We start from the raw sequence: 55,730 nt of genomic DNA, 5'->3' as shown, positions 1-55,730 counted from the left end.
CAGCGCGATCAGCGCGGCAATGCCCTGGCCGTTGGGCGGGATCTCATGCAGGGTGTAGCCCCGGTAGTCCTTGGCAATGGGCTGGACCCATTCGGGCTTGTAGCTTTCGAAATCTTTCGCCGTGATGCTGCCGCCGTTTTGCGCGGAGAACTTTTCGATCGCGCCGGCAATGGCGCCGCCGTAGTAGGCCGCGCCCCTGGTCTCGGCGATGGCGCGCAAGGCCCTTGCCGCGGCCTTGAACTGGAACAGCTCGCCGACATTCGGCGCGCGGCCCCAGGGCAGGAAGGACTGCGCAAAACCGGGCTGCGACTTCAGCTCGGCGGTCGCGGCCGCCCACTTCTGCTGCACCACGGTGGGCAGCAGGTAGCCGCGTTCGGCGATCTCGATGGCCGGCTCCATGAGGTCGGCGAAAGGCAGCTTGCCGAAACGCTCGCTCATCGCCACCCAGCTCGCCACCGCACCCGGCACGGTGACGGCATCCAGGCCGCGTTTGGGCGGCGTGGCCGCGTCCGCGCCGTATTTGCGGCGGAAGTACTCGGGCGTCCAGCTTTGCGGCGCGCGGCCCGAGCCGTTGAGGCCGTGCAGCTCCTTGCCGTCCCACAGGATGCAGAAGGCGTCGCTGCCCAGGCCGTTGCTCACGGGCTCGACGATGGCCATGGCGGCCGCGGCCGCGATCGCGGCGTCCACCGCATTGCCGCCCTTGAGCATCATGCGCAGGCCGGCCTGCGCGCCCAGCGGGTGCGAGGTCGAGACGACGTTGCGCGCGAACAGCGGCAGGCGGGTCGAGGTGTAGGGGTTGCTGAAATTGAAGTTCATGGGAGATCAACTATTGAAGGCAGGGCAAACATAGAGGCGCACGTCTGCGCCATCCGCAGAAGAATTCATATCCACAGATTTCGCAGATTTGCGCAGATTAAAGACAAACGCGACGCACAGCCTGGTTTTCAATCTGTGCAAATCTGCGAAATCTGCGGATGAACAAACATCTGCGGATAAATCAATCAGCCGTGATTTTCCGCTCGGCAATGATTTTCTTCCACTTGGCGGTATCCGTCTTGACCATGGCCGCAAAAGCCGCCGGCGTGCCGCCCGTGGGCTCCGCGCCCAGCCGGGCGAAACGGTCTTTCACGTCGGCATCGGCCAGCGCGGCGTTGACGGCCTGGTTGACCTTGCCCACCAGGTCCGGCGGCATGCCCTTGGGGCCGTACAGGCCGAACCAGGTGACCGACTCGAAGCCCGGCAGGGTTTCCGCCACCGTCGGCAGCTCGGGCGCGAGTGAAGTGCGCTTGAGCGTGGTGACTGCGAGCACGCGTAGCTTGCCGTCCCGCACATGGGGCATGCCGGTCACAAAGGAATCGAAGAGCACGTCGACCTTGCCGCTGATCAGGTCCGGCATGGCCAGCGCCGTGCCGCGGTAGGGAATGTGCAGGATGAAGGTGCCCGACTGCGCCTTGAAGTATTCGCTGGTCAGGTGAACGATGGTGCCGTTGCCGCTGGAGGCGTAGTTCAGCCGCCCCGGGTTCTTGCGCGCATGGTCTATGAACTCCCGCATGTTTTTCGACGGCGAGGAATTGGGCACCAGCACCACGTTGGGCGAGCTCGCCACATAGGCGATGGGTGTGAAATCGGTCTCGGCGTTATAGGGAATTTTCGGGTTGATGGCCGGGCCTATGCTGTGCGTGCTCGAGGTGGCCAGCAGCAAGGTGTAGCCGTCCGCCGGCGACTTCGAGGCGGTGTCGGCGCCTATGGTGCCGCCCGCGCCCGGCCGGTTGTCGACGATCACCGCCTGGCCGATTTTTTCGCCGAGTTTTTGCGACAGCGCGCGCGCCAGGATGTCGGTCGCGCCGCCCGCCGGGAAAGGCACGATCATGCGGATCGGTTTGGAGGGATAGTTCTGGGCCAGGACGGGGCCCGTAAAAACCACGGAAAAAGCTGCCGAAAAAACCGCTGCCAGATGAATGATATGTTTACGTTTCATTTCACCATTGTGCAATGATTTTTCAGGCTGACTACATTGCAAAAGGGCAAAACAAAAGGCACCCAAGGTGCCTTTTGTACCGAATGGGGCCGAGGCCCCGGGGTTCGCGATCAGTCCTCGACAAAGGCCTCTTCGCGCTTGTTCTTGACCGAGGGCAGCAGCACGATGATCAGGAGCAGCAGGGCGGCGCCCAGCAGGCCGGCCGACAGCGGACGCGTGACAAACACGCTCCAGTCGCCGCGCGACAGCAGCAGGGCCCGGCGCAGGTTTTCCTCCATCATGGGGCCCAGGATGAAGCCCAGCAGCAGGGGCGCGGGTTCGCAGCCCAGCTTGACGAACATGTAGCCGATCACACCGAAGATGCCGACCATCCAGACGTCGAAGGTGTTGTTGTTGGTCGAGTACACGCCGATCGCGCAGAACAGCACAATGGCCGGGAACAGGTAGCGGTAAGGCACGGTCAGCAGCTTGATCCACATGCCGATCAGCGGCAGGTTCAGGATGATCAGCATGGCATTGCCGATCCACATCGAGGCGATCAGGCCCCAGAACAGTTCGGGGTTGCTGGTCATGACCTGCGGGCCGGGCTGGATGTTGTGGATCGTCATCGCGCCCACCATCAGGGCCATCACGGCATTGGGCGGAATGCCCAGCGTCAGCAGCGGGATGAAGGAAGTCTGCGCGCCGGCGTTGTTGGCCGACTCGGGCGCGGCCACGCCGCGGATATTGCCCTGGCCGAAAGGCACTTCGCCCTTTTTCATGCGGATCTTCTTTTCCAGCGCGTAGGCCGCGAAGGCCGCCAGCAAGGCGCCGCCGCCGGGCAGGATGCCCAGCGCCGAGCCCAGGAAGGTGCCGCGCAGCACGGCCGGCGTCATGTCCTTGAAATCCTGCTTGGTCGGGAAGAGGCCGGACACCTTGGCGGTGAACACTTCGCGTTCATGCTCGGGCTGCGCCAGGTTGCTGATGATTTCACCGTAGCCGAACACGCCCATGGCGATGGTCACAAAGCCGATACCGTCGGTCAATTCAGGGACGTCGAAGCTGAAACGCGCGACGCCGGAGTTCACGTCGGTCCCCACCAGGCCCAGCAGCAGGCCCATCACGATCATCGCGATGGCCTTGAGCAGCGAGCCCGAGGCCAGCACCACGGCGCCGATCAGGCCCAGCACCATCAGCGCGAAGTATTCGGCGGGGCCGAACTTGAAGGCCAGCTCGGTCAGCGGCGGCGCAAAAGCCGCCAGGATCAGCGTGCCCACGCAGCCGGCGAAGAAGGAGCCCAGGCCGGCCGCGGCCAGCGCGGGCCCGGCCCGCCCTTTTCGCGCCATCTGGTAGCCGTCAATACAGGTCACCACCGACGAGGACTCGCCCGGCAGGTTCACCAGGATGGCGGTGGTGGAGCCGCCGTACTGGGCGCCGTAGTAAATACCGGCCAGCATGATCAGCGCCGAAACCGGCGGCAGGGCGTAGGTCGCCGGCAGCAGCATGGCGATGGTGGCCACGGGGCCGATGCCGGGCAGCACGCCGATCAGGGTGCCCAGCAGGCAGCCGATAAAGGCATACACCAGGTTGATGGGCGTGAACGCCACGCCAAAACCCAGCGAGAGATTTGCAATCAGATCCATTTTTATATCTCCTTAGCCGATGAAGAAAGGCCACACCGGGAACTGCAGCTTGAGCAGGACGACAAAGGCAAGGTAGCTGCCGACGGCCAACACGGTCGCAAGGATGAAGGTGTTTTTCACTTTCCAGCCGTCTTCGGCCATGCTGGAAACAAAGGTCAGCGCATAGATGGCCACGATCATGCCCATAGGGGGCAGCTTGATGCTGGGCAGGCCGCCCAGCAGCACGCCGAAGATCAGGTTGGCCAGGATGATGAAGGCCAGCGGCTTCCAGGCCCATTTGCCTATCTTGTCGCCGCCCACGGCTTCCACCACCAGCGCCTTGAAGGTGATGGCAGCGCCCAGGATGGCCATCAGCACGCCCAGCATCAGCGGGAAGTAGCCGGGGCCCATGCGGGCGCCCTCGCCCACGTTGTAGGTCGTAGCCCCCCATGCGAACGCCACGCCGACGCCCATGAACATGAGGCCGGAGAAAAAGTCTTTTTGACTCTTGATATTCACGGCTGTCTCCTCAATACATACATAAAAGTAAAAGAAAGAATCGCTGGATTGTGCATTCAATCCCCCTGCCCCGACATGTGGCTTTCACTTACCTTTCGTTTATCTTTGGCTTACCCCTCACTTACAGGAAGGCCGGGCGCCGTGAAAAGCCGTGAAAACCCTCGGTATCGCCCTCTCCAGCATGTGTTTACGGCCGAAACAGGGGGCTTGTTAAGGCCGCGGGCGCGCCCTCAAGACAGGGGCGGCGTGGAGGCCAGAATTTCCTCGATGGTGGTCAGGCCCTCGGCCACTTTCAGCGCGCCGGCCAGCCGAAGCGGGCGCATACCTTCGCTGACCGCCTGGCGCCGCAGCGCATCGATATTCGGCTCCTTGGAAACCTTTTCCTTGAAGCCCTCGGTGACCGTGAGCAATTCATACAGCCCCATGCGCCCGCGGAAACCCGTCATGCGGCAGTCCACGCAGCCCACCGGCTTGTAGGGCCGGTAGCCGCCGCTGATCTGCCAGGGTTTGACCAGCTCGGCCAGGGTCTCGCGCGCGGCGCTCTCGTCGGGCTCGCGGCAACTGGGGCACAGGGTGCGCACCAGCCGCTGGGCCAGCACGCCCAGCATGGTGGCATTGATCAGGTAGGACGGCACGCCCAGCTCCATCATGCGCGAGACCGCCGAGGGCGCATCGTTGGTATGCAGCGTGCTGAACACCAGGTGGCCCGTGAGCGCCGCCTGCACCGCCATCTCGGCGGTCTGCAGGTCGCGGATTTCGCCCACCATGATGATGTCCGGGTCCTGCCGCATCAGCGCGCGCAGGCCTTCGGGGAAATCAAAGTCCAGGTGCGCCTGCACCTGCGTCTGGTTGAAGGAGGCTTCAATCATTTCGATCGGGTCTTCGATCGTGCTGACGTTGACTTCCTCGGTGGCCAGGCGCTTGAGCGTGGAATACAGGGTGGTGGTCTTGCCGGATCCGGTCGGCCCGGTGACCAGGATGATGCCGTGGGGCCGCTTGACCAGGGATTCCCAGCGGTCGGCGTCGTGCTGCGAAAAGCCCAGCGCGTCCAGGTTCTTGACCGTGGTGTCCGGGTCGAAAATCCGCATCACCATTTTTTCGCCGAAGGCCGTGGGCAGCGTCGACAACCGCATTTCGATCTCGTCGCCGCGCGGGTTGCGCGTCTTGATGCGGCCGTCCTGCGGGCGGCGTTTTTCCACCACGTCCATGCGGCCCAGCAGCTTGATGCGCGCCGTCATCGCGTTGTGCACGCCCATGGGCAGTTGGTACACCGGGTGCAGCACGCCGTCGATGCGAAAGCGGATCACGCCCTGCTCGCGGCGCGGCTCCAGGTGGATGTCGCTGGCGCGCTGGTCGAAAGCGTATTGCCAGAGCCAGTCCACCACCTGTACCACGCCCTGGTCGTTGGCGTCCAGCTGCTTGTTGCTCTTGTTGAGCTCCACCAGCTGCTCGAAACTCGCCGAGCCCGAGGAGCCGCCCGACTTGACCGCGGCCTTGACCGATTTGGCCAAAGCGAAAAACTCGGCCGTGAACTTGGTGATGTCCAGCGGGCTGGAGACCACCAGGCGCACGCTGCGCTTGGCCTGGCGCTCGACTTCCTGCACCCAGTCGGTGATGAAGGGCTCGGAGGTGGCGATCACCACCTCGCTGGGCGTGACCTGCACCGGCAGCACCTTGTGGCGCTCGGCATACATGGCCGACATGGTCTCGGCCACCTTGCCCACGTCGACCTTGAGCGGGTCTATGCGCAGGTAGGCCAGGCCCGCCCGGCCGGCCAGCCACTGCGACATGGTTTCGACATCGAGGGGTTTGCCGTCGGCCAGCCGCGTCATGCCCACGCTGGCCAGCCGCATCAGCGGCGGCTGCGCGCTCTGCACCTGCGAGCAGCGCGCGATGGTGCGCTGCGCCTCGGTGGCGCTGATCACGCCATCCTCGCCCAGCCACTCCACCAGGGTGCGCCAGTCCAGCGGGCCGGCGTGGCCTTTTTTCGCATGCGCTTCACGATGGGGCTTGGGATGGGTCACTGCGCTCATGGGTGGCACTGTACCCCATCCATCAGGGCTTTTGCCAGCGGCCAAATTTGGGGCCTCCTCCGCAGAGTCCCGGTCAACACGTGGACAAAGAATTCATCCGCAGATTACGCAGATTTCCGCAGATTGAAGACAGGATTGAAATGGGTCTTTGCCGTCATCCCTGTACGTCACCGCACACAAACATCACATCATGATTTCTTTCATCTGTGTAAATCTGCGTAATCTGCGGATAATGAATTCATCCCCGAATCCGCTCCTCAGGCCACCGGCTTGAACAGCCGCAGCCACTTCTTGGCCGGCAGGTCCCAGCGCGATTCGATCACGCCGGCCTGCAGCAAGAGCGCGGCGCGCTCGGGCCGCGTGGGCTCCTGCTGGGCCAGCACCACGGTATTGCCTTCGCGCGTCGGCGTGAAGGCCCACACTGCCTCGGGGCCGAAGGCCTCGGCGATCTTCGTCAGCGACTGGACATAGCTGGAATCGCGGCCGAAGAGGTTCACCGTCATCACGCCGTTCTCGGCCAGCAGGCCGCGGCAGTCTTCATAAAAATCGGCACTGTCCAGCACCGGCGCGGCCGCCTCATGGTCGTAGAGGTCCACATGCAGCAAGTCCACCGTGCCCTGGTGCGCCGGCTTTTTGATTTCGGCCGCGGCATCGGCCTCGATCACATGCAGCCGCAGGTCGTCGCGCGGCAGCTTGAACCAGACGCGGCAGGCCGTGACCACCTGCGGGTTGATTTCAATTGCCGTGGTCTTCATGCGCAGTTTTTTGTAGCAGAACTTGGTCAGCGCGGCCGAGCCCAGGCCCAGCTGCATGGCGTGCTTTTTGGGCATGGCCGCCGCGTCCATGAACAGCAGGCCCGCCATCATGCGCTGCACATACTCCAGCTCGATGTCATAGGGCGCGTCGCGCAGCATGGAGCCCTGCACCCATTCGGTGCCCAGGTGCAGGAAACGCACATCGCCGTAATCCGAAAAATTGACTTCGGGCAATTCCATCGCTTCTTTGGCCATTTCTTTGGTCATATTTTTGGCCGTCTCTTTTTTTTGCATCAAACCAGTCCGTGTTTTTCAAAAACTTCCCGCCAGGCCGCGAGTTTGCGCTCAAAACTCCAGGAGGCATTCGCCGGGCTGGTCGAGGGTAACTTGTAGACCGGCAGGCCCAGCGCCAGGGTGTGCCTGGAATGCTTGAAGCTTTCCCCGCCGTTGTGGGCAATCGCTTCCAGCGCCGGGCACAGGCGCCGCAGGCCGGCCAGGTCGTTGACCTCGGCATTGCGGATCGCGCTGTCCAGGCTGCCTTCGCGCTCGCAGGCCGCGTACACATCCCACAGGCCCAGGCCCCTGGACAGCAGCCACTCGCTGCGCGCCCGGTACGCATCCGGGCCGGTGTCCACCGGGCCGGGCGGCCACAGCGCCTTGAGGATTTTCCAAAAATGGTTTTGCGGGTGGCCGTAATACTGCTGCGCCGCCAGCGAGGCCGCGCCCGGAAAGCTGCCCAGCACCAGCAGCCGCGTGCGGTCCGACACCAGCGGCGCCAGGCCGGTCAGCGCTGTCGATACCGGTGTTGCCTTCATGCGAGCAGCGCCTTGAGGCCCGGCAAGGCCTGCAGGGCGTTGGCCGTGGTCGCGGCCGCCAGTGCCTCCTCATGGATGCCGCGCAGTTCGGCCACCTGCTGCGCGATGCGCGGTAGCTCACCCGGCTCATTGCGGCCCTGCGGCTTGCCGGCCTCGCGCTCGGCCGCCGTGGTGTACACCCAGTGCGGCGGGATGTCGGGCGAATCGGTCTCCATCACCAGTGCCTCCAGCGGCAGTTCCGTCGCCAGGCGCCTCAACTGGCGCGCCGGCTCAAAGGTCACCGCGCCGCCAAAGCCGAGCTTGAAGCCCAGCTTGAGGAACTCGCCGGCCTGCTGGTCGCTGCCGTTAAAGGCATGGCCTATGCCGTTCCAGCCGCCTTCGGGCACCAAGTCGCGCAGGTGCTTGAGCAGCTTGTCGGCCGAGCGCCGCACATGCAGTATCACCGGCAGGCCGTGCTTGCGCGCCAGCTTGAGCTGCTCGCGGTAAAAAAACTCCTGGCGCTCGCGCATGGGGCTTTCCGTCAGCGCCGGCACAAAATAGTCCAGGCCGATTTCCCCGACCGCCACGAGGCGCGGGTCGCCGCGCCTGAGGGCCAGTTCCGCGTCCAGCGCCCGAAGGTCTTCATCACGCGCCTGCGGCACGCACAGCGGGTGTATGCCCAGCGCATAGCTGTCCGCAAAGCGGTGCGCCAGCAGCCGCACCGCCTCGAAGTTGAAGACGCCCACGGCCGGGATCACGCAGTGCGCCACCCCGTTGGCGGCGGCGCGCGCGCGCACCGCGTCCACGTCGGCGGCCAGTTCCCCGGCGTCCAGGTGGCAATGCGTGTCTATCCAGAAAGTCATGCGCTAAAGGGGGTGTGGTCCAAGGAAAGGGAGACGAAAGAAGCCGCGGCAAGCACCGGCAGGCTGCGGAAAAAATGGGCAAAGCCCCTGATGAAGATGTTGACACAGAAATGAAATCGGGACACCCTATGCTTTTTTCAGGCGGAACAGTCCTTCACGGGCCCCGGTTTTCGCCCCGGTTTCTTTTCAGCTGATCCCCCTTTCGTCAACCCGTCTCACTCGACATAACAAAGGAAAGCCAAATGAAATTATCCCGCCTGATGAGCCAGATTCTCGGCACCGGCCTGCTCGCCGCCAGCCTCAGTGGCGCCGCCTGGGCGCAAGACCAGAAGCTGCGCTTGATCACCTGGGCCGACTATGTGCCGGCCGACGTCGTGGCGCAGTTCAAGAAGGAAACCGGCATCGACGTCGAGCTGACCCTCTCGAACAACGAAGAGATGATCTCCAAGCTGCGCGCCACCGGCGGCGCCGGCTTTGACCTGGCCCAGCCCTCGCAGGACCGCATCACCGGCCCGCAGCAGGAGTTCGGCATCTACAAGCCCATGGACCTCAGCAAGATCAAGTCCGAGCTTTTCATCCCCTCCATGCTGGAGGCCACCAAAAAGAACACCACGCTGGACGGCAAGGTCTACGGCCTGCCGCACATCTGGGGCACCGACGGCCTGGTCGTCAACACCAAGCTGGCCAAGATGACGGACTACCCCGACCTCTGCAAGGCCGACGTCAAGGGCAAGACCGCCGTGCGCCTCAAACGCCCCACGCTGCTGGCCTTCGCCTTCGCTTCGGGCAAGGACCCGTTTGCGCTCTACAAAGACCCGAAAGCCTACGGCGCGCTGATGGACGAAGTCGGCAAGACCATGGTCGCCTGCAAGAGCAACATCAAGTTCTACTGGGACAACAAGGACCAGCTGCTCAACGGCATGCGCGCCGGCGAAGTCGTGGGCGCCATGATGTGGGACACCGGCGGCTGGAAGCTCAATGCCGAAAAACCCGAGATCCAGTACATCGCGCCCAAGTCCGGTGCGCTGGGCTGGATAGACACCTTCGCCATCCCCGCCAAGGGCCGCAACGATGCCGCCGCCTACGCCTGGATCAACTTCAACATGCGCCCTGAGATCGCCGCCAAGGTCGCGGGCTCGGCCGGCAACTTCACCGCCTCCAAGGGCGCCGACCAGCTGGCCGACCCCAAGCTCAAGGCCCAGTTCGCCGCCAGCTTCCCCGAAGCCGCGCTGAAAAACGTCAAGTGGTACCCCGCTGTGCCCGCCGGCATCGAGGACATCGAAGGCCGCGTACTAGACCGTATTAAAGCTGCCCAGTAAACGGCAAGCGGCCCACCCCCGGTGCACGCAGACCTGCAAGCCGAGCACGTCGGTAAAACCTACGCCGGCCAGCCCGCCGTGAAGGACTTGTCCTTCACGGTGGAGCGCGGCAGCTTTTTCTCCATCCTCGGCCCTTCGGGTTGCGGCAAGACCACGCTGCTGCGCATGATCGCCGGTTTTCTCTCGCCCGACGCGGGCCAGATCCACATAGGCGGCAAGCCCATGAACGGCGTGCCGCCCAACCAGCGGCCGGTCAACATGGTGTTCCAGCACCTGGCGCTGTTTCCCATGATGTCGGTCGGCGAGAACGTCGGCTACGGCCTGGCGCGGCGCGGCCTGTCGCGCATCGACATCGCGGCCAAGGTGGGCGCCATGCTCGAGCGCGTGAGCCTGCCCGGCATGCAGGACAAACGCGTCGACCAGCTCTCGGGCGGGCAGCGCCAGCGCGTGGCCATCGCGCGCAGCCTGGTGCTGGAGCCCACGCTGCTGCTGCTCGACGAACCTTTGGGCGCGCTGGACCTGAAGCTGCGCGAGCACATGAAGGTCGAGCTCAAGCAGCTGCAGGCGGCCTTCGGCACCACCTTTGTCTACATCACCCATGACCAGTCCGAGGCCCTGGTGCTGTCCGACCATGTGGCCGTGATGAACGCCGGCAGCTTTGAGCAGCTGGGCACGCCGCAGCAGCTGTATTACCAGCCGCAAACCCCGTTTGTGGCGGGTTTTGTGGGCGCCAACAACAAGCTCGCGGGCAGCACCGGCGCCGCGGGCGCGGAAGCCGGCAGCGTGGTCAAGCTCACCAGCGGCGAGGGCCTGGCCCTGCGCGCGCGCGCAGCCGGCCGGCTGCAGCCCAACCAGGCGGTGCAGGCTTTTGTGCGGCCCGAAGCCATCAGCCTGGCGCGCGACGCCACCGAGCTGCCGTCCAACCACACGGTCTATGCCGGCCAGGTGGAAAGCCTGCTGTTCGACGGCGCCAACTCGGCCGTGCTGCTGCGCGAAACCGCCAGCCGCACCGAGTTCCGCATCGCCCTGCCGCAGACCGGGCGCTTCGCCGACCTGCGCATAGGCGAGACCGTCGCCTTCAGCTTCGACCCCGAGCAGGCCGTCTGCTTCGGCAACGCCTGAGGCCGCCATGCCAGCCGCGGCCGTCCTGCCCTCCGCGCCCGGTTCAGGCAGCCGGGCCCAGGCCAGGCTGGTGCTGTTCCTGCTGCTGGCGCCGGCCCTGGTCTGGCTGCTGGGCCTGATCGTGTTGCCGCACATCGACCTGGCCGTGCTCTCGCTGCGCGTGCGTGTCGCCCCGCGCGAATACGCGCCCAGCCTGGCGCAATACCGCACCTTTGTCGAGGAGCCGCTGTACTGGCACACCTTTGTGCGCACGGCGCTGATGTCCATCCTGGCCACCGGCATCACGCTGCTGCTGGCCTTCCCGATTGCCTGGACCATTGCCAAGCTGGTGCGCGGGCGCGCCAAGTCGCTGCTGCTGGTGATGTGTCTGATCCCCTTCTGGGTCAGCGAAACCGTGCGCACCCTGGGCTGGATGATTCTGCTGCGCGAATCCGGCGTGCTGCCGGCCGTGCTGGTGCAACTGGGCCTCACCGATGCGCCGGTGGAGCTGCTCTACCGCGACGCCACCATCCTGGTCGGCCTGGTCTATACCTCCATGCTCTTCATGGTGGTGCCGCTGATCAGCGCGCTCGAAAGCCTGGACGACTCGCTGGTGGAAGCCGCCTATGACCTGGGCGGCAACGGCCCGTCCATCCTGTGGCAAATCGTTATCCCGCACGCCGCGCCCGGCATACTGGCCGGCTGCATCGTGGTCTTTATGCTGACCCTGGGCAACTACCTCACGCCCACCTTGCTGGGCGGCAAAAATTCGCTGTGGTTCACCGAGCAGATCTACACCCAGTTCATCACGCGCTTTAACTGGGAGCAGGGCGCGGCCTTTGGCTTTTTGCTGCTGGGGCTGTCGACCGCCATCGTCTGGCTGGGGTTGAAACTGACCGGCCAGAAGTTCGGCGAAGTGATGCGGCGCTCATGACCATGGAGCCCACCGCATGATCGCCTCCCTGCCCCGCCCGGCCTGGCTGCGCGCCGGCACGGTGGCTTATGCCCTGGTGTTTTTTGCCTTTTTGTTTTTGCCGCTGCTGGTGGTGGCGGTGTTTGCTTTTAACGACGCGCCCTATCCGGCGCCGCCCTGGCGCGGTTTCACCCTGGACTGGTTTTTCGGCGGCAAGCCCGGCCGCACCGGCCTGTTTGCCGACGGCCCGCTGCTGGCCAGCCTCTGGACCAGCGTGGTGGTGGCCGCCTGGGTCACCGTGCTGGCGGTGCTGGTCGGCACCTGCAATGCCTTTTTGATAGAACGCGCCCGCTTCCCGGGCAAGCAGGCTTTGTCCTTCCTGATGCTGGCGCCGCTGGTGATCCCGGGCGTGATTTTGGGCATCTCCATCCTGGCCTTTGCCAGCCGCCTGGCGCAGCTGACCGACAGCTGGTGGGGCCTGGAGCTGGATTTTTTGCGCCCCGGCCTGCCGCTGGTGGTGATAGGCCAGTTTTCCTACATCGTCTCCATTGCCACCCTGATCATCACCGCGCGCCTGAAACGTTTTGACATCACCCTGGAAGAAGCCGCCTACAACCTGGGCGCCTCGCGCACCGCCGTCTTCACCACCATCACCCTGCCGTATTTAAAGCCCGCGCTGGTCGGCGCTGCGGCTATCTCTTTCCTGATGTCGTTTGAGAACTTCAACACCACGCTGATGCTGGTCGGCTCCGACGCGCCGCTGACCGTCATGATGTACGGCCGCATGCGCGAAGGCGCGACGCCGGCGCTCAATGCGGTCAGCCTGTTCCTGATGCTGGCCTCGGCCGCGCTGGCGCTGACTTTGCTGCGCAAGCCCGCTGACGGCGCCGGGCGCTGATCCTGCACCCCAAAACGGGGATTTTTATCCGCAGATTACGCAGATTTCCACAGATTGAAGAGAAGGAAAGAGAAGGGGTTTGCGCTCAAAACCTGATATCCGTCCCATACCCCCGGCCGTATGGCTTTCCTTCAAGATGGTTTTAATCTGTGTAAATCTGCGAAATCTGCGGATGTACTCTCTTTACAAACCCCTCCCCACAGATAGCCAAATCCCGTGCATGGATGCACAAATCGTGATACGGTGCAGCTGTGAATACGGGGCGTTCGCTCCCGTACCAGCCCGGTTTTGACACTTTGTACCCCAGAGGTGAACGGATGCGCAGGCCAGCCCTTTACAGCAGCTCAAACCGCCCGGCGCAAGGCGCGGCTGACGCCCAGGCGCAGCCGGCCGGCGAGGCCGCCGGTGACCCCACCCTCTCCCCCGCACCCCTTCCCCCCTCCCGCTTCCCCCGCGCCGCCCGCCTGGCCGGCTACCTGGCGCGCCACCAGCTCTACCTGCTGTGGTCCGTGGTCGGCCTGCTGGCCCTGCTGCTGGCGATCAGCTTTTCCTCGCCGCTGCGCCACCCGGCGCGCAAGCTGACCCAGGAAGACATCAACGCAGCCGTGCTCAAGACCCTGGAGACCACGGTGCTGCCCTCGCCCGGCACCAAGGCTTACGAGACCATCATCCCCTCGGTGGTGCGCATCACCGGCCTGGGCAAGGACAAGGACGGCAAGGAAGACGGCGAGCAGCGCAGCGTGGGCACCGGCGTCGTCATTGTCGACAAGGGCATCATCCTGACCAACCTGCACGTGGTGCAGAACGCCCAGATCATCAAGGTCACCTTTGCCGACGGGCTGGAGTCCACCGCCAGCATCACCGGCGTGCAGCCCGAGAACGACCTGGCCGTGCTGCAGGCCCACAAAATCCCCGACGACCTGATCGCCGCCACCATGCGCTCCACCGCCGACCTGGCCCCCGGCGACCAGGTCATGGCCGTGGGCTACCCCTTCGGCATAGGGCCCTCGGCCTCGCAGGGTGTCATTTCCGGCCTCAAGCGCAACTTCCGCTCGCCCGAAGGCAAGCAGATGATGAGCAACCTGATCCAGTTCGACGCCGCGGCCAACCCCGGCAACTCCGGCGGCCCGCTGGTCACCATGGACGGCGAGGTGGTCGGCATCGTCACCGCCATCTTCAACCCCAACCAGCAGCGCACCTTTGTCGGCATAGGTTTTGCGGTGCCGATTGAAAACGCCGCCTCGGCCGCCGGCATGCCGCCCTTCTGACGACAGCTTCACCGACCTGACCTCACCCCTCCCAAGGATTGACGCATGGACCACCAGACCCCAGAAAACGCCAACCACGACACCGCCCAGCTCATGGAGCAGATTCTTTACGAGGTCAAGCGTGTGGTCGTCGGGCAGGACCGCTTCCTCGAGCGCGTCATGGTCGCCATCCTGGCCCAGGGCCATCTGCTGGTCGAGGGTGTGCCCGGCCTGGCCAAGACCCTGACCATCAAGACCCTGGCCAACACCGTGCGGGGCCAGTTCAAGCGCATACAGTTCACGCCCGACCTGGTGCCGGCCGACCTGGTGGGCACCCGCATCTACAACCAGAAAACCGGCGAGTTCAGCACCTCGCTGGGCCCGGTCTTCACCAACCTGCTGCTGGCCGATGAAATCAACCGCGCGCCCGCCAAGGTGCAAAGCGCGCTGCTCGAAGTCATGCAGGAGCGCCAGGTCACGATTGCCGGCACCACCCACAAGGTGCCCGAGCCCTTCCTGGTCATGGCCACGCAAAACCCGATAGAAACCGAAGGCACCTACCCGCTGCCCGAGGCCCAGGTGGACCGCTTCATGATGAAGGTGCTGGTCGACTACCCGACCGACGAGGAAGAGTTTGTCATCGTCCAGCGCGTCACCGGCCCGGCCGTGGCCGTGAGCGCCGTCGCCACCACCGAGCAGCTCGCCGCCCTGCAGGCCGAATGCCGGCGCATTTACGTCGACCCTTCGCTGGTGCAGTACGCGGTGCGCCTGGTCTCGGCCACACGCACGCCCGTCAAGCATGGGCTCAAAGATTTGCAGCGCTTCATCACCTTCGGCGCCAGCCCGCGCGCCACCATCAATTTGACCGAAGGCGCGCGCGCCCTGGCCCTGCTGCGCGGCCGCAGCTATGCCCTGCCCGAAGACATGACGGACCTGGTGCCCGATGTGTTCAGGCACCGCTTGGTACTGTCGTATGAGGCGCTATCCGAAGGGCTATCCGCTGACGGCCTGATCGCCAAGATCATGGCCAAGATCCCGCCTCCGGCAAAACCGTTGGAACATGAAAAACTCGCCGCCTAGAAATGTGAGCCCCCACGCTCCGCCGCTTCGCGGGTCGCTGCCCCCCGAGGGGGCCGCTGCGCCTGCGGCCCGGCAAAGCCGGTTCCGCGGCCCCGACTTGGATGAAGCGCCCCTGCCATGAAAACCTCGCCGCCTGAATCCACAACCAAGCTCGCTTCGTCGGGAGCAGGCGCGGAGCAACTGCTGCGCCGGCTCGAGTGGACCGTGCTGCGCCGCCTGGACGGCCTGCTGCAGGGCGACTACCGCACGCTGCTGCGCGGCACCGGCATGGACCTGGCCGACCTGCGCGAATACCAGCACCATGACGACGTGCGCCACATCGACTGGAACGTCACCGCGCGCCTGGAACAACCCCATGTGCGCGTCTTCACCGAAGACCGCGAGATGAGCGCCTGGTTTTTGCTGGACCTCAGCCCCTCCATGGACTTCGGCTCCAGCGAACAGCGCAAGCGCAATGTCTCGGCCGAATTTGTCGCCGTGCTGGCCCGCATGCTGACCCGCCACGGCAACCGCGTGGGCGCCATGCTCTATGGCTCGGGTGTCGACGCGGTGATCCCCGCGCGCGGCGGCCGCCACCATGTGCTGCATTTGCTGCACACCCTGCAGGCCCGACCTGAAATCACCGAGTTGCGCACCACCCGCCTGCATGAGCTGCTCGAGTCCGCCGCCAACCTGCTGCGCCGGCGCTCCACCGTGTTTGTGGTGTCCGACTTCATCAGCGAACCCGGCTGGGAAAAACCTTTGGGCCAGCTGGCCCGCCGCCACGAGGTCGTGGCCGTGCGCCTGCTGGACCCGCTGGAGCTGGACCTGCCCGACCTGGGCCTGATCCCGATACGCGACGCCGAAACCGGCGAACAATTGCTGGTCGACACCCATGACGCGGGTTTCCGCAAACGCTTTGCGCGCATCGCCGCCCAGCGCGAGGCCGAGTTAAGGCAAGCCCTGGCGCGCGCCGGCGTCGACGCGCTGGAGCTGTCCACCGACGACAACCTGATCGACGCCATCATGCGCTTTACCGAACTGCGCAAGCGCCGCAGCCGCAGCACCGGCGCGGGCGGCAATGCATTGCCCGCCCACCTCAAGCGCGCTGCCTGAGCCGACCCAAGGACCTCCCATCATGAACTTCAGCGGGTTCACCTCCTTTTTGGCCAAACTGCCTTGGCCGACCTTTTTGTGGCCGGAATTTTTGTGGCTGCTGCTCGTGATTCCGCTGCTGGTGCTGGTCTACATCTGGCTGCTGCGCCGCAAGAAAAAAATGGCATTGCGCTATGCCAGCCTCTCCATCGTGCGCGAAGCCATGGGCCGCGGCCAGGGCTTCAGGCGCCATGTGCCGCCCCTGCTGTTTCTGCTGTCCATCGCCGCCATGCTGGTCGCGGCCTCGCGCCCCTTTGCCGTCATCAGCCTGCCCTCGCAGCGCGAAACCATCATCCTGGCCATGGACGTCTCGGGCAGCATGCGCGCCGCCGACGTGTTGCCCAACCGCCTGGTCGCCGCGCAAAACGCCGCCAAAGCCTTCCTCGCCGATCTGCCGCGCAATGTGCGCGTGGGCATAGTCGCCTTTGCCGGCACCGCCTCCGTCGTGCAGCAACCCACACTCAGCCGCGAGGACCTAGTGGTTGCGATCGACAAGTTCCAGCTGCAGCGCGGCACCGCGATCGGCAACGGCATCGTCGTTTCGCTGGCCGAACTCTTCCCCGATGCCGGCATTGATTTGGCCTCCATGCAATACGGCCGCGAAAAACCGCGCGGCACCTCCATAGACCAGGCCCTAAACCCCGACAAAAACGCCGCCGCCAAAAAAGAGTTTGTCCCCGTCGCCCCCGGCTCCTACACCTCAGGCGCCATCATCCTGCTGACCGACGGCCAGCGCACCACAGGCGTGGATTCTTTAGACGCCGCCAAAGCCGCCGCCGATCGCGGCGTGCGTGTCTACACCGTGGGTGTGGGCACGGTGGACGGCGAAACGATTGGCTTTGAGGGCTGGTCCATGCGGGTCAAGCTGGACGAAGAGACTCTCAAAGGCATCGCCCGCACCACGCAGGCCGAGTACTTCTATGCCGGCACCGCGGCGGACTTGAAGAAGGTCTATGAGACGCTCAGTTCGCGCCTCGCGATTGAGAAAAAAGAGACCGAGATTTCCGGGCTGCTGGCGCTGCTGGCGGCTGCGTTGGCGCTGGTGTCGGCTAGTTTGTCGCTGCTTTGGTTTAATCGGATTCTTTGAGGGCTGTAGCGCCTCCGCGTGTCGAAGACTAGGGTGCGAGGCCTAGTGTCCAGCCGATATGACATAAAGGCAAAGCGACGGGCATCGCAGAGTCCGACCGGGCAGAATTACTGTTAGCTGGTCCGAAATACAGCGAAATCTTCTGTCTTGGCTAGTCCATATTGAGGATGCAGCCCAGAAACCCACCACCTAAAATCTGCGGCTAGACGTAGTTCACTGAACCCGCGAGGGCTATTTCGACCATGAATCTCAACGCAAATCCCGCCGCGAAAGACCTCAAGTGCCTGATCGCCGCAGCGGATGACTCTGCGGGTCATCACATTCTTTGGGTTGATATCAATGGCGACGTGTATTTGAATTGTCTGTTCCCCGATGTCTCGCCCGTGGGGTTCGAAGAAAAAGTCGCCAAAGTTCTAAAACTGCGCTATGAGACGTGGAACCAGGGAGCCGGATACGTCGGCCCCGAGGTTGCGGAAGACGAGGAATTTGTGGCTCGCCTTTTCGCAAGCATGGTGAAGGAGTGGGCGGATCGGCCCAGTGGCAACCAGTCGGCGTACATCGATGATTATTGATTGCAGTTGAAGTGACGCTAGTGAGGCGGCCGTGTCAGCGGCCCGATTTGCAATCGTGTTGGCATTCCTTCGACGCACAGACAACCAAGGACTTCTCATGGCACTTGCTGATTCATATGTTCAGACCTATGGGCAACTTGCAGAAGTATTCAAGCGACTATCGGAAGGCCAGGCGCCGGACAAGTTGACACGTCAATACCTTAAGGATCTCGGTTTTGCATCGACCAATTTTCACGCGGTAATCCCGCTTTTAAAGGCACTGGGATTTCTTGGCTCAGATGGCTCACCCACAACTCGATATCACGCTTATCGTGATCAATCACAGAGTCGCACCGTTCTAGGTCAGGCTCTTCGTGAGGCCTATAGCGACCTGTTTACGATTAAAGCTAATCCGACGCAGGCTGACCGAACTCTGATTGAGGGCAAATTTAAGAGTGCACACAATGCGACTGAGAGAACGGCGCAATTGATGGCTAGCACCTTCTATGCGCTTCTTGCACTTGCTGACGTGAGTGTGCCAGCCGCAAAGCCGAGCACTGAAACAAAATCGGCGATCGAGGTCGAGGCGCCCCCAGAAAAGCAGCAAAAAGAACCCCCTTCAAATTTTCACAGACCGACTCTTCACTACAACATTCAAATCCATCTGCCTGCGACCAAAGATGTTGAAGTTTTCAACGCAATTTTCAAATCACTGCGGGAGCATCTCCTTGACTAGTCAACGCAAGGATTTGCGAGACTTCATGTTTCGTGGCTTGATGTTTGAGTCGGAAGCTACGGGGTTTCAATCCGCCGGCATACAAGTTGGCGCAGATATTGGTCAAGCTGAAGAGCGATTGTTGTCCGAAGCCTTATCCCCCTTTGGCGTAGTCCGTCGTAACCAAGCACTGGAGATGGCACGGTTGTACGCAGTTCTCCATTGCTTCGAAAATGAGGTTCGTTCGCTGATTCGCGAAACTTTATCGGAGAAGGAGGGGGCGGATTGGCTTGCCAAGCTCCCAGCTAAGGTAAGGCAATTCGCTGAGAGTCGACAGAAAGCGGCGCTCACTGATTCGTGGTTAGAAGGCGAAAAGACGGACATGCTTGGTTTCATCGATTTTGGGCATCTTTCACAGATCATCATCGACAAATGGCAATTCTTCGAAGACATCATGCCTTCGCAACACTGGCTTAAGCAGCGGATGGATGAGCTGGAAAAAGTGCGGAATTTCATTGCGCACAATCGGGGTTTGCTGCCATCTGAGTTTGCGCGCGTCTATATGTACATTGGTGATTGGAATCGTGTGGTTGGACTGTGAATGCTGGCTGTTGCAACCTGCTGCAGGCAGAAAAATTCGCACATGACACTGCAAAAAACACAATTCAACACTATCACCGACAAAAGTTCATTGCGTATCCTCCGTGCAAAATTTCAGGAATCCTTCGTAGTTGCCTTTCACGATGGCCGCGTTGGCCTTTTTCGGAATCTCTTCGCGGCTTTCTGGCATCAAGAAGTCTCCTCTGCTTGAGCGTTCTTCCAAAGTCTGCTCACGTCAACACAGGGGTGTGTCGATCAACTGGCCGCACAGCATGTATGTAGGTGACAGGCGTTCCGCGGAACGCGACCGGGACGGCATCACGCCGCTCCCCTAGCTCGGCCGATACCGCTCAACCACGTCGTTGTTCACAGCCCCATCGGCATTAAAGGCCTGCCTCACGGCACCCACAATGGCTTCCCACACACCCGCCTGGGCCAGCACCGGCATTTCCTTGGCGAGTACGTTGCTCAGCTGGTCCTGGTTCTGCTCCATGGACCGCAAAAGTCGGTCCGCCTGGTGGTCGGGCATCTCAACGACTTCCTTGATGGCGGCCCGTGCACGCTGGTGGCTGCGCAGGTATTTCGATTCCTCGCGCATCTGTTCGGTCAGCGTGCGGGCGATTACCTTGGACAGGTAGACCACATGCGGGCCCAGGTCGGGGTAACGCCAGGTGGGCCGCGCCAGGTCGTGGGCTTCAAAGACGAGGTTTGAAGTCACACCATCAGGATAGGTGGTCTGCACCTTGGCAAACTCCACCTGCTCGCGGATGGCCGTCATCAAGGGGCCTGACACCTGGTCGAGCACCTGGTCATAGGCGCGGCGCTCGCCGGCATCGGAGGTGATCACGGCGGATACGGGCAGGATCACCGGCTCCGGGATCACGCCATCCCGGCGCAGCACATCGTTGACCAGAAAACGATGGACACGGCCATTGCCGTCGGCCATGGGGTGGATATAAACAAAGGCAAATGCGGCCACAGCGCTGCGCAGAACCGGCGACTGCCCCTGGGTGCGGTCCAGAAAGGCCTGCAAGCCCTCCAGCATGTCTTGCAGGTCCACCACGGGCGGCGCCACGTAGTGCACCACCTCCTGGTACCGGACTGTCTCGCCCACAAAGACCGGCGACTGGCGCACGCCGGCCCGCGCCACGGTGGTCAGGGGGCCCAGGATTTCCTGCTGCAGTTCCGCCAGGGTGGCATCGGTGAGCGGAGGAAGCGGGCCTTGTCCGGTACGCCTGGCCATGACATCGGCAAAACGCTGAATCCGGGTGGCCCGGTCAGCTTCCCCTTCAATGGCAAAGCTGGCTTTGCTTTCACGCAAGGTCATCCAGGCCGCGGCGCGCAGCAGCAGCTCTTCGCCGAACTCCGCGGAAAGTTCTCCAAAGAGTGCGGGAACATCCAATGCCGCGGCCGTGTTGAGCGCCTCCGTCTTGGCCACGATGGGGCAAAAGAAGCGCGTGCCCGGCAAGTTGTCGTTGACTCTCCACCGGGGCACTTTCACCGCCTTGTCGGGAGAGGCAGCCAGCAGGCTTTCATCGTCGATCGCATCGACATAGTTGCCCCTCAGGCCCTCTGGAGCATGCAGTTCTTCGCCGGTGAGCCACTCATAGAAAAAAGAGGCACGGCGGGCATACATCCCGGTGGGCTCTCGCAAGACCCACATCTGCAGCGGATCTGGCCCCATCTTTTTAAAAAGCCTGGCCAGGAACTCCAGGTGCGGCACTTCATGGCGCAGATGGAAATACAGGTGGTCCGCGAATTCCGCAGGGGGGCGCATTCTTTCGGGGAAGGTTTCCAGGCGGAAGCCGCCCTCTACCCGGGTGGCGCGTCTGTAGCCGATCTGGCTCATGACGGGAAGACGCGCGAGCGGGCGAACGCCAAACTCCCTGGCCAGCCAGGCCGCCCCAATCGGGTCCTCAGGAAATGGGTATTGATCGAAATCGTTCATCATGCTGCGGCTGCTGGACATGTTCAAAAATGATTAGAAATGAACTCGGATGAGCTTTAGTGACTTTCAGGTGTTTAATTTTGATTACAAATAAGCATTTTTACCCAAAAACAATTATTTGGCCAGCTCCTGGCGGCTGTTAAGCCGCAGCACCCCTGCCCTCAGCCAAGTCCTACACCCAAAGCTGAAACCCAGAGCTGGCACGCCAACCCCACAAGCCTAGCCTGAGAGACATCAGCCAGCCGGCCGTACACCCGCCGCCGGCCCCAGGAGGACTTGCCATGAAACTCATGCCGCAACTGGCCTTTAACGGAAACTGCCGCCAGGCCTTTGAGCATTACGAAAAGCTGCTCAGGGGCAAGATCACCCTCATGAATGCCTTGGGCGAGACCCAGGATGTTCCGCTGCCGCCGGGCTCCAAGCCTTCGGCGCCCGAGCACATCCGTTTTGCGCAGTTGGAGGTCGGCGACTGGGCCTTGCTGGGCAACGATGTGCCGCCCGACGAGTTCAAGCCCATGCGCGGCTTTAACATCGCCCTGCATTGCCGCAGTGTGGCCGAGGCCACGCGCATCTTTGACGGCCTGGCCGAAGGCGGCGAGGTCAAGGCGCCGCTCACGCGGGTGGCCTGGGCCGCGCGTTTTGGCCAGCTGGTGGACCGCTTTGGCGTGCCCTGGCTGGTTCTGGCTGTGGCTGATTAATGCATCTATCCGCAGATGTCGCAGATGAACACAGATGAAAAGCCATCACTATGCAGGCCGATGTAGCCGGCATGTGGGACGGGACACCCGAAAAAAACCTTCTCTTCAATCTGCGTAAATCTGCGTAATCTGCGGATAAACCCGAATTAATGTATGATGCACATCATGCGAAACGCAAAACACCCCAAAATCAATGCCAGGACCGCCGCCAAGGAGGCCTCGCACGAACGCATCGTCTCCGTGGCCGCGCGGGCGATACGCCGCAGTGGTTATGGCGGCACGGGTGTCGCCGACATCATGAAAGAGGCCGGCCTGACGCATGGCGGCTTTTACGCCCACTTCGCCTCGCGCGAGGCCATGCTGGCCGAAGCCGCGACCCGGGCCTGTGCCGAGGCTGCCGCCCTGGTGGCGGGTGTGGCGGCCGCCACGCCGCCCGATGAGGCTTTGGCGACCATGGTGAGTGCTTACCTTTCGCCCGAACATGTGGCCCAGGTGGAAATGGGCTGCCCGCTGGCCGCGCTGGGTTCCGAGACGCCGCGCCAGGCGCCCGAGGTGCGCCGCGCCACGACGCGCCACATCAAGGAAATGATTGACCTGGTTGCGCGCCAGTCGCCCGACTGGGGCCAGCCCGGCGCCCATGAACGCGCACTCGTGACGGTGTCCACCATGGTCGGCACCCTGCTGCTGGCGCGCGCGGTCGACGAACCCGCGCTGGCGGGCAGCCTGTGCGAGGCTGCGATCAAGCAGCTGACGCCCGCCTCCGTTTGATTTCTCCCTGAAGTACGCCCGCCTTTTTTCTTCGCCCTTATATATGACAAGCATCATGCCAAACACAGTTCACACCGAAAGAGAAGCACCATGAACACCCCCAACAAGATTGCCCTCGTGACAGGCGCCTCCTCGGGCATAGGCGAAGCGACCGCGCTGCGGCTGGTGAAAGCCGGCTACAAGGTCTACGGCACCAGCCGGCGCGGCGCACTGGCGGGCCAAGCCAAACCGTTTGAAATGCTGGCCCTGGACGTGACCCAGGATGAATCGGCTGAGGCCGCGGTGCGGACGCTGATCGCGCGCGAGGGTCGCATAGACCTGCTGGTCAACAACGCGGGTTTTGGGGTTGCGCCGGCCGGGGCTGAAGAAAGCTCCATCGCGCAGGCCCAGGCGATTTTTGACACCAATTTTTTCGGGTTGGTGCGCATGACCCGGGCCGTGCTGCCGCATATGCGGCGCCAGGGCAGCGGCCGCATCCTCAACATGAGCTCGGTGTTCGGCTTTTTGCCCATGCCTTATATGGCGCTGTATGCCGCGACCAAACATGCGGTGGAAGGTTATTCCGAGTCGCTGGACCATGAGCTGCGCACACGCGGCATACGCGTGTCGGTCATAGAGCCGGCGAATACGAATACGAAGTTCGATGCCAACCTGCTGCAGCCCGACGAGAAGCTCGAGGCCTACCGCGAGGCCCGTGCGGCTGTGACGCAAAAGATGAACGAATTAGTCGAGCAAGGCGACAAGCCCTCCGTGGTGGCCGACACCGTGCTGAAGGCTGCCCTCGCGCCCAACCCCAAGCTGCGCTACACGGCAGGCGCCCGCGCGGGCGGCCTGCAATGGCTGCGCCGCTTCGCGCCGGCTGCTCTGGTCGATGCCGGTATCCGTAAAAACCTGCAGCTGGATGCGGCGGCGGCGCCGCTGCCGCGCACGCCGGCTCTCGGCAAATAAACCCTCCAAGGAAAACACATGAAAGCCTTTGTCCTGGACCGATACGGCAAAAAAGCCGCATTACGCCTGGCGGAACTGCCCGAGCCGGCGCTGCGCGAGGACGAAGTCCTGGTGCAAGTCCATGCCGCGGGCGTGAACCTGCTGGATTCCAAGATCCGTGGCGGCGAGTTCAAGCTCATCCTGCCCTATCGCCTGCCGCTGGTCCTGGGCCATGACGTGGCTGGGGTGGTCGTCAAGGTCGGCCCGCGCGTGCGGCAGTTCAGGATTGGCGATGAGGTCTATGCGCGGCCCGATGATTTCCGCATCGGCACGTTTGCGGAGTTTGTCCCGGTCAAGGAAGCCTCGCTGGCGCACAAGCCCGCCAGCCTCACCATGGAAGAGGCCGCCTCGATCCCGCTGGTGGCCTTGACGGCCTGGCAGGCGTTGGTCGAGAAAGCCGGCCTGAAGAAAGGACAGAAGGTGTTTATCCAGGCCGGCTCGGGCGGTGTGGGCACGATTGCAATCCAGCTGGCCAAGCACCTGGGTGCGACTGTGGCCACAACCACCAGCGCAGCCAATGTGGCGCTGGTGAAGCGCCTGGGCGCCGACGTGGTGATCGACTACCGGACGCAGGACTTTGAAGATGTGCTGCAGGGCTACGACGTGGTGCTCAACAGCCAGGACGGCAAGACGCTGGCCAAGTCGCTGGGTGTGCTCAAGCCCGGCGGCAAGCTGGTGTCCATCTCGGGGCCGCCTGATCCAGAGTTTGGCAAGGAGATCAAGGCCTCCGGCTTTGTGAAGCTGGTGACGCGGCTGCTGAGCGCCGGCGTCCGGCGCAAGGCCAGGGGCCGCGGTGTGGGCTATTCCTTCCTCTTTATGCGGGCCAACGGCAGCCAGCTGCGCGAGATCACCGGCCTGCTGGATGCCGGCGTGATACGCCCCGTGGTGGACCGGGTCTTTCCCTTTGAAGCGACCAACGAGGCCATGGCCTATGTGGAAACCGGCCGCGCCAAAGGCAAGGTGGTCATCAAGCTTCGCTGAGTTTTTTGTTCGTGCCGGTTCGGGTGGAAGCCGGCAGCCGGATTGTGTGTTCCCCACTTGTCATTTTTTTCTGGAGAAGTTTATGAAGATCAAAGATTCCGTCGTCCTCGTCACCGGTGCCAATCGCGGTATAGGCCTGGCTTTTGCGCGCGAGCTGCTGGCGCGCGGCGCGCGCAAGGTGTATGCGGCCGCGCGCGACCCGGCCACCATCACCCTGCCCGGCGTGCAGGCCCTGAAGCTTGACGTGACCAAGCCGGACGAGGTGGCGGCCGCCGCGGCGCTGGCATCGGATGTGACGCTGGTGATCAACAACGCGGGCGTGGGCAAGCCGGGCGGCTTCCTGGCGGCCGACAGCGAAGAGACCTCGCACCGCATGCTGGAGACCAACTTCTTTGGTGTGCTGCGCATGAGCAAGGCTTTTGCGCCCGTGCTCAAGGCCAACGGCGGCGGCGGTTTGCTCAATGTGCTGTCGATTGTGTCGTGGGTCAACGGCGGTGAACTCGCGGCCTATGCGGCCAGCAAGTCCGCGGCCTGGTCGCTCACCAATTCGCTGCGCCATGAACTCGCCGCGCAAAAGACCCAGGTGCTGGGCCTGCACATGGGTTATGTGGACACCGATTTGATTCGTGATTTCGACGTGCCCAAGAGCAGCCCCGAGGACATCGTCAAACGCGCGCTGGACGGCCTGGAGGCCGGCGCCGATGAAGTGCTGGGCGATGAGATGACCCAACAGGTCAAGCAGGGGATGACGGCGCCGCGGCCCAGCTACCTGCCGCAGCCAGGCTGAAGTGAAACGGGGCTGGACCGGCCAGTCCCCACTTCCCGGCCGCAGCTTAGCGTTTGGGTTTGGTGACCTCGTGGCCGATCACGCCGCCGACGGCGGCACCGCCCACGGTGCCCAAGGCACTGCCGCCGGTCAGCGCCGAGCCGGCCACACCGCCGACACCGGCGCCGATCAGGGTGTTGCGGTCCTGGGTCGACATGCCGCTGCAGCCCGTCAGGGCGGCCAGTGAAATCGCAGCCGCGCAAATTGCGCTGTGTTTGATGCTGATCATTTTTATCTCCTTGAAGTGGATGAAAATTTGAAGAGCGATAAATGCCGCTTGACTGGTTACGCCATCAATCCGCCTTCACCTGAATGAACGGTTCATCGTTCGTGCCTGCCAACAAGCCAGGGCGATGAACTCTTCATTGCTGGTTTATTCATGCTAGGACGCTGGTTTTTCAGAGGTGTAGGACGAAATGCCGTATCGCTGAGGACCGAGTCCGATCCGGGGCGGCGTCATTTCGCACGCGGGCCGCAGGTCGCGGCAGCACGCGCCACCCCGTCGGTGCTACGCCGCCCGGGGTGCACAGTCCCTTGAGATGCAGTAGAGTAGCCCGCTATGCCGCTGCATGCCCATGCCTTTGCCTTCATTTGCCAAAACCAGGCGTCTTATGCGAAGTGACATTTTTCGCATTGTGTGCGGCCTTGTCTCACTGGCCGCGGGGCTTGTCTGGGTCCTCTTCCTGCTTCTTTTCGGCGGCGAGTTTGTTGCCGAGCTTCGGTCGTTTTCGTCGAGGCCATTGGGTATCGTCCCCGCTTTCCTGCTCTCCGCGCTTGCACTGGGCTTCGTCATCCTGTTTGCCGCCGGCATCATGTCCATGCGAGCCGGGCCGCCAAGACCGCGGCTGTGGCTCACATGCATCGTGGCCGGCCTGGTCACATGCCTGGCTGGCTGGTGGTTTATGGGCGGCCCTGCGATCCAGAAACCGGACGTACACACGTCCCGGCTCTCGTTCGAAGCGTCCGGCGGAGCATGAGCTTGTTTGCTGTACATCCGGAGCCACAACAATCTTTTTCACCAGACACATGAGCGAAGTACCGTCGCCGCCCTTGTCGGCATACGCCAAGTTTTCCCTGGCGCTGGCCGGGGTCTTGCTGCTGCCGGCCTTATGGTCGCTCTTCAGCGCCATTGTGTCGGCTGCGTCCACCGGGCAAGTTCTGGTCATCAGCGTTGGACGCACCGAAACCGCCAGAGAACTCGTCCCGTGGATCAAGGGCTGGCCGCGATTTGTCGCGCCCGTCGTCATCAGCGCATCCCTGCTGCTCTGGTCCTCGGCGCATCGCTTGCCTCGCAGCGCCTGGTGGCTGTCGGCCGCCATGTCCGCCCTGGGCCTTGCGCTCCTGCTGTTTTCGAAGTGGTTCACTAGTTGGCACGGTGCCATCTGGTTCGTCGGCATGGCCGCATTTGTGGCCGCCACGCTCTATATCGGGAAGCGCTTCGGCGGCCTTGCCGCACTGGTGGTCATTCTTCTTGTCTTCAGCGTCGTCGTGTGGCGCATCACCAGCGCGGCCTGACGCGGCGAACCAGATATCGCATCCCTACAGCCACCCCTGCATGAAGGCAAGCCGCTTTCTTGATGGTTTTTGCAGTGTTGGAAATTGCCGACTTGGCCGAACTTTGTTCTTATAAATCCTCGCCTCCCATGCGATGATCCGCGCGCTGAAAACCGTGAATCATATGTTGACGTAGTTGTTGACGTCGGGTTTCAACAACAAATGGGGTAAACATGAACAGTTCTTACCGGGTGGTCTGGAGCCCGGCGCATCAATCATGGGTGGCGGTGCCGGAAACGGCGGCAGGCAGGGGCAAGACCTCGGTCAAGCTACCCGGCAGGCAAGCACCCTCTTCTCTCCTGGTGACCCGCCTCTCGCCCCTGGCCGCGGCGCTGCTGTTTGTTTTTGCCGGCGGTGCGCTGCATGAAGCGCGAGCGGCCACTTACACCGCCGCTACGCAGGCCGAACTGATCACGGCCATCAACCAGGCCAATGCGGACGGCGATGCCTCCTCCACCATCAACCTGACGGCCAACCTGGCGATCACCACGCCCGCGCTGATCCCGGCGGTGACCAAGGCGCTGACCATTGCGCCCGGCGCGTTCACGATGACCACAACGGGCAACGGGACCTTGAATGCCTCCGCAGGCGTTCCGTTGACGATCACCGGCAAGGTGGCCGTTACCGGCGCGTTGACGCAGACAGGCGCGGGCAGCACCGTCCTGACCGGCACCGGCAGCACCGTCGCCCTCGCCCTCCGCGTCTCGGCTGGCGAACTGCGCGTTGCAAATGGCGGCCAGATCACCTTCGGCGGGCTGACGCTGGATGGCAACAACGCGACGGTGACGGTCACCGGTGCCGGGTCCAGGATGGACTCGCCCCTGCAGGGGGCTACGATGGAGTCGGTGGCAGGCACCACCCTGAATATCGAGAACGGCGGCCAGTTTGCGGCCAACACCCTGACCGCGGTGAACACGGCGGGCACCACGGCCACGATCAACGTGACGGGCGCCAATTCACGATTGACCAGCGGCAACTTTTTCACGCCGCGGGGACTCGCTTTCATCAACGTCACCAACGGCGGAAGAATACAGAGCGGTTTTGTGAGCGCGGGCGGCAACGTGGCGATCCCGCAGGGTGGAACCAGCACGATTGTTGTCTCGGGCGCGGGATCGCGCTGGGACAGCACGAGTACCTTCAACATGCATCGCGGCACCTTGTCCATTCTGGATGGGGGTGTTGTCAGCGTCAACGCAGTGAATCTCTCGGCGGCCGCCGCAACGGCCTCCAGCACGCTGGTTTCGGGCGCGGGTTCCGAACTGATCTCTACCGGCAACATCGCATTGGGTAGCTCCGGAGACGGTTCGCTGACGATTGCCAACGGCGGCCGGGTCACGACCAATGGCGGCGCGGGCACCCTCAACGTCGCGTTGAATGCGGCCGGCAGGGACACGCTCAACATTGGCGGCGCCAGCGGCCAGGCCGCCACGGGGGCCGGCACGCTGAATGCGGCGCTGGTGCAGTTTGGCGCGGGCACCGACCTGCTGAACTTCAACCATACCGATGCGAGCTACACCTTCAACCCGGTGATCGCCGGCAATGGCTCGGTGGTGCTCAACGGCCCGGGCACCACCGTGTTCGGCGGCGCCAACACCTATACCGGCAGCACCACCATCAACGCCGGCACCTTGCGCGCCGGCGGCCTGAACCGCCTGTCCGCAGCCTCGGCCCATACCGTAGCCGCGGGCGGCACGCTGGACCTGGCGGGTTTCAGCCAGACGCTGCCATCACTGAACAACAGCGGCATGGTGTCGACGGCAGGCGCCGCCCCCGGCACCAGTCTGACCGTGACCGGCGCCTATGTGGGCAATGGCGGCACCTTGCGCCTGGGCACCACGCTGGGCGCCAGCAGCAGCCCGACCGACCGCTTGATTTTGAACGGCGCGGGCGCAAGCGCCAGCGGCAACACCAGCATCCAGCTCGTCAACTTCGGCGGCCTGGGCGCGCAGACCAGCGGCAACGGCATCGCCGTCGTGACGGCACAGGGCGGTGCGACCACCACGGCCACCGCCTTCACGCTGGCCAACGGCCATGTGGACGCCGGCATTTATGAGTACCAGCTCTACCGGGGCACGGCCGACCAGAACTGGTACCTGCGCTCGGAAGCCGGCGTGCCACCCGCCACCGTGCCCACCTACCGCGCCGAAGTGCCGCTGCTGTCGGCCCTGCCTACCCATGTGCGCCTGGCCGACACCGCGATGCTGGGCAACCGCAACCTGCGCGGCGGCGATGCATCCGTGGGCACCAGCGACAAAGCTGTGATTGGACACAATGCCTGGGGCCGCCTGGTGTCCACCGACATCGACGTGACGCAGCCCGGCCTGGCCAGCCCCAACAGCGCGGGCCGGCTTAACGGTTTCCAGAGCGGCACGGATCTCGTCGCCAACACGAGCTGGCGCGCCGGTGTGTATGTGGGCGCGCTGGACGGCAGCGTGCAGGTCAGCGGTTTTGCCCGCGGCGTGCAAGGCCCCATCGGCAACAACAAGCTGCGCGCCCGCTACCTGGGCGGCTACGCGAGCTGGGAGACAGGCGGCGGCTTTTACGCCGACGCGGTGCTGCAGGCCGGCTACCAGGACTACACGCTGCGGCCCAGCGGCAACGCCTGGTCTTCGGCCCGGAGCAGCAGTTTGTTGACCTCCCTGGAAATCGGCCAGGCCTTTGCGATGGGCAATGGCTGGAGTGTGGAGCCGCAGCTGCAACTGGTTCACCAGCACATCAAGCTGGACGACCTGGCGCTCTCGGGCGCCGGTGTGCAGCAGGACAACCCCGACAGCCTGACCACACGAATCGGCGTGCGCGTGAAGACCGAGATGGGCACCGCCATGGGCGTCCTCAAGCCCTATGGCCGGCTGAACTTCTACCGCGCCTCCAGCGGCCTGGACACCGCGCGCTTCGGCAGCGGCGGCGCGACGACAGACGTCAGCACCCGCAGCGGCGGCAGCTGGACGGAAACAGCCCTGGGCGCGACCCTGGCTATCGACAAGACCTGGAGCGTGTACGGCGAAGTCGGCCGGCTGTTCAACAACGGCGGTGACGTGGCGGTGCGCAGTGATGTGAGTGCTTCGCTGGGCGTGACAGCGCGCTGGTAGGGGCCGTGCCGATGACCGGCTGGCCCCATTGCAAGCGCCGGTAAGATGGCGGCCTGGGCCAGAATCAGCGATCCTCAGGAGCTGTCATTGAAAGTTCAAGGTCAATGCCATTGCGGCGCGATTGAGTACGAAGCGCAAGTCCAGCCGGGCACCATCACGGTCTGCCATTGCACCGACTGCCAGACGCAGTCCGGCTCGGTATTTCGGGCCAACATTTCCGCACCCGCAAATACGTTCCGGCTGGTGAAGGGCACACCCCGGACCTACATCAAGACGGCGGCCAGCGGCTCCAAGCGCGTTCTCGCGTTTTGCGAGGTCTGCGGCAGTCCCCTGTATGCCTGCGCCGCGGAGAACCCGCAGGCCTACTCGCTGCGCATCGGCACGCTGAAACAGCGGCATGAATTGGGCGCCCCGCAGCGGCAAATCTGGACGCAGCGTTGTCTTTCATGGGTGGCGTTTCCGGCGGAACTGGAAGCTTTTGACGGCCAGCCGTGATGGCCGAAGTTTCCAGGCAACCCATGTCTTTTGAGCTGCAGTCCATTGTGAGCCGCGGCGGAATCAACCACGGCAGCACACATTTCAATGCAGCATCAACAGGTCGTTCAGCATGGCACGCATGATTCCATCCCTGGTCCTCGAGATGGTCGAGGAAGCTTCCAGCTCCGCCGGCTCTGACGTCTCCCCTTTCTGGTTATCAGACAGCGAGGGCACGCCGGAAGAAGGCATGTACCAGCTGGCGTCTGAGCTGGACGTCGAGAACGCCGACCCGCTGCTGGCCCAGCTCCCGCCCGGCTACAGGATGGTGTATTCAATTTTTTCGTGGGAAGCTAGCCGCGCCGGCGAGGGATTCAAGACGGGTACCGACAACTCGGGGCTGGCACTGGTGCAGGCCGCGGCAAAAGCCTATGCCGAAGCGGGCATGCCGGAAGAAGCCGCGGCGCTGGAGCGCATGCTGGCGCAGTATGTTCACACACCGCTGGACTATGACAGCATCGAGGCGGCGTACGAAGCGGTGGACAACCCCTACCAGGACGACTGGGAACGGATTCCGCGCCTGGTCAGGCATCTTTGCGAGAACGCGGACCGGTATTTTTATGTTGAGGCTTGAGCGTTGGCTCGAGTCACGAACAGTCCCCGCATACAAGCCCCTCCATTGAGCGAACCTTTCGAAAACTCACACACCCCCGGCATCAAACCTTATGGCACGTTCACGCAACGACTACGTCAAAAAGCGGGCCATCCGCTTTCAGAAATTGCGTGCCAGGCTGCTTGCCTGCTACCTTGTGCCCGGCATGGCTGCCTTGCTTGCGGCAATTGTTTCCGTTGTGATGGCCGCCTCTGCATGGCTGCAGCTTGGGATGTTCGGTATTGCCTTCACGCTTTTAGCGATTGGTGAAACAAAGTACCGATGCCCCGTCTGCAACCGTACTCCGCCTGGAAATTTCAATCCGAAGTCTTGTGGCTATTGCAAAACCGTCCTGCGGTGGCGCAGATGATCGAGTGGTACAAGTCCCTCGTGGCTCTGCTGTGTCAGCCTTGTCCTACATCCAAAGATGACATTCATCGATGTCTTTTGACATAGCGGCGAATATGCTCGGAGCGCATGGTTCCCAAAGACAAGCGTGAAAAAAGCAGCACCGCGCTCGATCAGATTCGGGCGTCGCTCAGGCAGTTTTTGCGCGTCAGGGACTTGCAGGAAAAGCTGGCCCCCCACGGCACGGAAGAGCCCGGCCGGCCGCTTGCGAGTGACGAGCTGAAGCACTGGCGGGATTCACTCGGCGAGGACAGCCGCACACGGTCGCGGGCCAAGTCACGTGGCGGCAAGAAGGATTAAGCCTCGCCGGGCCTCAAGCCCACTCCGACACGCACAGCGCGCAGCCCCGATGGTTGGTAGCCAATCTTCTAGCTGGGGCGAACCTTTTGGGCTCTTTTGATGGAAGGCCCGACCAACAGCAACAACAGGACTGGCGGGAAGATACACACGGCGAGAATCCGCGCAAAACTCACGTTGCTGAACCAACAGCGCAATGCCACAGCCATCCAGCCTATCGCGCCCATCAGGACAAACACAATCGTGATCCTGAAGAAAAAGAGCGCGAAAAGAAGCCCTAGGCCCAGCGCCAGCACAGCAGCACCGACGTACACATCGGTATCCTTGCGCTCGACGGGTCCCCGTCGTTCAGACGCGCTCAACCCCACTCCGACAACCTCCCCGACACCAACCTAAACCGCCGCCCGCAGCGCGAGGCCAGCGTTTCATCATGCGTGACCAGCACAAAAGCCGTGCCGAAATCGCGCGCGAGTTTGAGCATCAGTTCAAACACGCCGTCGGCCGTGGAACGGTCCAGGTTGCCGGTGGGCTCGTCGGCCAGCACGCAGGCCGGCTGGGTGACCAGGGCGCGCGCAATCGCCACGCGCTGGCGTTCGCCGCCTGAGAGTTCGGCGGGGCGGTGGTGGATTCGGTCCTTGAGGCCGACTGCCGCCAGCATCTCAGCGGCGATGCGCGACGACTCGGCGGGCGCCTGGCGGCGTATCCACAGGGGCATGGCGACGTTGTCGAGGGCGCTGAATTCGGGCAGCAGGTGGTGGAACTGGTAGACAAAACCTAAATGCTGGTTGCGCAGGTCGCCCTGCTGCTGCGGTGACAAGGCCGACAGCACTTTGCCCTTGAGTTCCACCTGGCCGCTGGTGGGCGCGTCCAGGCCGCCCATCAGATGCAGCAGCGTGCTTTTGCCGGAACCCGAGGCGCCTACGATGGCCAAGGTCTCGCCGGCGTGGACTTGCAAGTCCACGCCGTGCAGCACCGTGAGGTCTATGCGGCCTTCGTGGAAACGTTTGGTGAGGGCGCTGGCCTTGAGGACCACTTCGCCGCTTGTCTTGCCGGTTTGCAGTGTGGTCATGTCGTTCTTGAGTTCACTCATAACGCAGGGCCTCCGCCGGGTTGACACGGCTGGCGCGCCAGCTGGGGTAGATGGTGGCCAAAAAGGACAGCAGCAGGGAGATGACGACGATGGGCATGATGTCGGCGTATTGCGGTTCGCTGGGCATGCGGCTGATGAGGTAGATGTCTTTGGGTAAAAAGCTGGCGTTGAGCGCGCGCTCTATGGCGGGCACGATGACGTCGATGTTGAAGGCGATGCCCAGGCCCAGCAGCAGGCCCGAGAGCGTGCCGATCACGCCGACCAGCGCGCCCTGCACCATGAAGATTTTCATGATGCTCTTCGGGCTGGAGCCCAGGGTGCGCAAGATGGCGATGTCGGCGCGCTTGTCGGTCACCGTCATGACCAGGGTGCTGACCAGGTTGAAGGCGGCCACCGCGACGATGAGGGTGAGGATGATGAACATCATGCGTTTTTCGAGCTGCACGGCGGCGAACCAGGTCTTGTTCTGGCGCGTCCAGTCGCGTATCAGCAGGTCGCCGCTCAGCGTGCGCGACAGCTCCAGCGCCACTTCGCGCGCCTGGTGCAAGTCCTTCAGGCGTATGCGTATGCCGGTCGGGCCTTCGAGGCGGAAGATTTTCGCGGCGTCGTCCTGGTGCATCATGACCAGGGCCGAGTCGTATTCATAGTGGCCGGAGTCAAAGGTGCCGACCACCGTCATCTGCTTCAAGCGCGGCACCACGCCGGCCGGAGTGACCTGGCCGCTGGGCGCGATCAGGGTGACGGTGTCGCCCTCGCGCACGCCCATGGCGCGGGCCAGCTCGCCGCCCAGCACCACGCCGAAATTGCCGGGCACCAGCTTGGCCAGCGTGGGCGCCGAAGCGGCGGCGAGGTCGGTGACCTGGCCTTCAAGCGCCGGGTCTATGCCGCGCACCAGGGTGCCCTTCATGTCTTCACCGCGCGCCAGCAGGGCCTGGGCCGCGACAAAGGTGGCGGCACCCGTGACCTGGGGGTTGGCCTTGATTTCGGCGAGGGTTTTGGCCGGGTCGGGCAGCGCGACGCCGCCCGGGGCAAAGACCTCGATGTGCGAGATCACGCCCAGCATGCGGTCGCGCACTTCCTTCTGGAAGCCGTTCATCACACTGAGCACGATGATGAGGGCGGCGACGCCGAGCGCGATGCCCAGCATGGAGACACCCGAGATAAAAGAGATAAAACCGTTGCGCCGGGTGGCGCGGCCGGCGCGGGTGTAGCGCCAGCCCAGGATCAGCTCATAGGGGATTTGCATACTCATCAAGCGGGTGCCCGCGCGGCGGCGGCTGCGTTTTTTTGGAGGACCCATTGTGGCATCCCGGACAATAGCCCCATGTCAGCCAATTCCCCCACCCCTTTCACCGGGCCGCAACTGCTGCTGCCCTTCGCGGCCTGCGGCGCGGAGGCCTGGCTGCCGGCGATGAAGGCGCTGCCGGCCGACAGCACACGCCAGCTGGCCCAGCTGCTCAAGGGCATGAAGTCAGTGCGCACTGATGAAGCCGATGCCCACACGCTGTCGCCGCCGCATGAACGGGCCCTGGCCCGGGCGCTGGGCATGGCGGATTCGGGCACGCCCGACGGCCTGATTCCCTGGGCGGCGCGCGATGCGGCGCTGCACCTGCCGGGCAGCACGGGCAAGGCCTGGGCCTGGATCACGCCCTGCCACTGGGCCATGGGCCGCGAGCATGCAACGCTGACGGACCCGGCCGCACTGGGCCTGCAAGAAGAGGAATCGCGCGCCCTGCTGGCGGCCATGCAGCCTTATTTCGAGGGTGACGGCATCGCGCTGCACTATGTGCCGGCCCTGGGGCCGGCGCGCTGGCTGGCCGAGGGCGAGCTGTTTCGCAGCCTGCCCACCGCCTCGCTGGACCGGGTGCTGGGCCGCAATGTGGACCCCTGGCTGCCCAAACAGGACAAAAGCGATGCCAACAGCACGGCGCGCAAGATCAAGCTTTTGCAAAACGAGATGCAGATGCTGCTTTACACCCATGCGCTCAATGACGAGCGCGCGGCGCGGCGCCAGCTGCCGGTGAATTCTTTCTGGCCCAGCGGTACGGGTGCGCTGGCCGCGGGCCATACGCCCGGCGAGTCGGCTGCGGTGCCGCGCAGCCTGGCGCAAGCCGTGTTTGCCGACGACTGGGCAGCCTATGCCCAGGCCTGGGCTGCATTGGATGCGAACGAGATTGCCGCCCTGCTGGCGCGCCAGCGCGCGGGCGAGGCCGTGCGGCTGACGCTGTGCGGTGAGCGCGGCGCGGCCACGTTTGAAACCAGCCGCCAGGGCTTTTTTGCCAAAATCGCGGCCAGCCTGGCCCCTACCCCTTTGCTGGCGGTGCTGGAGCGGCTGTAAGCCCCAGCGCCCAGCACCCCCTCATATATAGAGAGAGTTTTGACCCCCTCATGAAAATCCAGGTACGCGAAGTCCCGCCGCGCAGCGTCTGGGCGCTGCAGCAGGCCGGCATACACCCGTTGCTGGCGCAGCTTTATGCGGCGCGGGGCGTGCATTCGGCCGACGAGCTTGACGACGGCCTGGGCCGGCTGCTGCCGCCTTCCTCGCTGCGCGGCGCGCTGGAGGCCGCCAAACTGCTGGCCGACGTGATGGCCGCCGGCAAAAAGATCTGCGTGGTGGCCGATTACGACTGCGATGGCGCCACCGCCTGCGCCGTGGCGCTGCGCGGCCTCAGGCTGCTGGGCGCGCGCGATGTGGGCTACTTGGTGCCGGACCGCGTGACCGACGGCTACGGCCTGACGCCGCCGATTGCCGAGCGCGTGAAAGCCCACGGCGCCGACCTGCTGGTGACGGTGGACAACGGCATCGCCAGCATGGAGGGCGTGGCGCGCGCCCGCGCACTGGGCATGCAGGTGCTGGTGACCGACCACCACCTGCCGGCGCTGAAAGACGGCCTGGTGGTGCTGCCAGAGGCCGATGTGATCGTGAACCCCAACCAGCCGGGCTGCAGCTTTGAAAGCAAGTCGATTGCCGGTGTGGGTGTGATGTTTTATGTGCTGCTGGCGCTGCGCGCCGAGTTGCGCGCGCGCGGCGCTTTTGATGCGGCGAATCAACCGAAGCTGGATACGCTGCTGCCGCTGGTGGCCTTGGGCACCGTCGCCGACGTGGTGAAACTGGACGCCAATAACCGCCGCCTGGTGGCGCAAGGCTTGAAGCGCATACGCGCGGGCCATTTGCCGGCCGGCCTGGCCGGTCTGTTCAGCGCCGCGGGCCGCCAGGCGGGCGCGGCCACCACCTTTGACTTTGCCTTTGCGCTGGGGCCGCGCATCAATGCGGCGGGCCGGCTCAGCGACATGACCTTGGGCATTGAATGCCTGCTGACCGACGACGCGGCGCGCGGCGAAGAGCTCGCCAAGACGCTGGACGGCATCAACCGCGAGCGCCGCGACATCGAGGCCGGCATGCGCGAGCAGGCGCAGCTGGCGGCCGACGCGATGATTGACGAAGACGAGGAGCCGCCACCGGCGATCGCGATCTTCGACCCGGAATTCCACGAGGGCGTGGTTGGCATCGTGGCCTCGCGCGTGAAGGACAAGCTGCACAGGCCGACCTTTGTGTTTGCCGCCAGCCAGGCGCCGGGCAAGGAGCATGAGCTCAAGGGCTCGGGCCGCTCGATCCCGGGGTTTCACCTGCGCGACGCGCTGGACCTGGTGACCAAGCGCCACCCGGGCGTGCTGCTGCGTTTTGGCGGCCATGCGATGGCGGCCGGCTGCACCATCGCCGAAGAGAATTTCGAGCTCTTCGAGCAGGCGCTGCAGCAGGTGGCGCATGAATGGCTGGACGCGGCCACGCTGACGCGCCGCATGGACACCGACGGCCCGCTGGCGCCCGAATACCGGCGCGCCGACCTGGTCGACACCTTGCACAAGGAGGTCTGGGGCCAGGGTTTTGCCGCGCCCACCTTTAGCGAGGTGGTGGAAGTGGTGTCGCAGCGCCTGGTCGGCGAAAAACACCTGGCGCTCAAGCTCAAGCACCAGGGCCAGCCGGTGGACGGCATCTGGTTCGGCCACACCGAGGCGCTGCCGGCCCGGGTCAAGCTGGCCTTCCGGCTGGATGCCGATGAATGGCAGGGCGTGAAGCGCGTGCGCTTTCTGGTTGAGGGCGCGGAGATCTGAGTTTGCCGCTGAGGCGCCCCTTCCCCGCCTTCCCTTAACGGGAGAAGGAGCAAGAGGACCTCACTGCAGTTCAAACTCCCCGCCGCGCTCTAGCGCGCGCTGGTAGGCGGGCCTGGCGTGTATGCGCGCGAGGAAGTCCATCAAACCCGGCCGGCTTTCGTTGAGCCCGCCGCGCGCGGCGGCGGCTTCCAGCGGGAAGCTCATCTGGATGTCGGCGCCGCTGAACGCCTTGCCGGCAAACCAGCCGCCCTGGGGCAGCGACATTTCAAGAAAGTCCAGGTGCTGCCTGAGCTGCGGCTCGATAAAGGTCTTCTTGACCTTGCCGGCAATGCCGCGCGCGATCGGCTTCACAAAAAACGGCATGGGCGAGTTCTCTATCTTGTCGAAGACCAGCTTGAGCAGCAGCGGCGGCATGGCCGAGCCTTCGGCGTAGTGCAGCCAGTAGGTGTAGCGCAGGTGCTCGGGCGTGCCGGCCGGGGGCGCGAGCCGCCCGGCGCCGTAGCGGCCCACCAGGTAGTCGATGATGGCGCCCGATTCGGCCAGGGTGAGTTCGCCGTCGGTGATCACCGGCGATTTCCCGAGCGGATGCACCGCGCGCAGCGAAGGCGGGGCCAGCATGGTCTTGGGGTCGCGCTGGTAGCGCTGAATCTCATAGGGCAGGCCCAACTCCTCCATGAGCCAGAGAATGCGTTGCGAGCGGGAGTTGTTCAGGTGGTGCAGGGTGATCAAGAGGTGGCTCCGTTGGACATCAGCGATGAACGCATGGTAGGCCATGCCGCACCGCCCTGAAGCCGCCACTGCCGCCACAGCCGCCACGGCGCGCACCGCGGCCGGCCGCGTTTGCACCCCGCAGGGGCGGCCGGGCACCAGAAACAGGCATTTTGTACACAATCTTCTGAAAAATCGCATACAAAGCTGGCACAGGCCTTGCACACAAGGCCGGCATGAACGCCCCAGCCAGCCCCGCGCCCGCCGCCATTGAAGCCGTCGCGCTGACTAAACGCTATGCGCCGCAGGACAGGCCGGCGGTGGACGGCATCCACCTGCGCATTGCCGGCGGCAGCTACTGCTGCCTGCTGGGGCCTTCGGGCTGCGGCAAAAGCACGACGCTGCGCATGATGGCGGGCCATGAGTCGGTCACCAGCGGGGACATCCTGCTGGAAAACCGCAACATCACCGACCTGCCGGCCGCCGGCCGGGGCACGGCCATGATGTTCCAGAGCTTCGCGCTGTTCCCGCACCTGTCGGCGCTGGACAACGTGGCCTTCAGCCTCAAGATGAAAGGGGTGGACAAGGCCGCGCGGCGGCGCCAGGCCCAGGAACTGCTGGAGCGGGTGGCCATGGGCCACCTGGCCGAACGCAAGCCGGCCGAGCTCTCGGGCGGGCAGCAGCAGCGCGTGGCGCTGGCGCGCGCGCTGATCACCCAGCCGCGCGTGCTGCTGCTGGACGAACCGCTGTCGGCGCTGGACCCGTTTTTGCGCATCCAGATGCGCGCCGAGCTGCGCCGCTGGCAGAAAGAGCTGGGCCTGACCTTTATCCACGTCACCCATTCGCAGGAAGAGGCGATGGCGCTGGCCGACACCATGGTGGTGATGAACCACGGCCGCATCGAGCAACAGGGCTCGCCCCATGAGATCTACAACCGCCCGGCCAGCGAATTCGTGGCGCGCTTCATGGGCGGGCACAACGTGCTGGACACCCCCGCGGGCCGCATAGGCGTGCGCACCGACCAGATGCGCATCACGCCGGCCGGCGAGGCCGCGCCCGACGCGCCGCACAACCGGCGCGCGGTGGTCACCGACGTCGAATACCAGGGCACGTATGTGCTGCTGGGCCTGCAGAACCCGGGCGTGTCGCACACCGCCAGCAGCACGGCCGAGCTGTCGGTGATGCTGCCCGAGGCGGCCTTCGCGGCCCGGCCCTATGCGCCCGGCGACGCGGTGCAGCTGTCGTGGGCGCCCGAGGCGGCGCACACGCTGCGCGCCGCGGCCCCGGCCTGACACCGCTTTTGTTTTTTGCACCCCGTTTTCCAACCGCCCCTTCGCAAGAAGATTTCCACCCCAGCACAGGAGTTTCACCATGTCCGACGCCCTTCCTGATCAAAAGAACCCGCCAGCCATCGCCGACGGCACCCCTGCGAGCGGCCTGCCGCGCCGCGCCCTGCTCAAGGGCACGGCGGGCATCCTGGCCACCGGCATGTTCCCGGCCGTGCATGCGCAGGAAAAAATCGTGCTGCGCTACCTGGGCACCGCGGTGAACCAGGACAAGGCGATCGCCGAAAAATTCAAGGCCGACACCGGCATCACCATCCAGTACGTGGCCGTCACCACCGACGACGTGACCAAACGCGCGGTGACAGCGCCCAACAGCTTCGACCTGATAGACACCGAGTACTTCTCGCTCAAGAAGATCGTGCCCACCGGCAACCTGAAGGGCATAGACACGAAAAAGATCAAGAACGCCGACAAGATCACCACGCTGTTCACCACCGGCACGGTGGCCGGCAAGGCCGTGGGCGACCAGGGCACGGCGCCCAAGAAGGTGATTTACCTGGAGGGCGAAAAGAGCAAGGTCTTCGCCAAGAGCCCGACGCAGTTCATGTCGCTGATCCCCACGGTGTACAACGCCGACACGCTGGGCATACGCCCCGACCTGATCAAGCGCCCCATCAATTCCTGGGCCGAGCTGCTGAACCCCGAGTTCAAGGGCAAGGCCGCGATCCTGAACATCCCGTCCATCGGGATCATGGACGCGGCCATGGTGGTGGAAGCCAAGGGCATCTACAAATACCCGGACAAGGGCAATATGACCAAGAAGGAGATCGACCTGACGATCGCCACGCTGATCGAGGCCAAGAAGGCCGGCCAGTTCCGCGCGCTGTGGAAGGACTTCAACGAGTCGGTCAACCTGATGGCTTCGGGCGAGGTGGTGATCCAGTCCATGTGGAGCCCCGCCGTGACGGCCGTGCGCACCAAGGGCATCGCCTGCAACTTCCAGCCGCTCAAGGAAGGCTACCGCGCCTGGGCCGCCGGCTTCGGCCTGCCCGCCACGCTCTCGGGCAAGAAGCTGGACGGCGCCTATGAATTCATCAACTGGTTCCTCGACGGCTGGGCCGGCGCCTACCTGAACCGCCAGGGCTATTACAGCGCCGTGCTGGAAACCGCCAAGGCCAAGATGGAAGCCTACGAGTGGGCCTACTGGATGGAAGGCAAGCCCGCCTCGCAGGACATCAAGAGCCCCACCGGCGACGTGCTGGCCAAGGCCGGCGCGGTGCGCGACGGCGGCAGCTACGAGGCGCGCATGGGCGGCATCGCCTGCTGGAATGCGGTGATGGATGAGAACAATTACATGGTTCAAAAATGGAATGAGTTTGTCGCGGCCTAGGCACACCCCCGTTGACGCTCACTTCGTGTAGCGTCCTCCCCCCTTGCAGGGGGCGCCCGCTGCGGCCCGGCGAAGCCGGTTCCGCGCGGACGCTGGGCTGATTCGGCTCGCTTCGCTTGCCTTGGGTGGTTCTTTTTTTACTTCGGGTCGTCATGAGTACACCGGCAATCACTGCACATTCCGCTCCGGCCAAGGTACCGGGGCGCAGCCTTGCCGCCTGGTGGCAGGCGTTGCCGTTGGCGTCGGTGTTTGTGCTGTTCTTCCTGATTCCCCTGGCACTGGTGCTGACGGTGAGCTTCTGGGACTTCAATGAGTACGAGTTGCTGCCCGGCTTCACGCTGAAGAATTACTCCGCCATTTTTGCGGGCTGCGGCAGCGGTGCGGACCTGTGCGTGACCTTCAAGACCTATCTGTCGACCTTCAAGTTCAGCCTGCTGGTCTGGTTGATCACGCTGGTGACCGGTTTCACGGTGTCCTATTTCCTGGCCTTTCACGTTCGTTCGCAGGGCGCGCAGACGCTGCTTTTTGTGCTGTGCACCATCCCGTTCTGGACGTCGAACGTGATCCGCATGATTTCCTGGGTGCCGCTGCTGGGCCGCAATGGCCTGGTCAACCAGAGCCTGCTGGGCATGGGCGTGGTGAGCCAGCCTGTGGAGTGGCTGCTGTTCTCGGACTTTTCGGTGGTGCTGGCCTTTGTGCACCTCTACACCATGTTCATGATCGTGCCCATCTTCAATTCGATGATGCGCATAGACCGCAGCCTGATCGAGGCGGCCAACGACAGCGGCGCCTCGGCCTGGCAGACGCTGTGGAACGTCATCGTGCCGCTGTCGCGCACCGGCATCATCATCGGCTCCATCTTCGTGATCACCATCGTGATGGGCGACTTCGTGACCATAGGCGTGATGGGTGGCCAGCAGATCGCTTCCATCGGCAAGGTCATCCAGGTGCAGACCTCCTACCTGCAGTTCCCGCTGGCGGCGGCCAATGCGGTGATCCTGCTGGCCGTGGTGCTGATGATCATCTGGGCCTTGACGCGGCTGGTCGATATCCGCAAAGAACTATGACCCCCACGCTTGTCACTTCGTGTACTACGCTGCCCCCCGAGGGGGCTGGCCTTGCTTGGGGCGGCCCGGCGCTGCGGCCCCTCCTGCGGAGGTTCTAAGCTATGTCCGATAAACGCTCTGCCGGCTTCTGGCTCCTCGCCGCGTTTTTCGCGCTGTTCGTGCTGTTTCTCTACGGGCCGATGTTCATCATCGTGCTGCTGAGCTTCCAGGGCCCGGAAGGCGGGCTCACGTTTCCGCTGCGCGGCGTCTCGCTGCACTGGTTCCACAAGCTGGCCGAGGGGCTGGGCGTGGTGGACATAGGCGCGGCGCTCAAGCGCTCGCTGGGCCTGGGCCTGGCGGTAACGGCCTTCACGGTGCTGTTCTCGGTGCTCGCGGGCCTGGCTTTTCGCAAAAAGCTCGCGGGCGGCAACACCCTGTTCTTTGTGGTGGTGGCCAGCCTGATCATGCCCTCCATCATCGTCTCGCTGGGCATAGGCCTGGAGTTCCGCCTGCTCGACGGCGGCATCAAGAAGCTGCTGGAGCTGCTGGGCATGGCCGGCGCGCTGGAGGACTATGGCACGGCGCTGGGCCTCTTTACCTCGGCGCTGGGCGCGCACCTGACCTGGACGCTGCCCTTCGGCCTGCTCATCATGTTCGCGGTGTTCAACCGCTTCAACCCGGCTTACGAGGAAGCCGCGCGCGACCTGGGCGCCACGCCCTGGCAGGGCTTTCGCCACGTGGTGCTGCCGCTGATCGCGCCCTCGGTGGTGGGCATAGGCATGTTCGGCTTCACCCTGAGCTGGGACGAAATCGCCCGCACCTCGCAGGCCATAGGCGATGTGAATACACTGCCGCTGGAGCTGCAGGGCCTGACGACCACCGTCACCACGCCGGCCATCTACGCGCTGGGCACGGTCACCACCGTGGTGTCGCTGGGGGTGGTGGCCCTGGCCATGGGCCTGGCCTGGTGGCTGGGCAAGCGGCAGAAAAAAGGACAGCGATGACACCGACGAACACGGCGGCGCCCGCCGCGCCCCCGACCGACACCGAGATGTATGAACGCGTGGTCTCGGCCATCCTGGACCACCGCCTGCCGCCGGGCACCAAGCTGGGGGAAGACAAGCTGGCCGGCGCCTTCGGCGTGTCGCGCACGCGCATACGCCCGGTGCTGCTGCGCCTGGCCAATGAGCAGGTGGTCACCCTGGTGCCCAACCGCGGCGCCACCGTGGCCCAGCCCACCGAGCAGGAGGCGCGCGAGGTCTTCGAGGTGCGCCGGCTGATAGAACCCACGCTGGTGGAACTGTTCATCGCCAAGGCCGACGAGGCCGACATGCGGCAGCTCAAGCGCTGCATCGACGACGAGGAAGCCGCGCGGCTGGCCGGCGACATGCACCGCGCGATCCGGCTGTCGGGCGACTTCCACCTGCAGATCGCCGAGCGCGCCGGCCACCAGACGCTGGGGCGCATCCTGCGCGAACTGACCTCGCGCACCTCGCTGATCCTGATGACCTACGGCACGGCTCTCGGCGACATCCGCGAGGACCGTGATGGCGCCGCCGCCTGCCGCTGCCGTGAACACCGCGTGCTGCTGGACGCGATCCGCCTGCGCGACGCGCGGGAAGCGGCGCGCCACATGCGCGAGCACCTGACGCGCCTGGAGTCGCAGCTGCAGTTCACGCCGCCGGCGGGCGAGGCGCCCGACCTGTCGGCGCTGTTCTCCTGAGCCTGGACGGGAGTGCCATGCGCAAGCTGCTGGTTATCAACCCCAATACATCAGCCTCGGTCAGCGCGCTGCTGCAAACCCATGTGCAGGCCGCCGCCGGGCTGCATGTGCAGGTCAGCACCGTCACCGCGCGTTTCGGCGCGCCCTATATTTCGGACGAGGCCAGCTATGCGGTGGCCGCGCATGCCGCGCTGGACGCCTGGGCGGCCGCGCTCGCGGTGCCCGGCGCGGCGCCCGACGCGGTGCTGATCGGCTGCTTTGGCGACCCCGGCCTGCTGGCGCTGCGCGAAAGCAGCCCGGCGCCGGTCACCGGCCTGGCCGAGGCGGCTTTCATCGAGGCGGCGCGCCACGGCCGCTTTGCCATCGTCACCGGGGGCGAGCGCTGGGGCCCCATGCTGCAGCGCCTGGCCCAGGCCCTGGGCCACGCGCCTTCGCTGGCCGGCATCCACACCGTCGCGCCGACCGGCGCGCAGCTGGCCGCCGACCCGGCCGCCGCGCGCACCCTGCTGGCCCAGGCCTGCCGCGACGCGGTGCGCCAGCTGGGCGCGCAGGCGGTGATCCTGGGCGGCGCGGGCCTGGCCGGCATGGCCGCGGCGCTGCAGCCCGGGCTGGGCGTGCCGCTCATCGACAGCGTGCTGGCCGGCGCGCACTGGGCCTTGCGCAGCCATGCACCGCCGCCGCAGCGCGGCAAACCGGGCTTTGATGTGCCCTGGGACAAGCTTTCGCCGGAGCTGACGGCCCTGGGCTTGTAGCCCGGCGGGAAGAGGCGCCGCCAGGGATATGTGAGCACGCACTGCAGTGCAGTGCAGAACCTGTTCACGGCCTAAACGGGGCCGCGTTGGGGTGCAATCGGGATGAGTGGGCCGACCGGGAACGCCGCATGGGCTAATGCCCATGCAAGGGCCTGGGTGGCTCAATCGCCCGATTTCACCCCAACCCGGAGGGCAACCCCCTTCCCGGGCAGTCTGCGGCGTTGCGGCGCTAGCCCATAGGTGAACTATGGGCGTCGCACCGCGCCTTGCATCCCCTCCCGGGAAGGGGGTTGCGCGGCCCCGTTTAGGCCGTGAACAGGTTCTAAAGCCTAAAATGGCCTGGTGACCCCCCAAAACATCCTGAATGCCGACCTGCATTGCCACTCTGTGGTGTCGGACGGCACGCTCACGCCGGAGGCGCTGGCGGAACGGGCCAAGGCCAACGGGGTGGAGCTCTGGGCCCTGACCGACCATGACGAAATCGGCGGCCAGCAGCGCGCCGCGGCGGCCGCCAAGGCCCAGGGCATGCACTACCTGACGGGCACCGAGGTCTCGGTCACCTTCGCCGGGCAGACGGTGCACATCGTGGGCCTGGGTTTTGACGCCGGCAACCCCGAGATCATGCAAGGCCTGCGCAACACGCGCGGCGGGCGCGAGCAGCGCGCCATGGAAATGTCGGACTCGCTGGCCAAGGTCGGCATCAAGGGCGCTTACGAGGGCGCGCTGAAGTTCGTCGGCAACCCCGAGCTGATCTCGCGCACGCACTTCGCGCGCTTCCTGGTCGAAAGCGGCGTGTGCCGCGAGACCAATGAAGTCTTTCGCAAATACCTGACCGAAGGCAAGCCCGGCTATGTGCCGCACCGCTGGGCCACGCTGCGCGACGCCGTGACCTGGATCACCCAGGCCCAGGGCGTCGCGGTGATCGCCCACCCGGGCCGCTACAAGTTCACCCCCAACGAGGAATACGCCTTGTTCACCGAGTTCAAGTCCCACGGCGGGCGCGGCGTGGAGGTCGTCACCGGCAGCCACACGCCCCAGGAATACCTCAAGTACGCCGAAACAGCGAAAGAGTTCGGCCTGGCCGCCTCGCGCGGCAGCGACTTCCACAGCCCCGACGAAAGCCACACCGACCTGGGCACCCTGCCCTTCCTGCCGGGCGAGCTGACACCGGTCTGGGAACTGCTGGCGGACCGCATCCAGTGATGGCCGGCCCCGCGAGCAACACCTCCCGCGCCCCGGCCGGCATCGCACTCCTGGTGGGCGCCGTCGCCTGCTTCGCGGTGCTGGACACCACCACCAAGGTCATTTCCAGCAGCGTGCCGCTGCTGATGGCGCTGTGGTTCCGCTATGCCTTCCAGGCCGTGGCCACCACGCTGGCGGTGCTGCCTTCGCGCGGGCTGTCGGTGCTGCGCACCGCACACCCGAAATTCCAGCTGCTGCGCGGCCTGCTGCTGTTGCTCACCAGCCTTTTTGCGTTCTACAGCCTGCGGCACATGCCGGTGGGCGAGTTCACCGCCATCGTGATGATCACGCCGCTGGTCATCACCCTGCTGGCCTCGCTGACCCTGGGCGAGCGCGTGTCCTGGCTGCGCTGGGCGCTGGTGGTGGGCGGCTTTGCCGGCACGCTGATCATCATCCGGCCCGACGGCGACGACTTCAACTGGGCCATGCTGCTGCCGCTGGGCCTGGTGATCTGCAATGCCTGGTTCCAGATCCTGACCAGCCGGCTGGCGCGCACCGAAGACCCTCTCACCATGCATTTCTACACCGGCTGGGTCGGCACGCTGGCCGCCTCGCTGGCCCTGCCCTTTGTCTGGGCCACGCTCGACGCCTGGACGCTGTGGGCCGGCCTGGCGCTGATGGGCCTGATGGGCACGGTCGGCCATTTCATGATGATCCTGGCCTACGGCCGCGCGCCGGTGTCCACGCTCACGCCCTTCCTTTATGCGCAGATCGGCTTTGCGATGCTGGGCGGCTGGATCGCGTTCTCGCATGTGCCGGACCGCTGGTCCATGCTGGGCATGGTGATGATCGCCGTCTGCGGCGCGACGGGCGCCTGGCTCGCGGTGCGCCAGAGTCGCGTGCTGATCGAGCCTGTCGAATCCTGAACCCGAAAGGCGAAAGCAGCGCACCATGGCCCAGTTTTTTGAAGTCCACCCCGAGAACCCGCATACCCGGCTGCTCAAGCAGGCGGTGGCGCTGCTGGAGCGCGGCGGCATCGCGGCCGTGCCCACCGACTCGAGTTATGCGCTGGTCTGCCACCTCGACGACAAGGCCGCGGCCGACAGCCTGCGCCGCATCCGCGGGGTGGACGACAAGCACCACCTGACCCTGCTGTGCCGCGACCTCAGCGAGCTGGCCAATTACGCGCGGGTGGACAACAAGCAGTTCCGCCTGCTGAAGGCCGCGACGCCGGGGCCCTATACCTTCATCCTGGAAGCCAGCAAGGAAGTGCCGCGCCGCGTGAGCCATCCTTCGCGCAAGACCATAGGCCTGCGCGTGCCCGAGCACAAGGTGCTGCAGGCGCTGCTGGAGCTGCACGGCACGCCGCTGCTGGCCACCACCCTGATCCCGCGCGGCGGCGGCGAGCCGCTCAACGACGCGCACGAGATACGCAGCCTGCTCGAGCATGAGCTGGCCGCCGTGATAGACGCCGGCGCCTGCCACCAGGAAGCCACCACGGTGATAGACCTCACGCCCATGGGCGAAGGCGGCGATCCGGTGGTGGTGCGGCAGGGCCGCGGCGAGCTGGCGGCCCTGGGCCTTTAACGCGCCAGGCTCCCCTTTTCAAGCAGGGGCCGCGGAACCGGCTTTGCCGGGCCGCAGGCGCAGCGCCCCCTCGGGGGGCAGCGCATTACACGGAGCCGAAGGCGAAGTGAAAAGCGTGGGGGCACAATGCGACAATCCAGAAATGGATATCGCCAACCTGATTCAAACCGTCGCCATTTATGCGTTGCCGGTGCTGTTCGCCATCACGGTGCATGAGGCCGCGCATGGCTATGTTGCGCGTCACTTTGGTGACAACACGGCTTACATGATGGGCCGCGTGACGCTGAACCCCGTCAAGCACATAGACCCCGTGGGCACCATCCTGATGCCCTTGCTGCTGTACTTCGCGACCTCGGGCACTTTCCTGTTCGGTTACGCCAAGCCGGTGCCGGTGCAGTTCGGCAATCTGCGCAACCCCAAGCGCGACATGATCTGGGTGGCGCTGGCCGGCCCGGGCGCCAACCTGGCGCAGGCCCTGCTGTGGGGCGTGCTGTTTTACTTCCTCGCGGGCGCCGGCGTGAGCGAGCCGTTTTTCATCAAGATGTGCCAGGCCGGCATCCTGGTCAACGTCGTGATGTTTGTCTTCAACCTGTTTCCGCTGCCGCCACTGGACGGCGGCCGCGTGCTGGTCGGCCTGCTGCCCTATAAACAGGCCTTGCTGGTCTCGCGCGTGGAGCCCTGGGGATTTTTCATCGTGATGGCGCTGGTGATTTCCGGCATCATCAGCAACCTCTGGATGCGTCCCCTGATGGACGCGACCTATTTCGTAATCCAAACCGTTTTGACGCCGCTGGCCATGCTGGTGAAATGATGAGCAACAACAAACACGCCGACGCCGGCACCTCCCCCACCCGCTTCCTGACCGGCATCACCACCACCGGCACGCCCCATCTGGGCAATTTTGTCGGCTCCATCCGGCCCTCGGTGCAGGCCAGCTTTCGCGACGACGTGCGCAGCTTTTATTTCCTGGCCGACTACCACGCGCTGATCAAGTGCGACGAGCCGGCCCGCATCCAGCAGTCCACGCTCGAAATCGCGGCGAGCTGGCTGGCCGCCGGGCTGGACCCGGAGCGCGTGACCTTTTACCGCCAGTCCGACATCCCCGAGATCCCCGAGCTGACCTGGCTGCTGACCTGCGTGACCGGCAAGGGCGTGCTCAACCGCGCCCATGCCTACAAGGCCGCGGTCGACAAGAACGAGGCGGCCGGCAGCGACCCGGACGCCGACGTGACCGCCGGGCTCTTTATGTACCCGGTGCTCATGGGCGCGGACATCCTGCTGTTCAAGACCCACAAGGTGCCGGTGGGGCGCGACCAGGCCCAGCACCTGGAGATGGCGCGCGACATGGCCCAGCGCTACAACCACCTTTACGGCGAGCACCTGGTGCTGCCCGAGGCGGTGATCGAGGAATCGGTCGCCCTGCTGCCCGGCCTGGACGGGCGCAAGATGAGCAAGAGCTACGACAACACCATCCCGCTGTTCACGCCGCGCGAGCAGATGCGCAAGCTGATCGCCGGCATCGTCACCGACTCGCGCGCGCCGGGCGAGCCCAAGGAGGTCGAGGGCTCGGCCCTGTTCCAGATCTACCAGGCTTTTGCCAGCGCCGAGGAAACCGAAGCGTTACGCAAGGCTTATGCCGCGGGCATCGCCTGGGGCGACGCCAAGCAGACGCTGTTCGAGCGCATAGACCGCGAAATCGCCCCCATGCGCGAGCGCTACCACGCGCTGATGGCCGACCCGGGCCGGATAGAGGCCATCCTGCAGGCCGGCGCCCGCAAGGCCCGCGCCGAGGCCACGCCCTTCATGGCCGAGCTGCGGCGCGCCGTGGGCCTGCGCAGGCTGGACAGCCTCCCGGCCGCCGCCGGCAAGGCCAAGGCGGCCAAAAGCGCCACCCCGGCCTTCAAGCAGTACCGCGAAAAGGACGGCCTCTTTTATTTCAAGCTGCAGGACGCCGAGGCCCGGCTGCTGCTGCAAAGCCGGGGTTTTGAGTCACCCCGCGAGGCCGCGCTGGCCATTGCCGCACTGCAAAAAGACGGCCTGGAGGCGCTGCCGGGGCAGGCCCAGGCCTTGCCGGGCATCACCGAGGACGAGCTGACGGCGGTTTTGCGGTTTTTCGCCGACTGAGCGTGTTGTTGTTTTTTTGGAGCAGCGTTCTGAAAAAATACCGCAACTGCCTGTTTATTTATGCCCCAAAGTTGACATACAGCAGTTATGCTCACTGGCTAATAGGAACAATTCTTCACATTTGACTTAATGAGTATTTTCGTAATAGATGACCATCCGCTCATGCGGGAAGCGGTTGTCATGTTGATCCGCCGCCTGAGCAGCAAGGCCACCGTGACCGAGCTGGACCGGCTCGCCGCCGTGATGCCCGCCGTGCAGGAACAGGGCATTCCCGAACTCATCTGCCTGGACCTGCGCCTGCCCGACACCAACGGTGTCTCCGGCGTGCGCGAGCTCAAGCAGCAATTCCCCAGCGTGCCCCTGGTGGTGCTGTCGGCCGCCCCGGCCCAGGACTACGAGGACCTCTCCATCGAGGCGGGCGCGGATGCCTACATCCAGAAGTCCGCCGGCGCCACCGAGATCTCCAACGTGCTGCGCGTCTTCCTCAGCGAAGACCTGGACCCGGAACCCAGCACCCCGACCGAAAAGCTCTCCAAGCGGCAAAAACAGCTGCTGGTGATGCTGGACAAGGGCATGAGCAACCGCGACATCGCCGAAGAACTGCAGATCAGCGAGCACACGGTGAAAGTGCACCTGTGGCGCCTGTTCCGCCGCCTCAACGTCAAGAGCCGCTCCCAGGCGAGCCACCTGGCCAGAACCCAGGGCCTGCTCTAAACAAAAAGGACACGCAAGCGTGTCCTTTTTTCTTCATGCACCCGGTATCGGGTATTGGTATCCGGCTGTTCGGTATTCCTTCCCCACCCCTTGTGGATGCGCCGAGGAGCGCAGGGCCAGACGGATCAGGGCAAAAACTTGTTTGAGCCGCAGGCGAGTTGTTTTTGACCCCGTCTGGACCGAGCACCGCAGGTTGCCCGAAGCGAAGCGAAGGGACGCAGCAACCAGGGTCGCCTTTTTTTGCTTACTTTTTTTGGCGAAGCAAAAAAAGTGAGTCGCATGCCGGGCGACCCCGGCCAGCAACCCTTAGTGGAGGGCGCGCCACCAGAGCAAGCCCTAACTCCTAAGCTCAACCCAGAACACACTCCCCCGGCCCGCCCGGGAAGCCAAGCCCACCGGATGCCCCAGCGCCGCGCTGAGGCGGGACACGATGGCCAGCCCCAGGCCGAAGCCCTCTTCGGTGCCCTGCAGCGGGATCCGGTAGAACTCCTGGAAGATCGCCTGCTGGTGTTCCCTGGCGATGCCCACCCCGGTGTCCCAGATCTCGATGCGGGGCACGCCGCCCCTGTGGCGCACGGCCATCAGCACGCCGCCGCTGTGGGTGTTGCGCAGCGCGTTGGACAGCAGGTTGCCGACCAGGCGCTGCAGCAGCACCGGGTCGGACCTGACCTTGCCGGGCGCCGCGCGTACCCTGAGCCGCAGGCCGCGCTCGCGCGCGAAGGGCGCGTACTGCGCCTCCAGGTCCTGCAGCAGCCCGGCCAGCTCCACGTCCTGCAGGTTGACCCTGAGCGGGTCGGTTTCCAGCCCGGCCAGGTCGAACAGCGAATTGAACAAGTCGTTGACGGCCTTGGTGGAGCGCACGATCTTGGGCGTGATCTGTTCGACGAACTCGGGCTCGGCGGCCAGCCAGCCGGCGTACAGGTCCAGGGCATGCACCGGCTGGCGCAGGTCGTGGGCGGCGCTGGCGATGAAGCGGTTCTTGATCTCCACCGCCTCCAGGGCCGCCCGGCTCTGCTCGGTCAGGGACTTGATCAGCATGGAGTTGTCGTACTGCAGCTCGAGGTTGATGCGCTGCACCTCGTGAAAGCGCTGGCCCGAGATGCGGATCACGGCCCAATAAATGAGCACCAGCGCCAGCATGCCGTAAGTGTTGAAGCTGGAGGGCAGCCCGCGCTCCATGACCAGTTCGTAGAGCAGCGCGGCCACGACCGAAACCCCCAGACCGTTCACATAATTCTTGAAGCAGGGCAGCCAGGACGAAAACGTGCCCACCGCGAAACCGGCCATGCCCACCAGCACGACCATGCAGAGGAACTGGTCGTACACCGGCGCGCGCAGGAAGTACACGAACATGGACGCCCCCCAGACCAGGGCGCTGGCCGACCAGGTCCAGCCGTATTTGGCCATGAAGGCCCGCAGGGGCGCGCCGCTGACGCCCGCCAGGCTGCGCTGGTAGATGCTGATAACGCCGTAGCGCACCACGGTCACGGCCGCCGCGGCCGCCGCCCACAGGCCCAGGGACAGCATGTCGACGCGGTGGTAAAGAATGGCCACCATGACCACGATCAGCACCAGCGCGGAATGCAATGCCGGGCGGGCATAACGCATGAAGGTGTGGATCAGCCGCATCTCCACCCACTCCTCGCGCGAGAGGTCGGCGACGCTCTGGGCCGGCCGTGTCGTTGGGAGGGTGTCCATGGGCCGAGTTTAGGGCCAGTCAGCGGCTCATGGCGGCCCGCAAGCGCCCCCGGCCGCATGCGCCGCGCCGATGTTGCGCAGGGTTGACGAAATCGGTGCCCCAGTGAGCCCAATTGCGTACACTGGACGCTTCCCCGGAGGGCGACACCCGTGCCTGGACGCCGGACACCCGCGGCGGCATCCATGCACAGGCACCAAAAAATGCAGGACCCGCAGATGCAACGCAACGCGCACGCCGAGCTCGCCCCCGTGAGCCCGGCGAAAGGCACGACAGGCCCGGGCGGCATGCTGGCCATGCCGGCCCTGGACGACCCGGCCAATCCCTTCCGGCTGGCGCTGCTGGCCGTGCTGCTGGCCTTTGTCTACGCCATCCTGTCCACGCCGGCCGCCTACACCTCGCGCCCGGACACGCTGGCCGCCATCATCTGGCCCGCGCCGGCGGTGGCCGCGGCCCTGCTGTGGAACCTGCCCTACCGGCGCTGGCCGGTGTTCCTGCTCGCGGTATTCCTGTCCATGATGCTGGTCGGCGACGCCGACCCCCTGTCCGTGGGCGCCGACGCGGCCTTCGCGCTGCTCAATGTGTTCGAGGTGGCGCTGTTTGCCTTCCTGGGGCGGCGCCTGGTTTGCGAAAAAGGCGACATCGACAGCACTCGCAAGCTCGCGCGCTTCATGTTCCTGCTGCCGCTGCTGGCCACCAGCGTGGTGGCGGCCCTGGGCGCCACCATAGGCGCGGTGACCAAACACACCGAGTGGCTGGAGGAATGGCGCGTCCTGCTGGTCGGCAACGGCCTGGCCGTGCTGGTGCTGCTGCCGGCCCTGCTGGCCTGGTGCTCGCGCCAGGCCAGCGCCGACGCTTCGCCCGGCGACAAGCCAGTGGCCGTGGCGGCCGCCGTGCTCGCCGCCGCCTTGATGGCCGCCGCGGCCCTGCTGCCGCGCTTTCCGGAAGAAGTGCTGCGCGCCCTGCTGTCGCTGGTGCTGGTCTGGGCGGCCATCGCCGGCGGCCTGCGCTCGGCCTCGCTGGGCGTGCTGGCGGCGGCCAGCGTGGGCATAGGCCTGGCCGTGGCGGGCTACGGGCCCTACAGCCCGGCCCGCGGCGGCGAGGAAGGCACCTGGGAGCTGCAGGTGGACCTGGCCGGCATGGCGGTGCTGTCCTTCTTCGTCGGCATCGCGGTCAGCGAGCGGCAAAAACTCAACCTGCGCCTGGAGCGCGCCCGACGTTTTGAAACCATGGGCTTTCTGACCGGCGGCATCGCGCACGATTTCAACAACATCCTGGGTGCGGTCGGCGGTTATGCCGAGCTCGCGGTGGAGCGCGAACAAGCCGGCCTGCCGGTGCGCGCCCCGCTGGGCGAGGTGGCGGCGGCCGTGGCGCGCGGCAAGGACCTGACGGAGCAGATCCTGCTGGCCGGCCGGCGCGGCGCGCGCACGCGCCAGGCCAGCGACCTGCGCGACCTGGTCTCGGAAGCGGTGGCGCTGGCCATCCCCTTGCTGCCGCCCGGCGTGCGGCTGGCGGTCCGCGTGCCGCTGGCGCCCGTACCGGTGCGGGTGCACCGCGGCCAGCTGACCCGCGCCATCCTGAACCTGCTGCGCAACGCCTCGCAGGCCGCGGCGGGCCGGGTCGAGCTGCGCCTGACGGCCTCGGCCGGCCAGCTGCCGGCCGGCTATGCGCGCGAGGCGGATACCGGCGTCGGCGACACGCTGGAGCGGGACTGCGCCTGGCTGGACGTGCTGGACGACGGCAGCGGCGTCGCGCCGGCGCATGTGCACCAGCTGTTCGACCCGTTTTTTTCGTCACGCTCCTCGCAGGGCGGCAAGGGCCATGGCAAAGGCCACGGCACCGGGCTGGGCCTGGCCATCGTCGCGGGCGTGGCCGCCGACCACGCCGGCGGCGTGGCGGTCTGGACCGGCCGCGGGGAGCGCACGCGCTTTTGCCTGATGCTGCCGCTGCTGGCCGCGCAGGAAGTCCTGCAGCTGCCCCTGGTCGCCCCGCCACCGCCGCTCGGCCAGGGCGAGACGGTGCTGGTCGTCGCGCCGGATGCCCAGGCGCGCGAGCGCACCGAGGACGCGCTGGCCGCCCTGGGCTTTGAGCCGGCCGGTTACGACCCGGCCGCCCTCGCCGGCGAGCCGCAGGGCCTGCAAGGATTGGAGGAACATGCGGAGCTGCTGGTGTGGCTGGATTCGCCGGCCGCAAGCGACAGCCTGCTGGCCGCGCTGCGCCAGTCCACCGGCCTGCCGCTGCTGCGCTGCGGCAGCGTGCAGGACTCGGGCGGCGAAGCCGTCATCACGCAGGAAGCCGGCGTGGTTACCATAAGCGGGCCCTTTGACGCCGCGGCCCTGCGCCAGGCCGTCAAAATGGCGACCGGACGCTCCGATGCCCCGCCCGCCCGGCGTGACGGTGATGTTGACGAAGAAGAAGGCAAAGAAGGCAAGCTCCAGCCATGACGCAGCCCAAACAACCCCTGTCCATCCTGGTCGTCGACGATGACGACGCCTTGCGCAAGCTCCTGATCGACTACCTGACGGGCCATGGCCTTTCGGTGACCGGCGTGGGCACGGCAACGGAAGCGGTGCAGGCCGTCGCCAGGCAGGACTACAGCCTGGTGCTGCTGGACCTGAACCTGCCCGACGGCGACGGCATAGACCTGGCGCGCAAATGGCGCGCCGAGGCCAACATCGCCATCATCTGCCTGACCGGCAGGCTTGAAGAAGCCGACCGCGTCATGGGCCTGGAGCTGGGCGCCGACGACTACATCACCAAGCCGTTTTCGCTGCGCGAGGTGCTGGCCCGTATACGCGCGGTGACGCGGCGCGCCGGTGGCGCGGCCGCGGCGGGTGAGCCGGCCGGCGAGCGCCCCAGCCACAGCGGCGTGCAGGTGCCCGTCACGCGCGGCAAGCACCCGCGCGCCTACCGCTTCGCGGCCTGGGGCCTGAACCTCAACACGCGCCGCCTGACCTCGCCCGAAGGCAAGCCGGTGTCGCTGACCAATGCCGAGTTCAACCTGCTGGCGGTCTTCCTCGGCACGCCCGGGCGCATCATCTCGCGCGAGCAGCTGCTGGAGCGCACGCGCGCCTTCGACGACATCTACGACCGCGCCATCGACGTGCAGATACTGCGGCTGCGCCGCAAGCTCGAGGCCGACGCAAAAAACCCCAAGCTGCTGTGCACCGAGCGCGGCGTGGGCTACTTCCTCAATGCCGAGGTGGAAGCGCTGTGGGAGTGAGCCGGCCGCTTCTTTCTCCTTTCTTCTCCATGGCCTCTTTTGTGACCTCTTGTGAATTTTTATGAGCACTGACCTGATCACCGAACTCGGCACACAGCCCATCGCCGGGCCGCAGCCCGCCGGCAACGAGGTGCGCGAAGACCCCGCCTTCGAGCTGCTGGAGGCCGAGGTCGCCAAGCTGGCCAGCCCGGTGCACAGCGTGACCATGGACTGGAACAAGGTCAACCAGTGGTCGGTCGAGCTGTTATCCACCAAGGGCAAGGACCTGCTGGTGGCCTGCTACCTGGCCGGCGGCCTGCTCGAGACGCGCGGCCTCTACGGCCTGGCCGACGGCCTCAAGGTGCTGGCCGACATGCTGCAAAGCTACTGGGACACGCTGTACCCGGGGCTCAAGCGCATGCGCGGACGCCGCAACGCGCTGCAGTGGCTGATAGACCGCGTGCAGCAGCGCGCCACCGAAACCGACTGGGGCGCGCTGCCGCCGCAGGAGGCCGAACTCGTGGCGCGCCTGACGGCCAGCCTGCAGGCCATGGACGCGCTGCTGGCCGACAAGGACAGCGAGGCGCCCTCCATGCGCGCGCTGCTGACCCTGGTCGGCAGCCTGACCGTGATCGAAGAAAAACCCGCCGAAGAACCGGCCCCCGTGGAGGCGGCGGCCGCCGCGCCCTCGCCTTCGACCACGACCGCCGCCGGCCCGCCGCCGGCCACGCTGCTGCTGGACTCGGCCGACAACGTCGAGCGCGCGCTCGAGGAAGCCTGCTCGCGCCTGGGCAGCCTGGCCGAATGGTTTCTCGCCAACGACAGCAGCAACCCCCTGTCTTACCGCCTGAACCGCACGGCGGCCTGGTCCACGCTGGAGGCTTTGCCGCCGGCCGACGGCGGCCAGACCCGCATCGCGCCGCCGATTTCACAGGTCAGCGACGCGCTGGCCCGGCTCAAGGACAGCCAGTCGGATGCCGAACTCGTGGCCTTTGCCGAAGCCCAGCTGGCGGCCTTCCCCTTCTGGCTGGACCTCAACGGCGTCTGCGCCGCGGCGCTGGGGCGCATGGGCAGCGGCTACGCGGCCGCTCGCCAGGAAGTCTGCAACGAGACGGCGCGCCTGCTCGCGCGCCTGCCGGGCCTGGAGAAACTCTCTTTCTCCAGCGGCATGCCTTTTGCCGCGAGCGACACCCTGGACTGGCTGGCCACCCTGCTGCCCGGCGTGGCGGCCGGCGGCGGGCCCGCGG

Annotated in this window: 56 protein-coding genes (1 of these 56 running past the window's edge); 41 read left to right on the top strand and 15 right to left on the bottom strand. The window is 65.1% G+C overall.

Going from position 1 to position 55,730, the window contains the following annotated elements:
• The 8 genes from AC1DUN_RS21155 to AC1DUN_RS21120 form a co-directional block, all read right to left on the bottom strand.
• A protein-coding gene (locus tag AC1DUN_RS21155; RefSeq protein WP_477715704.1) for a gamma-glutamyltransferase family protein crosses the window boundary here: on the bottom strand, positions 1-816 show its 5' portion. It extends 795 nt beyond the left edge of the window; the window shows 816 of its 1,611 coding nt (coding positions 1-816); its start codon is at positions 814-816; the stop codon falls past the left edge of the window.
• A gap of 181 nt (positions 817-997) precedes the next feature.
• On the bottom strand, positions 998-1,978 hold the full coding sequence (locus AC1DUN_RS21150) for a Bug family tripartite tricarboxylate transporter substrate binding protein (RefSeq protein ID WP_477715703.1): 981 nt from the start codon (positions 1,976-1,978) through the stop codon (positions 998-1,000).
• 110 nt (positions 1,979-2,088) lie between these two features.
• A complete protein-coding gene (locus AC1DUN_RS21145) occupies positions 2,089-3,600 on the bottom strand; it encodes a tripartite tricarboxylate transporter permease (protein ID WP_477715702.1) in 1,512 nt (503 codons plus the stop codon).
• A gap of 12 nt (positions 3,601-3,612) precedes the next feature.
• Complete coding sequence (locus tag AC1DUN_RS21140; protein ID WP_477715701.1) at positions 3,613-4,098, bottom strand: tripartite tricarboxylate transporter TctB family protein; 486 nt, start codon at positions 4,096-4,098, stop codon at positions 3,613-3,615.
• A 230-nt stretch (positions 4,099-4,328) separates the two neighbouring features.
• Positions 4,329-6,131, bottom strand: coding sequence for a type IV pilus assembly ATPase TfpB (tfpB, locus tag AC1DUN_RS21135; RefSeq protein WP_477715700.1), 1,803 nt, complete (start codon positions 6,129-6,131; stop codon positions 4,329-4,331).
• 257 nt (positions 6,132-6,388) lie between these two features.
• Positions 6,389-7,153, bottom strand: coding sequence for a class I SAM-dependent methyltransferase (locus AC1DUN_RS21130; protein WP_477715699.1), 765 nt, complete (start codon positions 7,151-7,153; stop codon positions 6,389-6,391).
• Positions 7,154-7,179: 26 nt separating this feature from the next.
• Positions 7,180-7,701 (bottom strand): DNA-deoxyinosine glycosylase, encoded by a 522-nt coding sequence (locus tag AC1DUN_RS21125; protein ID WP_477715698.1) that lies wholly within the window; start codon positions 7,699-7,701, stop codon positions 7,180-7,182.
• Positions 7,698-8,543 (bottom strand): TatD family hydrolase, encoded by an 846-nt coding sequence (locus tag AC1DUN_RS21120; RefSeq protein WP_477715697.1) that lies wholly within the window; start codon positions 8,541-8,543, stop codon positions 7,698-7,700. Before AC1DUN_RS21120 ends, AC1DUN_RS21125 begins: the two co-directional genes overlap by 4 nt.
• A gap of 242 nt (positions 8,544-8,785) precedes the next feature.
• Between AC1DUN_RS21120 and AC1DUN_RS21115 the strand changes: the two genes are divergently transcribed.
• The 12 genes from AC1DUN_RS21115 (at position 8,786) to AC1DUN_RS21060 (ending at position 19,399) form a co-directional block, all read left to right on the top strand.
• Complete coding sequence (locus AC1DUN_RS21115; RefSeq protein ID WP_477715696.1) at positions 8,786-9,862, top strand: extracellular solute-binding protein; 1,077 nt, start codon at positions 8,786-8,788, stop codon at positions 9,860-9,862.
• Between the two features lie 21 nt (positions 9,863-9,883).
• Positions 9,884-10,984, top strand: a complete 1,101-nt coding sequence (locus tag AC1DUN_RS21110) for an ABC transporter ATP-binding protein (RefSeq protein WP_477715695.1) — start codon at positions 9,884-9,886, stop codon at positions 10,982-10,984.
• Between the two features lie 7 nt (positions 10,985-10,991).
• A complete protein-coding gene (locus AC1DUN_RS21105; protein WP_477715694.1) occupies positions 10,992-11,897 on the top strand; it encodes an ABC transporter permease in 906 nt (301 codons plus the stop codon).
• Positions 11,898-11,913: 16 nt separating this feature from the next.
• Positions 11,914-12,774, top strand: a complete 861-nt coding sequence (locus tag AC1DUN_RS21100; protein WP_477715693.1) for an ABC transporter permease — start codon at positions 11,914-11,916, stop codon at positions 12,772-12,774.
• A gap of 317 nt (positions 12,775-13,091) precedes the next feature.
• Positions 13,092-14,042 carry a S1C family serine protease gene (locus tag AC1DUN_RS21095; protein ID WP_477715692.1) on the top strand — a complete coding sequence of 317 codons (951 nt, stop codon included), beginning with the start codon at positions 13,092-13,094 and terminating at the stop codon, positions 14,040-14,042.
• A gap of 45 nt (positions 14,043-14,087) precedes the next feature.
• The gene (locus AC1DUN_RS21090; protein WP_477715691.1) at positions 14,088-15,101 is read left to right on the top strand and encodes an AAA family ATPase; all 1,014 of its coding nucleotides are present in this window, start codon (positions 14,088-14,090) and stop codon (positions 15,099-15,101) included.
• A 117-nt stretch (positions 15,102-15,218) separates the two neighbouring features.
• Positions 15,219-16,196: a DUF58 domain-containing protein gene (locus AC1DUN_RS21085; RefSeq protein WP_477715690.1), complete on the top strand. Its 978-nt coding sequence runs from the start codon at positions 15,219-15,221 to the stop codon at positions 16,194-16,196.
• A 22-nt stretch (positions 16,197-16,218) separates the two neighbouring features.
• On the top strand, positions 16,219-17,322 hold the full coding sequence (locus AC1DUN_RS21080; protein WP_477715689.1) for a VWA domain-containing protein: 1,104 nt from the start codon (positions 16,219-16,221) through the stop codon (positions 17,320-17,322).
• 242 nt (positions 17,323-17,564) lie between these two features.
• Positions 17,565-17,894, top strand: coding sequence for a hypothetical protein (locus AC1DUN_RS21075; RefSeq protein ID WP_477715688.1), 330 nt, complete (start codon positions 17,565-17,567; stop codon positions 17,892-17,894).
• A 97-nt stretch (positions 17,895-17,991) separates the two neighbouring features.
• Positions 17,992-18,609 carry a DUF5343 domain-containing protein gene (locus AC1DUN_RS21070; protein WP_477715687.1) on the top strand — a complete coding sequence of 206 codons (618 nt, stop codon included), beginning with the start codon at positions 17,992-17,994 and terminating at the stop codon, positions 18,607-18,609.
• Positions 18,602-19,189, top strand: coding sequence for a Swt1 family HEPN domain-containing protein (locus AC1DUN_RS21065; protein ID WP_477715686.1), 588 nt, complete (start codon positions 18,602-18,604; stop codon positions 19,187-19,189). The genes AC1DUN_RS21070 and AC1DUN_RS21065 overlap by 8 nt, the downstream gene beginning before the upstream one ends.
• Before the next feature lie 42 nt (positions 19,190-19,231).
• Positions 19,232-19,399, top strand: coding sequence for a hypothetical protein (locus AC1DUN_RS21060; protein WP_477715685.1), 168 nt, complete (start codon positions 19,232-19,234; stop codon positions 19,397-19,399).
• Positions 19,400-19,519: 120 nt separating this feature from the next.
• Here the strand turns inward: AC1DUN_RS21060 and AC1DUN_RS21055 are convergent, their stop codons facing one another.
• On the bottom strand, positions 19,520-21,157 hold the full coding sequence (locus AC1DUN_RS21055) for a Fic family protein (protein WP_477715684.1): 1,638 nt from the start codon (positions 21,155-21,157) through the stop codon (positions 19,520-19,522).
• A 260-nt stretch (positions 21,158-21,417) separates the two neighbouring features.
• Between AC1DUN_RS21055 and AC1DUN_RS21050 the strand changes: the two genes are divergently transcribed.
• The 5 genes from AC1DUN_RS21050 to AC1DUN_RS21030 all read left to right on the top strand — a co-directional run bounded on the left by AC1DUN_RS21050 (position 21,418) and on the right by AC1DUN_RS21030 (position 25,357).
• A complete protein-coding gene (locus AC1DUN_RS21050) occupies positions 21,418-21,834 on the top strand; it encodes a VOC family protein (protein WP_477715683.1) in 417 nt (138 codons plus the stop codon).
• A 153-nt stretch (positions 21,835-21,987) separates the two neighbouring features.
• Complete coding sequence (locus tag AC1DUN_RS21045) at positions 21,988-22,602, top strand: TetR/AcrR family transcriptional regulator (protein WP_477715682.1); 615 nt, start codon at positions 21,988-21,990, stop codon at positions 22,600-22,602.
• A 90-nt stretch (positions 22,603-22,692) separates the two neighbouring features.
• Positions 22,693-23,550: an oxidoreductase gene (locus tag AC1DUN_RS21040; RefSeq protein ID WP_477715681.1), complete on the top strand. Its 858-nt coding sequence runs from the start codon at positions 22,693-22,695 to the stop codon at positions 23,548-23,550.
• Positions 23,551-23,568: 18 nt separating this feature from the next.
• Positions 23,569-24,570 carry an NADP-dependent oxidoreductase gene (locus AC1DUN_RS21035; protein WP_477715680.1) on the top strand — a complete coding sequence of 334 codons (1,002 nt, stop codon included), beginning with the start codon at positions 23,569-23,571 and terminating at the stop codon, positions 24,568-24,570.
• An 82-nt stretch (positions 24,571-24,652) separates the two neighbouring features.
• The gene (locus AC1DUN_RS21030; RefSeq protein ID WP_477715679.1) at positions 24,653-25,357 is read left to right on the top strand and encodes an SDR family oxidoreductase; all 705 of its coding nucleotides are present in this window, start codon (positions 24,653-24,655) and stop codon (positions 25,355-25,357) included.
• Between the two features lie 46 nt (positions 25,358-25,403).
• Here the strand turns inward: AC1DUN_RS21030 and AC1DUN_RS21025 are convergent, their stop codons facing one another.
• Positions 25,404-25,625: a glycine zipper 2TM domain-containing protein gene (locus AC1DUN_RS21025; RefSeq protein WP_477715678.1), complete on the bottom strand. Its 222-nt coding sequence runs from the start codon at positions 25,623-25,625 to the stop codon at positions 25,404-25,406.
• A gap of 382 nt (positions 25,626-26,007) precedes the next feature.
• On the opposite strand from AC1DUN_RS21025, the gene AC1DUN_RS21020 reads away from it, so the two are divergent.
• From AC1DUN_RS21020 to AC1DUN_RS20990, 7 genes are all read left to right on the top strand, one after another.
• A complete protein-coding gene (locus AC1DUN_RS21020) occupies positions 26,008-26,373 on the top strand; it encodes a hypothetical protein (RefSeq protein WP_477715677.1) in 366 nt (121 codons plus the stop codon).
• A gap of 49 nt (positions 26,374-26,422) precedes the next feature.
• A complete protein-coding gene (locus AC1DUN_RS21015; RefSeq protein ID WP_477715676.1) occupies positions 26,423-26,911 on the top strand; it encodes a hypothetical protein in 489 nt (162 codons plus the stop codon).
• Positions 26,912-27,123: 212 nt separating this feature from the next.
• Positions 27,124-30,039, top strand: coding sequence for an autotransporter outer membrane beta-barrel domain-containing protein (locus AC1DUN_RS21010; protein WP_477715675.1), 2,916 nt, complete (start codon positions 27,124-27,126; stop codon positions 30,037-30,039).
• A gap of 87 nt (positions 30,040-30,126) precedes the next feature.
• Complete coding sequence (locus tag AC1DUN_RS21005) at positions 30,127-30,534, top strand: GFA family protein (protein ID WP_477715770.1); 408 nt, start codon at positions 30,127-30,129, stop codon at positions 30,532-30,534.
• A gap of 112 nt (positions 30,535-30,646) precedes the next feature.
• Positions 30,647-31,147: a DMP19 family protein gene (locus AC1DUN_RS21000; RefSeq protein ID WP_477715674.1), complete on the top strand. Its 501-nt coding sequence runs from the start codon at positions 30,647-30,649 to the stop codon at positions 31,145-31,147.
• A 91-nt stretch (positions 31,148-31,238) separates the two neighbouring features.
• A complete protein-coding gene (locus AC1DUN_RS20995) occupies positions 31,239-31,535 on the top strand; it encodes a hypothetical protein (RefSeq protein ID WP_477715673.1) in 297 nt (98 codons plus the stop codon).
• A 107-nt stretch (positions 31,536-31,642) separates the two neighbouring features.
• Positions 31,643-31,873, top strand: coding sequence for a hypothetical protein (locus tag AC1DUN_RS20990; protein ID WP_477715672.1), 231 nt, complete (start codon positions 31,643-31,645; stop codon positions 31,871-31,873).
• A gap of 68 nt (positions 31,874-31,941) precedes the next feature.
• Here the strand turns inward: AC1DUN_RS20990 and AC1DUN_RS20985 are convergent, their stop codons facing one another.
• The 3 genes from AC1DUN_RS20985 to AC1DUN_RS20975 are packed head-to-tail and all read right to left on the bottom strand — an operon-like array spanning position 31,942 to position 34,206.
• Positions 31,942-32,232, bottom strand: coding sequence for a hypothetical protein (locus AC1DUN_RS20985; RefSeq protein WP_477715671.1), 291 nt, complete (start codon positions 32,230-32,232; stop codon positions 31,942-31,944).
• Complete coding sequence (gene lolD, locus AC1DUN_RS20980) at positions 32,229-32,939, bottom strand: lipoprotein-releasing ABC transporter ATP-binding protein LolD (RefSeq protein ID WP_477715670.1); 711 nt, start codon at positions 32,937-32,939, stop codon at positions 32,229-32,231. The genes AC1DUN_RS20985 and lolD overlap by 4 nt, the downstream gene beginning before the upstream one ends.
• 13 nt (positions 32,940-32,952) lie before the next feature.
• Positions 32,953-34,206 carry a lipoprotein-releasing ABC transporter permease subunit gene (locus AC1DUN_RS20975; RefSeq protein WP_477715769.1) on the bottom strand — a complete coding sequence of 418 codons (1,254 nt, stop codon included), beginning with the start codon at positions 34,204-34,206 and terminating at the stop codon, positions 32,953-32,955.
• Positions 34,207-34,284: 78 nt separating this feature from the next.
• Between AC1DUN_RS20975 and AC1DUN_RS20970 the strand changes: the two genes are divergently transcribed.
• A complete protein-coding gene (locus tag AC1DUN_RS20970) occupies positions 34,285-35,298 on the top strand; it encodes a hypothetical protein (RefSeq protein ID WP_477715669.1) in 1,014 nt (337 codons plus the stop codon).
• A 50-nt stretch (positions 35,299-35,348) separates the two neighbouring features.
• Positions 35,349-37,073 (top strand): single-stranded-DNA-specific exonuclease RecJ, encoded by a 1,725-nt coding sequence (gene recJ, locus AC1DUN_RS20965; RefSeq protein WP_477715668.1) that lies wholly within the window; start codon positions 35,349-35,351, stop codon positions 37,071-37,073.
• Positions 37,074-37,133: 60 nt separating this feature from the next.
• Here recJ and AC1DUN_RS20960 read toward each other — a convergent pair whose 3' ends face one another.
• Positions 37,134-37,802: a glutathione S-transferase gene (locus tag AC1DUN_RS20960; RefSeq protein WP_477715667.1), complete on the bottom strand. Its 669-nt coding sequence runs from the start codon at positions 37,800-37,802 to the stop codon at positions 37,134-37,136.
• Positions 37,803-38,017: 215 nt separating this feature from the next.
• On the opposite strand from AC1DUN_RS20960, the gene AC1DUN_RS20955 reads away from it, so the two are divergent.
• The 12 genes from AC1DUN_RS20955 (at position 38,018) to AC1DUN_RS20900 (ending at position 49,585) form a co-directional block, all read left to right on the top strand.
• On the top strand, positions 38,018-39,073 hold the full coding sequence (locus tag AC1DUN_RS20955) for an ABC transporter ATP-binding protein (protein WP_477715666.1): 1,056 nt from the start codon (positions 38,018-38,020) through the stop codon (positions 39,071-39,073).
• 79 nt (positions 39,074-39,152) lie between these two features.
• Positions 39,153-40,457, top strand: coding sequence for an ABC transporter substrate-binding protein (locus AC1DUN_RS20950; RefSeq protein WP_477715665.1), 1,305 nt, complete (start codon positions 39,153-39,155; stop codon positions 40,455-40,457).
• Positions 40,458-40,609: 152 nt separating this feature from the next.
• Entirely contained in the window at positions 40,610-41,524 is a 915-nt protein-coding gene (locus AC1DUN_RS20945) for an ABC transporter permease (RefSeq protein ID WP_477715664.1), read from the top strand.
• A gap of 101 nt (positions 41,525-41,625) precedes the next feature.
• Complete coding sequence (locus AC1DUN_RS20940) at positions 41,626-42,507, top strand: ABC transporter permease (protein WP_477715663.1); 882 nt, start codon at positions 41,626-41,628, stop codon at positions 42,505-42,507.
• The gene (locus AC1DUN_RS20935; protein ID WP_477715662.1) at positions 42,504-43,226 is read left to right on the top strand and encodes a GntR family transcriptional regulator; all 723 of its coding nucleotides are present in this window, start codon (positions 42,504-42,506) and stop codon (positions 43,224-43,226) included. Before AC1DUN_RS20940 ends, AC1DUN_RS20935 begins: the two co-directional genes overlap by 4 nt.
• A 17-nt stretch (positions 43,227-43,243) precedes the next feature.
• Complete coding sequence (locus AC1DUN_RS20930; protein WP_477715661.1) at positions 43,244-43,978, top strand: aspartate/glutamate racemase family protein; 735 nt, start codon at positions 43,244-43,246, stop codon at positions 43,976-43,978.
• Positions 43,979-44,320: 342 nt separating this feature from the next.
• On the top strand, positions 44,321-45,181 hold the full coding sequence (locus tag AC1DUN_RS20925; RefSeq protein ID WP_477664624.1) for a 3',5'-nucleoside bisphosphate phosphatase: 861 nt from the start codon (positions 44,321-44,323) through the stop codon (positions 45,179-45,181).
• Complete coding sequence (locus AC1DUN_RS20920; RefSeq protein WP_477715660.1) at positions 45,181-46,086, top strand: DMT family transporter; 906 nt, start codon at positions 45,181-45,183, stop codon at positions 46,084-46,086. Before AC1DUN_RS20925 ends, AC1DUN_RS20920 begins: the two co-directional genes overlap by 1 nt.
• A 25-nt stretch (positions 46,087-46,111) precedes the next feature.
• On the top strand, positions 46,112-46,747 hold the full coding sequence (locus tag AC1DUN_RS20915) for an L-threonylcarbamoyladenylate synthase (RefSeq protein ID WP_477715659.1): 636 nt from the start codon (positions 46,112-46,114) through the stop codon (positions 46,745-46,747).
• Between the two features lie 142 nt (positions 46,748-46,889).
• Positions 46,890-47,558 carry a site-2 protease family protein gene (locus tag AC1DUN_RS20910; protein WP_477715658.1) on the top strand — a complete coding sequence of 223 codons (669 nt, stop codon included), beginning with the start codon at positions 46,890-46,892 and terminating at the stop codon, positions 47,556-47,558.
• Positions 47,558-48,871 carry a tryptophan--tRNA ligase gene (locus AC1DUN_RS20905; protein WP_477715657.1) on the top strand — a complete coding sequence of 438 codons (1,314 nt, stop codon included), beginning with the start codon at positions 47,558-47,560 and terminating at the stop codon, positions 48,869-48,871. The genes AC1DUN_RS20910 and AC1DUN_RS20905 overlap by 1 nt, the downstream gene beginning before the upstream one ends.
• 129 nt (positions 48,872-49,000) lie before the next feature.
• Positions 49,001-49,585 carry a response regulator transcription factor gene (locus AC1DUN_RS20900; RefSeq protein WP_413330407.1) on the top strand — a complete coding sequence of 195 codons (585 nt, stop codon included), beginning with the start codon at positions 49,001-49,003 and terminating at the stop codon, positions 49,583-49,585.
• 336 nt (positions 49,586-49,921) lie between these two features.
• On the opposite strand, the gene AC1DUN_RS20895 is transcribed toward AC1DUN_RS20900, so the two are convergent.
• Complete coding sequence (locus tag AC1DUN_RS20895; RefSeq protein ID WP_477715656.1) at positions 49,922-51,283, bottom strand: sensor histidine kinase; 1,362 nt, start codon at positions 51,281-51,283, stop codon at positions 49,922-49,924.
• A 183-nt stretch (positions 51,284-51,466) separates the two neighbouring features.
• Here AC1DUN_RS20895 and AC1DUN_RS20890 point away from each other — a divergent pair, with 183 nt between their 5' ends.
• From AC1DUN_RS20890 to tssA, 3 genes are all read left to right on the top strand, one after another.
• A complete protein-coding gene (locus AC1DUN_RS20890) occupies positions 51,467-53,725 on the top strand; it encodes an MASE1 domain-containing protein (RefSeq protein ID WP_477715655.1) in 2,259 nt (752 codons plus the stop codon).
• On the top strand, positions 53,722-54,504 hold the full coding sequence (locus AC1DUN_RS20885; RefSeq protein WP_477715654.1) for a response regulator: 783 nt from the start codon (positions 53,722-53,724) through the stop codon (positions 54,502-54,504). Before AC1DUN_RS20890 ends, AC1DUN_RS20885 begins: the two co-directional genes overlap by 4 nt.
• A 61-nt stretch (positions 54,505-54,565) precedes the next feature.
• Positions 54,566-55,730, top strand: a 1,165-nt coding sequence (gene tssA / locus AC1DUN_RS20880; protein ID WP_477715653.1) for a type VI secretion system protein TssA, incomplete at its 3' end; no start/stop codon positions are given.

Source organism: Polaromonas sp. P4_F6, from assembly GCF_056401275.1.
Note: the sequence above shows the minus strand (reverse complement) of the source record. Positions and strands in the feature narration are given on the sequence as shown.

What these genes read in the sequence shown, in the direction of transcription:
- AC1DUN_RS21055 (WP_477715684.1), bottom strand. Translation starts at nt 21,157, where the DNA reads ATGTCCAGCAGCCGCAGCATGATGAACGATTTCGATCAATACCCATTT.
- AC1DUN_RS20905 (WP_477715657.1), top strand. Translation starts at nt 47,558, where the DNA reads ATGAGCAACAACAAACACGCCGACGCCGGCACCTCCCCCACCCGCTTC.
- AC1DUN_RS21100 (WP_477715693.1), top strand. Translation starts at nt 11,914, where the DNA reads ATGATCGCCTCCCTGCCCCGCCCGGCCTGGCTGCGCGCCGGCACGGTG.
- AC1DUN_RS20885 (WP_477715654.1), top strand. Translation starts at nt 53,722, where the DNA reads ATGACGCAGCCCAAACAACCCCTGTCCATCCTGGTCGTCGACGATGAC.
- AC1DUN_RS21010 (WP_477715675.1), top strand. Translation starts at nt 27,124, where the DNA reads ATGAACAGTTCTTACCGGGTGGTCTGGAGCCCGGCGCATCAATCATGG.
- AC1DUN_RS20915 (WP_477715659.1), top strand. Translation starts at nt 46,112, where the DNA reads ATGGCCCAGTTTTTTGAAGTCCACCCCGAGAACCCGCATACCCGGCTG.
- AC1DUN_RS20935 (WP_477715662.1), top strand. Translation starts at nt 42,504, where the DNA reads ATGACACCGACGAACACGGCGGCGCCCGCCGCGCCCCCGACCGACACC.
- AC1DUN_RS21120 (WP_477715697.1), bottom strand. Translation starts at nt 8,543, where the DNA reads ATGACTTTCTGGATAGACACGCATTGCCACCTGGACGCCGGGGAACTG.
- AC1DUN_RS20950 (WP_477715665.1), top strand. Translation starts at nt 39,153, where the DNA reads ATGTCCGACGCCCTTCCTGATCAAAAGAACCCGCCAGCCATCGCCGAC.
- AC1DUN_RS21085 (WP_477715690.1), top strand. Translation starts at nt 15,219, where the DNA reads ATGAAAACCTCGCCGCCTGAATCCACAACCAAGCTCGCTTCGTCGGGA.
- AC1DUN_RS20930 (WP_477715661.1), top strand. Translation starts at nt 43,244, where the DNA reads ATGCGCAAGCTGCTGGTTATCAACCCCAATACATCAGCCTCGGTCAGC.
- AC1DUN_RS20920 (WP_477715660.1), top strand. Translation starts at nt 45,181, where the DNA reads ATGGCCGGCCCCGCGAGCAACACCTCCCGCGCCCCGGCCGGCATCGCA.
- AC1DUN_RS21025 (WP_477715678.1), bottom strand. Translation starts at nt 25,625, where the DNA reads ATGATCAGCATCAAACACAGCGCAATTTGCGCGGCTGCGATTTCACTG.
- AC1DUN_RS21130 (WP_477715699.1), bottom strand. Translation starts at nt 7,153, where the DNA reads ATGACCAAAGAAATGGCCAAAGAAGCGATGGAATTGCCCGAAGTCAAT.
- AC1DUN_RS20890 (WP_477715655.1), top strand. Translation starts at nt 51,467, where the DNA reads ATGCACAGGCACCAAAAAATGCAGGACCCGCAGATGCAACGCAACGCG.
- AC1DUN_RS21000 (WP_477715674.1), top strand. Translation starts at nt 30,647, where the DNA reads ATGGCACGCATGATTCCATCCCTGGTCCTCGAGATGGTCGAGGAAGCT.
- AC1DUN_RS21090 (WP_477715691.1), top strand. Translation starts at nt 14,088, where the DNA reads ATGGACCACCAGACCCCAGAAAACGCCAACCACGACACCGCCCAGCTC.
- AC1DUN_RS20975 (WP_477715769.1), bottom strand. Translation starts at nt 34,206, where the DNA reads ATGCAAATCCCCTATGAGCTGATCCTGGGCTGGCGCTACACCCGCGCC.
- AC1DUN_RS20970 (WP_477715669.1), top strand. Translation starts at nt 34,285, where the DNA reads ATGTCAGCCAATTCCCCCACCCCTTTCACCGGGCCGCAACTGCTGCTG.
- AC1DUN_RS21040 (WP_477715681.1), top strand. Translation starts at nt 22,693, where the DNA reads ATGAACACCCCCAACAAGATTGCCCTCGTGACAGGCGCCTCCTCGGGC.
- tfpB (WP_477715700.1), bottom strand. Translation starts at nt 6,131, where the DNA reads ATGAGCGCAGTGACCCATCCCAAGCCCCATCGTGAAGCGCATGCGAAA.
- AC1DUN_RS20955 (WP_477715666.1), top strand. Translation starts at nt 38,018, where the DNA reads ATGAACGCCCCAGCCAGCCCCGCGCCCGCCGCCATTGAAGCCGTCGCG.
- AC1DUN_RS21035 (WP_477715680.1), top strand. Translation starts at nt 23,569, where the DNA reads ATGAAAGCCTTTGTCCTGGACCGATACGGCAAAAAAGCCGCATTACGC.
- AC1DUN_RS21080 (WP_477715689.1), top strand. Translation starts at nt 16,219, where the DNA reads ATGAACTTCAGCGGGTTCACCTCCTTTTTGGCCAAACTGCCTTGGCCG.
- AC1DUN_RS21145 (WP_477715702.1), bottom strand. Translation starts at nt 3,600, where the DNA reads ATGGATCTGATTGCAAATCTCTCGCTGGGTTTTGGCGTGGCGTTCACG.
- AC1DUN_RS21075 (WP_477715688.1), top strand. Translation starts at nt 17,565, where the DNA reads ATGAATCTCAACGCAAATCCCGCCGCGAAAGACCTCAAGTGCCTGATC.
- AC1DUN_RS21050 (WP_477715683.1), top strand. Translation starts at nt 21,418, where the DNA reads ATGAAACTCATGCCGCAACTGGCCTTTAACGGAAACTGCCGCCAGGCC.
- AC1DUN_RS20940 (WP_477715663.1), top strand. Translation starts at nt 41,626, where the DNA reads ATGTCCGATAAACGCTCTGCCGGCTTCTGGCTCCTCGCCGCGTTTTTC.
- lolD (WP_477715670.1), bottom strand. Translation starts at nt 32,939, where the DNA reads ATGACCACACTGCAAACCGGCAAGACAAGCGGCGAAGTGGTCCTCAAG.
- AC1DUN_RS20900 (WP_413330407.1), top strand. Translation starts at nt 49,001, where the DNA reads ATGAGTATTTTCGTAATAGATGACCATCCGCTCATGCGGGAAGCGGTT.
- AC1DUN_RS21020 (WP_477715677.1), top strand. Translation starts at nt 26,008, where the DNA reads ATGCGAAGTGACATTTTTCGCATTGTGTGCGGCCTTGTCTCACTGGCC.
- AC1DUN_RS21095 (WP_477715692.1), top strand. Translation starts at nt 13,092, where the DNA reads ATGCGCAGGCCAGCCCTTTACAGCAGCTCAAACCGCCCGGCGCAAGGC.
- AC1DUN_RS21030 (WP_477715679.1), top strand. Translation starts at nt 24,653, where the DNA reads ATGAAGATCAAAGATTCCGTCGTCCTCGTCACCGGTGCCAATCGCGGT.
- recJ (WP_477715668.1), top strand. Translation starts at nt 35,349, where the DNA reads ATGAAAATCCAGGTACGCGAAGTCCCGCCGCGCAGCGTCTGGGCGCTG.
- AC1DUN_RS20895 (WP_477715656.1), bottom strand. Translation starts at nt 51,283, where the DNA reads ATGGACACCCTCCCAACGACACGGCCGGCCCAGAGCGTCGCCGACCTC.
- AC1DUN_RS21115 (WP_477715696.1), top strand. Translation starts at nt 8,786, where the DNA reads ATGAAATTATCCCGCCTGATGAGCCAGATTCTCGGCACCGGCCTGCTC.
- AC1DUN_RS21125 (WP_477715698.1), bottom strand. Translation starts at nt 7,701, where the DNA reads ATGAAGGCAACACCGGTATCGACAGCGCTGACCGGCCTGGCGCCGCTG.
- AC1DUN_RS21060 (WP_477715685.1), top strand. Translation starts at nt 19,232, where the DNA reads ATGACACTGCAAAAAACACAATTCAACACTATCACCGACAAAAGTTCA.
- AC1DUN_RS21150 (WP_477715703.1), bottom strand. Translation starts at nt 1,978, where the DNA reads ATGAAACGTAAACATATCATTCATCTGGCAGCGGTTTTTTCGGCAGCT.
- AC1DUN_RS21070 (WP_477715687.1), top strand. Translation starts at nt 17,992, where the DNA reads ATGGCACTTGCTGATTCATATGTTCAGACCTATGGGCAACTTGCAGAA.
- AC1DUN_RS20990 (WP_477715672.1), top strand. Translation starts at nt 31,643, where the DNA reads ATGGTTCCCAAAGACAAGCGTGAAAAAAGCAGCACCGCGCTCGATCAG.
- AC1DUN_RS21105 (WP_477715694.1), top strand. Translation starts at nt 10,992, where the DNA reads ATGCCAGCCGCGGCCGTCCTGCCCTCCGCGCCCGGTTCAGGCAGCCGG.
- AC1DUN_RS20910 (WP_477715658.1), top strand. Translation starts at nt 46,890, where the DNA reads ATGGATATCGCCAACCTGATTCAAACCGTCGCCATTTATGCGTTGCCG.
- AC1DUN_RS20945 (WP_477715664.1), top strand. Translation starts at nt 40,610, where the DNA reads ATGAGTACACCGGCAATCACTGCACATTCCGCTCCGGCCAAGGTACCG.
- AC1DUN_RS20995 (WP_477715673.1), top strand. Translation starts at nt 31,239, where the DNA reads ATGGCACGTTCACGCAACGACTACGTCAAAAAGCGGGCCATCCGCTTT.
- AC1DUN_RS21045 (WP_477715682.1), top strand. Translation starts at nt 21,988, where the DNA reads ATGATGCACATCATGCGAAACGCAAAACACCCCAAAATCAATGCCAGG.
- AC1DUN_RS21015 (WP_477715676.1), top strand. Translation starts at nt 26,423, where the DNA reads ATGAGCGAAGTACCGTCGCCGCCCTTGTCGGCATACGCCAAGTTTTCC.